Source organism: Streptomyces sp. ISL-98 (genome assembly GCF_018614055.1).
GTDB classification, from domain to species: domain Bacteria; phylum Actinomycetota; class Actinomycetes; order Streptomycetales; family Streptomycetaceae; genus Streptomyces; species Streptomyces spiramyceticus.
The window spans coordinates 1-53954 of the sequence record NZ_JAGGPB010000064.1; the positions used below are offsets into that span (position 1 = coordinate 1).

Annotated in this window: 59 protein-coding genes and 9 pseudogenes (1 of these 68 running past the window's edge); 36 read left to right on the plus strand and 32 right to left on the minus strand. The window is 68.5% G+C overall.

The features are described from left to right. Positions 1 to 160: 160 nt before the first annotated feature. Entirely contained in the window at positions 161 to 508 is a 348-nt protein-coding gene (locus tag J7I98_RS33630) for a VOC family protein (protein ID WP_214928851.1), read from the minus strand. A gap of 174 nt (positions 509 to 682) precedes the next feature. Here J7I98_RS33630 and J7I98_RS33635 point away from each other — a divergent pair, with 174 nt between their 5' ends. Then, positions 683 to 1081 carry a hypothetical protein gene (locus tag J7I98_RS33635; RefSeq protein ID WP_214928852.1) on the plus strand — a complete coding sequence of 133 codons (399 nt, stop codon included), beginning with the start codon at positions 683 to 685 and terminating at the stop codon, positions 1079 to 1081. 172 nt (positions 1082 to 1253) lie between these two features. Here the strand turns inward: J7I98_RS33635 and J7I98_RS33640 are convergent, their stop codons facing one another. Continuing rightward, positions 1254 to 2375, minus strand: a complete 1122-nt coding sequence (locus tag J7I98_RS33640) for a hypothetical protein (RefSeq protein ID WP_214928853.1) — start codon at positions 2373 to 2375, stop codon at positions 1254 to 1256. A gap of 252 nt (positions 2376 to 2627) precedes the next feature. On the opposite strand from J7I98_RS33640, the gene J7I98_RS33645 reads away from it, so the two are divergent. Continuing rightward, on the plus strand, positions 2628 to 3083 hold the full coding sequence (locus J7I98_RS33645; protein ID WP_214928854.1) for a transposase: 456 nt from the start codon (positions 2628 to 2630) through the stop codon (positions 3081 to 3083). A 1157-nt stretch (positions 3084 to 4240) separates the two neighbouring features. Here the strand turns inward: J7I98_RS33645 and J7I98_RS33650 are convergent. Further along, the gene (locus J7I98_RS33650) at positions 4241 to 5803 is read right to left on the minus strand and encodes an FAD-dependent monooxygenase (protein ID WP_251021588.1); all 1563 of its coding nucleotides are present in this window, start codon (positions 5801 to 5803) and stop codon (positions 4241 to 4243) included. 128 nt (positions 5804 to 5931) lie between these two features. Further along, positions 5932 to 6126 carry a hypothetical protein gene (locus J7I98_RS33655; protein WP_214928855.1) on the minus strand — a complete coding sequence of 65 codons (195 nt, stop codon included), beginning with the start codon at positions 6124 to 6126 and terminating at the stop codon, positions 5932 to 5934. A gap of 287 nt (positions 6127 to 6413) precedes the next feature. Here J7I98_RS33655 and J7I98_RS33660 point away from each other — a divergent pair, with 287 nt between their 5' ends. Then, the gene (locus J7I98_RS33660; RefSeq protein ID WP_214928856.1) at positions 6414 to 6644 is read left to right on the plus strand and encodes a hypothetical protein; all 231 of its coding nucleotides are present in this window, start codon (positions 6414 to 6416) and stop codon (positions 6642 to 6644) included. 337 nt (positions 6645 to 6981) lie between these two features. On the opposite strand, the gene J7I98_RS33665 is transcribed toward J7I98_RS33660, so the two are convergent. Then, complete coding sequence (locus J7I98_RS33665) at positions 6982 to 7344, minus strand: hypothetical protein (protein WP_214928857.1); 363 nt, start codon at positions 7342 to 7344, stop codon at positions 6982 to 6984. Positions 7345 to 7391: 47 nt separating this feature from the next. After that, complete coding sequence (locus J7I98_RS33670; RefSeq protein WP_214928858.1) at positions 7392 to 7742, minus strand: DoxX family protein; 351 nt, start codon at positions 7740 to 7742, stop codon at positions 7392 to 7394. Between the two features lie 109 nt (positions 7743 to 7851). Between J7I98_RS33670 and J7I98_RS33675 the strand changes: the two genes are divergently transcribed. After that, positions 7852 to 8751 (plus strand): LysR family transcriptional regulator, encoded by a 900-nt coding sequence (locus tag J7I98_RS33675; protein ID WP_214928859.1) that lies wholly within the window; start codon positions 7852 to 7854, stop codon positions 8749 to 8751. 255 nt (positions 8752 to 9006) lie between these two features. Continuing rightward, complete coding sequence (locus tag J7I98_RS41650; protein ID WP_251021589.1) at positions 9007 to 9150, plus strand: hypothetical protein; 144 nt, start codon at positions 9007 to 9009, stop codon at positions 9148 to 9150. 125 nt (positions 9151 to 9275) lie between these two features. On the opposite strand, the pseudogene J7I98_RS42725 reads toward J7I98_RS41650, so the two are convergent. Beyond that, positions 9276 to 9431, minus strand: a pseudogene (locus tag J7I98_RS42725) (transposase); the annotation flags it as partial. A gap of 391 nt (positions 9432 to 9822) precedes the next feature. Between J7I98_RS42725 and J7I98_RS33685 the strand changes: the two are divergent. Next, positions 9823 to 10398: a MepB family protein gene (locus J7I98_RS33685; protein WP_214928860.1), complete on the plus strand. Its 576-nt coding sequence runs from the start codon at positions 9823 to 9825 to the stop codon at positions 10396 to 10398. A gap of 50 nt (positions 10399 to 10448) precedes the next feature. Here the strand turns inward: J7I98_RS33685 and J7I98_RS33690 are convergent. Beyond that, positions 10449 to 10619 (minus strand): annotated as a pseudogene (locus tag J7I98_RS33690) (ATP-binding protein); the annotation flags it as partial. A 1285-nt stretch (positions 10620 to 11904) separates the two neighbouring features. Between J7I98_RS33690 and J7I98_RS33700 the strand changes: the two are divergent. The 4 genes from J7I98_RS33700 to J7I98_RS33715 all read left to right on the plus strand — a co-directional run bounded on the left by J7I98_RS33700 (position 11905) and on the right by J7I98_RS33715 (position 14594). Continuing rightward, positions 11905 to 12108 carry a hypothetical protein gene (locus tag J7I98_RS33700; RefSeq protein ID WP_214928861.1) on the plus strand — a complete coding sequence of 68 codons (204 nt, stop codon included), beginning with the start codon at positions 11905 to 11907 and terminating at the stop codon, positions 12106 to 12108. Further along, entirely contained in the window at positions 12105 to 12698 is a 594-nt protein-coding gene (locus J7I98_RS33705) for a sigma-70 family RNA polymerase sigma factor (RefSeq protein ID WP_308378032.1), read from the plus strand. The genes J7I98_RS33700 and J7I98_RS33705 overlap by 4 nt, the downstream gene beginning before the upstream one ends. Before the next feature lie 3 nt (positions 12699 to 12701). After that, on the plus strand, positions 12702 to 13388 hold the full coding sequence (locus J7I98_RS33710) for a hypothetical protein (RefSeq protein ID WP_214928862.1): 687 nt from the start codon (positions 12702 to 12704) through the stop codon (positions 13386 to 13388). Positions 13389 to 13760: 372 nt separating this feature from the next. After that, the gene (locus tag J7I98_RS33715) at positions 13761 to 14594 is read left to right on the plus strand and encodes an MFS transporter (protein WP_214928863.1); all 834 of its coding nucleotides are present in this window, start codon (positions 13761 to 13763) and stop codon (positions 14592 to 14594) included. A gap of 38 nt (positions 14595 to 14632) precedes the next feature. On the opposite strand, the gene J7I98_RS33720 is transcribed toward J7I98_RS33715, so the two are convergent. Continuing rightward, positions 14633 to 14941 carry a hypothetical protein gene (locus J7I98_RS33720; protein WP_214928864.1) on the minus strand — a complete coding sequence of 103 codons (309 nt, stop codon included), beginning with the start codon at positions 14939 to 14941 and terminating at the stop codon, positions 14633 to 14635. 266 nt (positions 14942 to 15207) lie between these two features. Between J7I98_RS33720 and J7I98_RS41655 the strand changes: the two are divergent. Together J7I98_RS41655 and J7I98_RS33730 are read left to right on the plus strand one after the other, a co-directional pair. Next, positions 15208 to 15297, plus strand: a pseudogene (locus J7I98_RS41655) (transcriptional regulator); the annotation flags it as partial. A 276-nt stretch (positions 15298 to 15573) separates the two neighbouring features. Continuing rightward, positions 15574 to 15779: pseudogene (locus tag J7I98_RS33730) on the plus strand (transposase family protein); the annotation flags it as partial. A gap of 71 nt (positions 15780 to 15850) precedes the next feature. Here the strand turns inward: J7I98_RS33730 and J7I98_RS33735 are convergent. Beyond that, the gene (locus tag J7I98_RS33735; protein ID WP_214928865.1) at positions 15851 to 16144 is read right to left on the minus strand and encodes a hypothetical protein; all 294 of its coding nucleotides are present in this window, start codon (positions 16142 to 16144) and stop codon (positions 15851 to 15853) included. Between the two features lie 310 nt (positions 16145 to 16454). Between J7I98_RS33735 and J7I98_RS43100 the strand changes: the two genes are divergently transcribed. Then, positions 16455 to 16679 (plus strand): hypothetical protein, encoded by a 225-nt coding sequence (locus tag J7I98_RS43100; RefSeq protein ID WP_214928866.1) that lies wholly within the window; start codon positions 16455 to 16457, stop codon positions 16677 to 16679. 126 nt (positions 16680 to 16805) lie between these two features. Continuing rightward, positions 16806 to 17306 (plus strand): annotated as a pseudogene (locus J7I98_RS33745) (Scr1 family TA system antitoxin-like transcriptional regulator); the annotation flags it as partial. A gap of 1416 nt (positions 17307 to 18722) precedes the next feature. Here the strand turns inward: J7I98_RS33745 and J7I98_RS33750 are convergent. The 4 genes from J7I98_RS33750 to J7I98_RS33765 form a co-directional block, all read right to left on the minus strand. Next, positions 18723 to 18974: a hypothetical protein gene (locus tag J7I98_RS33750; protein ID WP_214928867.1), complete on the minus strand. Its 252-nt coding sequence runs from the start codon at positions 18972 to 18974 to the stop codon at positions 18723 to 18725. A 182-nt stretch (positions 18975 to 19156) separates the two neighbouring features. After that, complete coding sequence (locus tag J7I98_RS33755) at positions 19157 to 20314, minus strand: serine hydrolase (RefSeq protein WP_214928916.1); 1158 nt, start codon at positions 20312 to 20314, stop codon at positions 19157 to 19159. Positions 20315 to 20807: 493 nt separating this feature from the next. Continuing rightward, positions 20808 to 21113 (minus strand): transposase family protein, encoded by a 306-nt coding sequence (locus J7I98_RS43105; RefSeq protein WP_374225198.1) that lies wholly within the window; start codon positions 21111 to 21113, stop codon positions 20808 to 20810. Positions 21114 to 21163: 50 nt separating this feature from the next. After that, positions 21164 to 21370: a hypothetical protein gene (locus J7I98_RS33765; RefSeq protein ID WP_214928868.1), complete on the minus strand. Its 207-nt coding sequence runs from the start codon at positions 21368 to 21370 to the stop codon at positions 21164 to 21166. A 10-nt stretch (positions 21371 to 21380) separates the two neighbouring features. On the opposite strand from J7I98_RS33765, the gene J7I98_RS33770 reads away from it, so the two are divergent. Both J7I98_RS33770 and J7I98_RS33775 read left to right on the plus strand, forming a co-directional pair. Further along, entirely contained in the window at positions 21381 to 21521 is a 141-nt protein-coding gene (locus J7I98_RS33770; RefSeq protein WP_214928869.1) for a hypothetical protein, read from the plus strand. 207 nt (positions 21522 to 21728) lie between these two features. Beyond that, entirely contained in the window at positions 21729 to 22094 is a 366-nt protein-coding gene (locus tag J7I98_RS33775; protein ID WP_214928870.1) for a hypothetical protein, read from the plus strand. 310 nt (positions 22095 to 22404) lie between these two features. On the opposite strand, the gene J7I98_RS41675 is transcribed toward J7I98_RS33775, so the two are convergent. Continuing rightward, positions 22405 to 22743, minus strand: coding sequence for a hypothetical protein (locus J7I98_RS41675; protein ID WP_251021591.1), 339 nt, complete (start codon positions 22741 to 22743; stop codon positions 22405 to 22407). 517 nt (positions 22744 to 23260) lie between these two features. Beyond that, the gene (locus J7I98_RS33785) at positions 23261 to 23443 is read right to left on the minus strand and encodes a hypothetical protein (RefSeq protein WP_214928871.1); all 183 of its coding nucleotides are present in this window, start codon (positions 23441 to 23443) and stop codon (positions 23261 to 23263) included. 341 nt (positions 23444 to 23784) lie between these two features. Here J7I98_RS33785 and J7I98_RS33790 point away from each other — a divergent pair, with 341 nt between their 5' ends. Next, positions 23785 to 24528, plus strand: a complete 744-nt coding sequence (locus tag J7I98_RS33790) for an aquaporin (RefSeq protein ID WP_214928872.1) — start codon at positions 23785 to 23787, stop codon at positions 24526 to 24528. A 544-nt stretch (positions 24529 to 25072) separates the two neighbouring features. Here J7I98_RS33790 and J7I98_RS33795 read toward each other — a convergent pair. The 4 genes from J7I98_RS33795 to J7I98_RS33805 all read right to left on the minus strand — a co-directional run bounded on the left by J7I98_RS33795 (position 25073) and on the right by J7I98_RS33805 (position 27021). Continuing rightward, positions 25073 to 25225 (minus strand): hypothetical protein, encoded by a 153-nt coding sequence (locus J7I98_RS33795; RefSeq protein ID WP_214928873.1) that lies wholly within the window; start codon positions 25223 to 25225, stop codon positions 25073 to 25075. Between the two features lie 85 nt (positions 25226 to 25310). After that, positions 25311 to 25433 (minus strand): hypothetical protein, encoded by a 123-nt coding sequence (locus J7I98_RS42380; RefSeq protein ID WP_285438120.1) that lies wholly within the window; start codon positions 25431 to 25433, stop codon positions 25311 to 25313. After that, the gene (locus tag J7I98_RS33800; RefSeq protein WP_214928874.1) at positions 25430 to 26233 is read right to left on the minus strand and encodes an alpha/beta fold hydrolase; all 804 of its coding nucleotides are present in this window, start codon (positions 26231 to 26233) and stop codon (positions 25430 to 25432) included. The genes J7I98_RS42380 and J7I98_RS33800 overlap by 4 nt, the downstream gene beginning before the upstream one ends. Positions 26234 to 26352: 119 nt before the next feature. After that, a complete protein-coding gene (locus J7I98_RS33805; RefSeq protein ID WP_214928875.1) occupies positions 26353 to 27021 on the minus strand; it encodes a DUF4097 family beta strand repeat-containing protein in 669 nt (222 codons plus the stop codon). A 222-nt stretch (positions 27022 to 27243) separates the two neighbouring features. Between J7I98_RS33805 and J7I98_RS33810 the strand changes: the two are divergent. After that, positions 27244 to 27951 (plus strand): annotated as a pseudogene (locus J7I98_RS33810) (helix-turn-helix domain-containing protein); the annotation flags it as partial. Positions 27952 to 29443: 1492 nt separating this feature from the next. Here J7I98_RS33810 and J7I98_RS33820 read toward each other — a convergent pair. Next, positions 29444 to 30031 (minus strand): TetR/AcrR family transcriptional regulator, encoded by a 588-nt coding sequence (locus J7I98_RS33820; protein WP_214928877.1) that lies wholly within the window; start codon positions 30029 to 30031, stop codon positions 29444 to 29446. Between the two features lie 182 nt (positions 30032 to 30213). Between J7I98_RS33820 and J7I98_RS33825 the strand changes: the two genes are divergently transcribed. Together J7I98_RS33825 and J7I98_RS33830 are read left to right on the plus strand one after the other, a co-directional pair. Continuing rightward, complete coding sequence (locus J7I98_RS33825; RefSeq protein ID WP_214928878.1) at positions 30214 to 30624, plus strand: DUF6463 family protein; 411 nt, start codon at positions 30214 to 30216, stop codon at positions 30622 to 30624. Between the two features lie 35 nt (positions 30625 to 30659). Beyond that, positions 30660 to 31193: a DUF2867 domain-containing protein gene (locus tag J7I98_RS33830; protein WP_251021592.1), complete on the plus strand. Its 534-nt coding sequence runs from the start codon at positions 30660 to 30662 to the stop codon at positions 31191 to 31193. Positions 31194 to 31384: 191 nt separating this feature from the next. Here J7I98_RS33830 and J7I98_RS33835 read toward each other — a convergent pair whose 3' ends face one another. Continuing rightward, positions 31385 to 32380, minus strand: a complete 996-nt coding sequence (locus tag J7I98_RS33835; RefSeq protein ID WP_214928879.1) for a nitronate monooxygenase family protein — start codon at positions 32378 to 32380, stop codon at positions 31385 to 31387. A 1357-nt stretch (positions 32381 to 33737) separates the two neighbouring features. Here J7I98_RS33835 and J7I98_RS33840 point away from each other — a divergent pair. Beyond that, the gene (locus J7I98_RS33840) at positions 33738 to 34031 is read left to right on the plus strand and encodes a hypothetical protein (protein ID WP_214928880.1); all 294 of its coding nucleotides are present in this window, start codon (positions 33738 to 33740) and stop codon (positions 34029 to 34031) included. A gap of 70 nt (positions 34032 to 34101) precedes the next feature. On the opposite strand, the pseudogene J7I98_RS41680 reads toward J7I98_RS33840, so the two are convergent. Beyond that, positions 34102 to 34339: pseudogene (locus J7I98_RS41680) on the minus strand (IS5/IS1182 family transposase); the annotation flags it as partial. Between the two features lie 433 nt (positions 34340 to 34772). Here J7I98_RS41680 and J7I98_RS33845 point away from each other — a divergent pair. From J7I98_RS33845 to J7I98_RS33855, 3 genes are all read left to right on the plus strand, one after another. Continuing rightward, a complete protein-coding gene (locus J7I98_RS33845) occupies positions 34773 to 35270 on the plus strand; it encodes a hypothetical protein (RefSeq protein ID WP_214928881.1) in 498 nt (165 codons plus the stop codon). A 374-nt stretch (positions 35271 to 35644) separates the two neighbouring features. After that, entirely contained in the window at positions 35645 to 35953 is a 309-nt protein-coding gene (locus tag J7I98_RS33850; protein WP_214928882.1) for a hypothetical protein, read from the plus strand. A gap of 124 nt (positions 35954 to 36077) precedes the next feature. Then, positions 36078 to 36335, plus strand: a complete 258-nt coding sequence (locus J7I98_RS33855) for a hypothetical protein (RefSeq protein WP_214928883.1) — start codon at positions 36078 to 36080, stop codon at positions 36333 to 36335. A gap of 7 nt (positions 36336 to 36342) precedes the next feature. Here the strand turns inward: J7I98_RS33855 and J7I98_RS33860 are convergent, their stop codons facing one another. Further along, complete coding sequence (locus J7I98_RS33860; protein ID WP_214928884.1) at positions 36343 to 37344, minus strand: alpha/beta fold hydrolase; 1002 nt, start codon at positions 37342 to 37344, stop codon at positions 36343 to 36345. 213 nt (positions 37345 to 37557) lie between these two features. On the opposite strand from J7I98_RS33860, the gene J7I98_RS33865 reads away from it, so the two are divergent. After that, positions 37558 to 38319 (plus strand): helix-turn-helix domain-containing protein, encoded by a 762-nt coding sequence (locus J7I98_RS33865; protein ID WP_214928917.1) that lies wholly within the window; start codon positions 37558 to 37560, stop codon positions 38317 to 38319. A 575-nt stretch (positions 38320 to 38894) separates the two neighbouring features. Here J7I98_RS33865 and J7I98_RS41685 read toward each other — a convergent pair. Then, positions 38895 to 39074, minus strand: coding sequence for a hypothetical protein (locus tag J7I98_RS41685; RefSeq protein ID WP_251021593.1), 180 nt, complete (start codon positions 39072 to 39074; stop codon positions 38895 to 38897). Between the two features lie 753 nt (positions 39075 to 39827). Here J7I98_RS41685 and J7I98_RS33875 point away from each other — a divergent pair. Together J7I98_RS33875 and glpK are read left to right on the plus strand one after the other, a co-directional pair. Beyond that, complete coding sequence (locus J7I98_RS33875; protein ID WP_214928885.1) at positions 39828 to 40595, plus strand: IclR family transcriptional regulator; 768 nt, start codon at positions 39828 to 39830, stop codon at positions 40593 to 40595. 41 nt (positions 40596 to 40636) lie between these two features. Then, on the plus strand, positions 40637 to 42166 hold the full coding sequence (glpK, locus tag J7I98_RS33880) for a glycerol kinase GlpK (RefSeq protein WP_214928886.1): 1530 nt from the start codon (positions 40637 to 40639) through the stop codon (positions 42164 to 42166). A 207-nt stretch (positions 42167 to 42373) separates the two neighbouring features. On the opposite strand, the gene J7I98_RS33885 is transcribed toward glpK, so the two are convergent. From J7I98_RS33885 to J7I98_RS33905, 5 genes and pseudogenes are all read right to left on the minus strand, one after another. After that, positions 42374 to 42604, minus strand: coding sequence for a hypothetical protein (locus tag J7I98_RS33885; protein ID WP_214928887.1), 231 nt, complete (start codon positions 42602 to 42604; stop codon positions 42374 to 42376). Between the two features lie 303 nt (positions 42605 to 42907). Then, positions 42908 to 43937 (minus strand): annotated as a pseudogene (locus J7I98_RS33890) (IS1380 family transposase); the annotation flags it as partial. 389 nt (positions 43938 to 44326) lie between these two features. Further along, positions 44327 to 44541: pseudogene (locus tag J7I98_RS33895) on the minus strand (transposase); the annotation flags it as partial. After that, complete coding sequence (locus tag J7I98_RS33900; RefSeq protein WP_251021594.1) at positions 44501 to 45889, minus strand: (2,3-dihydroxybenzoyl)adenylate synthase; 1389 nt, start codon at positions 45887 to 45889, stop codon at positions 44501 to 44503. The gene J7I98_RS33900 and the pseudogene J7I98_RS33895, both read right to left, overlap by 41 nt. A 173-nt stretch (positions 45890 to 46062) precedes the next feature. Next, positions 46063 to 46434, minus strand: coding sequence for a hypothetical protein (locus J7I98_RS33905; RefSeq protein WP_214928888.1), 372 nt, complete (start codon positions 46432 to 46434; stop codon positions 46063 to 46065). Positions 46435 to 46764: 330 nt separating this feature from the next. Between J7I98_RS33905 and J7I98_RS33910 the strand changes: the two genes are divergently transcribed. The 3 genes from J7I98_RS33910 (at position 46765) to J7I98_RS33920 (ending at position 48162) form a co-directional block, all read left to right on the plus strand. Further along, a complete protein-coding gene (locus J7I98_RS33910) occupies positions 46765 to 47259 on the plus strand; it encodes a MarR family winged helix-turn-helix transcriptional regulator (RefSeq protein ID WP_214928889.1) in 495 nt (164 codons plus the stop codon). Continuing rightward, positions 47256 to 47714 carry a MarR family transcriptional regulator gene (locus J7I98_RS33915; protein WP_214928890.1) on the plus strand — a complete coding sequence of 153 codons (459 nt, stop codon included), beginning with the start codon at positions 47256 to 47258 and terminating at the stop codon, positions 47712 to 47714. The genes J7I98_RS33910 and J7I98_RS33915 overlap by 4 nt, the downstream gene beginning before the upstream one ends. Positions 47715 to 47793: 79 nt before the next feature. Further along, positions 47794 to 48162 (plus strand): tetratricopeptide repeat protein, encoded by a 369-nt coding sequence (locus J7I98_RS33920; protein ID WP_214928891.1) that lies wholly within the window; start codon positions 47794 to 47796, stop codon positions 48160 to 48162. Between the two features lie 220 nt (positions 48163 to 48382). On the opposite strand, the gene J7I98_RS33925 is transcribed toward J7I98_RS33920, so the two are convergent. Then, positions 48383 to 49120, minus strand: a complete 738-nt coding sequence (locus tag J7I98_RS33925; RefSeq protein WP_214928892.1) for a hypothetical protein — start codon at positions 49118 to 49120, stop codon at positions 48383 to 48385. Between the two features lie 95 nt (positions 49121 to 49215). Further along, the gene (locus J7I98_RS33930; RefSeq protein ID WP_214928893.1) at positions 49216 to 50001 is read right to left on the minus strand and encodes a TylF/MycF/NovP-related O-methyltransferase; all 786 of its coding nucleotides are present in this window, start codon (positions 49999 to 50001) and stop codon (positions 49216 to 49218) included. Positions 50002 to 50199: 198 nt separating this feature from the next. Between J7I98_RS33930 and J7I98_RS33935 the strand changes: the two genes are divergently transcribed. From J7I98_RS33935 to J7I98_RS43110, 6 genes are all read left to right on the plus strand, one after another. After that, positions 50200 to 50445, plus strand: a complete 246-nt coding sequence (locus J7I98_RS33935) for a hypothetical protein (protein WP_214928894.1) — start codon at positions 50200 to 50202, stop codon at positions 50443 to 50445. A gap of 312 nt (positions 50446 to 50757) precedes the next feature. Continuing rightward, positions 50758 to 51435, plus strand: coding sequence for a response regulator transcription factor (locus J7I98_RS33940; RefSeq protein WP_214928895.1), 678 nt, complete (start codon positions 50758 to 50760; stop codon positions 51433 to 51435). Beyond that, on the plus strand, positions 51425 to 52870 hold the full coding sequence (locus tag J7I98_RS42385) for a cell wall metabolism sensor histidine kinase WalK (RefSeq protein ID WP_214928896.1): 1446 nt from the start codon (positions 51425 to 51427) through the stop codon (positions 52868 to 52870). Before J7I98_RS33940 ends, J7I98_RS42385 begins: the two co-directional genes overlap by 11 nt. A 60-nt stretch (positions 52871 to 52930) precedes the next feature. Further along, entirely contained in the window at positions 52931 to 53257 is a 327-nt protein-coding gene (locus tag J7I98_RS33950) for a PepSY domain-containing protein (protein ID WP_214928897.1), read from the plus strand. Between the two features lie 133 nt (positions 53258 to 53390). After that, positions 53391 to 53678 carry a hypothetical protein gene (locus tag J7I98_RS41700; protein WP_251021595.1) on the plus strand — a complete coding sequence of 96 codons (288 nt, stop codon included), beginning with the start codon at positions 53391 to 53393 and terminating at the stop codon, positions 53676 to 53678. 26 nt (positions 53679 to 53704) lie between these two features. After that, positions 53705 to 53954 carry the start of a WD40 repeat domain-containing protein gene (locus J7I98_RS43110; RefSeq protein WP_374225199.1) on the plus strand. It continues 266 nt past the right edge of the window, so 250 of the gene's 516 nt are visible here — the first part of the coding sequence; it begins with the start codon at positions 53705 to 53707; its stop codon lies beyond the right edge, outside the window.

Genomic DNA, 53954 nt, shown 5'->3' on the forward strand with positions numbered 1-53954 from the left:
ACGATCGTGCCGCCCAGAAACACGGCGGTACCCCCACCAGCCGCTGCTTGACATCCATAGGGGCATCAAACTCGCCGTCCGCTATGAGGCCACCGTCCTTATCGCAGCCATCAACGAGTGGCTGTGACCAGCACTTTCGCCAAAGGTGCGGGAGAGGCCATCAGTGGTGGCCCAGCACGTTGACCACCCGTCCGCTGGGGTCGCGGACGAAGAACCGCCGCACGCCCCACTCCTCATTCTGCAAGGGGTGCACGATCTCCGCACCGCTGTCCCGCATGACCGCATAAGCCGCATCCACGTCGTCCACCTCGACGCTCATGTCGGGGGTGACAGGCGCGGTCTTGTCACTGGTCATGACGCTGATCTGCGCTGCCGGGGTGGACGGGGAGGCGAGCGTCATGATCCAGCCGTGGTTCATGACCTCTTCGAAGCCCAGCAGGCCATAGAACTCCCGGCTCTCCTGCACGGCCTCCGACTGAATGTTGGGCACGACACGGCGAACGGCCATCGACGACTCCAAGTGAGAACAAACGTGTCTCCATGTCTCTCCAGGAGTACTACGCCACGTCCGCCGCCGCACACACTTTCGCAACACGCCCTAGCGCTTCCCTCGGATTATGAAGAATTGGCTGCCGGTCGATCAGACCGGACAGAGCGAAGGAACGAACGAGGAGGGGGCTGAATGGCTCTCGTCATCGAACTTCGGCGCGGGGTCTCGGCCTCCCGGACCGGACGGAAACCAGGACCGCATCCCGCAGCAGGGACGCTGGAGCGGATAGTCGTCGATGACGAGCTCTGGACGGCCCTCGAAACGCTGGGCCGACACCAGCTGCCCACCCTGGCTGACGTCGATCCTTATGGGGACACCACGCTGCGCGGTGAAACAGCGGACCAGATGGTGCGGGAGCTGGAAGGTTCGGATCTCGCTCGGCTGATAGGTGCTGAGACGGAGGCCGTCTCGACACTACTGCCTGGGGCCTGCGCTGCCGCGCGGACAGAGACCTGCGCATTGCCTTCTCGGGCGATTAATCCGCGACTCTCCGATCATCTGATCGTTGGTCCCGAGTGTGCCGTTGACTGACGCGAAGTGGACGCGGATCGAGCCGTTACCCCCGGACCGGACACCGAAGCGGGGTGGAAGGTAGCGGGATCACCGGCAGACACCTCACTGAGCGTTTTCCATCCTCAGTCTGAGCTGGCTCAGCTGGGCACGGTGCTGTGCTCGGGGCGCGATACGGAAGCACGTGGTGACGCTACTGGTGGTCGTTCCTCTCCGCCTCTGGGGCGATGGCTGTCGCTGGGAAGGTGCGGCGGACCTCCGTGAAGAGGTGGGGGCAGTCGGTGTCATGGGTGACCGCCGTGGCGAGGAGGGCGTCGAGCGCCGCCTTGAGGGGGTCGGGGGCGGCAGCATCGAAGAGAGCGGCGAAGGCGGCGACCTGGGGCAAGCCGGGGGTTCCGTCGTGGGAGTGGGGAATGCGTGCGTCGGAGAGTGCGGCGTCCCGCAGCCGTCGTGGGTGGTCCAGCGGCGGCGAGTAGGGCTCGCCCCGGTCGAGCTCCACCAGGCCACGCGCTACCCAGTCGATTTCGCTGAGCCCTGCTGTCGCACAGGCGCGGTGCGCTGCCCAGCGGGCGAGCGCGCGCTGTTCCTCGGGGCCTGCGGCGTCGATCGCGTGCACGAGTGCGGCATCAAGGCCCACGAGGCCCTTCGGATAGCCCTGGACCCCCCGGAGCTTGTCCCGGACATCCCGCAGCCGGTCGCTGGGCAGGCGCCCGCCCCACGCGTCCATCTCCTGTTGCAGTTCGGTGCGCTCCTCCTCCTCGCGGGCCTGGCGCTCGGCCTCGGCTCGCTCCTCGGGGGTGGGGCCCGGGGGCTGCTTGCGCGCGAACTCGTGCCAATAGGCTGCGGTTTGGCTGGTCTCCTTGACCACGCGGTCCGGGGCCGGCGGGCTCGGCCAGAATCGCAGCAGATACTCATCCCGCACGGGTTCGCCCGCGTCGCGTACGGCGTTGTGCGCCTCGTCCATGCCCCGGCAGTGGTACCGGACCCGGTACGAGGTCTCGGAGAGGGGGAGCGGATACCGGCGCCTGTCCCACTCCACGAGCTCGATCTCGTCCGATTCGGGCCGGAACGACACCTCGACGATGTCCTCCCAGACGTCGGCGTCCAGGGGCGGCTCCGTCTCGTGCAGCTCAACGGTGAACGGGACGGAGCCGGTGTGCATTCCGGTCAGCAGAAAGAGCTCGCCTGGCACCGCCCCGCCGCACAGCCCGGCCCGCTGCCCGGCGAAAGAATCTTCGAGGGAGTGGCCGTCGTCGCTGCAGACATAGATCTGCCCGTAGGCCACGTGAACTTCGCCGCTCAAGAGTGTTCGCATAGATCAAGCGTGGCGCACGGGTCTGACAATGAGGATGTACGCGGCATCGCCCGGGGTTCTGACTCTGGGTCTGACTGGCGCTTCGGCTGTCCATCGATTGAACCGTCGGCCCCGGGGTGATGCCGCTGCGTGTGCTCGTGGGCGTTTGCAACCTCATAGGGCCTTGGCCGTCGGGCCTCTTCACTGTCTTGTCCGTCTGTCCGGGCAGCACACGCTGTTCCACGCCTCTTACGGAAGGACGGCAGAGCAAGCATGACCGCGCCCGGGATAGCGGTGATCGGCGGAGTCGACACCCACACGGACATCCACCAGGCCGCAGTGATCGACTCGGTCGGCCGTCACCTGGACACGCAGTCCTTCGAGACGACCTCGGCCGGTTACGAGCAACTGCTGGCCTGGCTGCGGGCCCAGAGCGACCTCATCGCGGTCGGGATGGAAGGCACTGGAGCCTACGGCGCCGAACTCGCCCGGTTCCTGACGGTGAACGGCCTCGCAGTCGTCGAGGTCGACCGCCCGGACCGCAAGGCCAGCCGGACTCACCGCAAGTCCGATCCGATCGACGCCTACGCAGCGGCCACCGCAGTCCTGTCCGGTCGCGCGAGCGGAACGCCGAAGAGCCGGGACGGCATTGTGGAAGCCATCCGCACGTGGTTCGCAGGAGCGCGGTCAAGGCCCGAACGCAAACCACCAATCAGATCCGCGCCCTGATGGTCACCGCCCCTCCGCTCTGCGAGACAAACTGCGAGGACTGCCCACCAGCCTACTGATCGACCCTTGCCCGGACCCGGCCCGCCGGTGACCTCACAGACCCGGCCTGCGAGGCCAAGACCGCGCTCCGCCGCCTGGCCCGGCGCTACCAGGCCCTTCAGCAGGAGATCAAAGAGGCCGACGCAGACCTCACCCCCCTCGTGACCAAGGCGGCACCCAGCCTGGTCGCCCTGCCCGGAGTGGGCACCGAAACGGCCGGCCAGCTGCTGATCGCTGCGGTCCGGGCACTCAACCATGCGCGAGGATCCGACATCCGCTGTGTTACCCAGGCTCTCGTTGAAAGCGCTCACGCACAGTCGGTGCCGGGGCGATGCGGACGACCTGGGGGTCCCTGCGTGTTGTTGCATCTGATGCAACAACCTGGCGTCGCTGCGCCGGTTGAGGTAAGAGGCAGATCAGCGCGGCTATGCGTCCTTCGGGTGTTGCCTCCACCTGACGTTTCGTCCGGTTCTCCGAACTTCAGCACTTGCATCGGATGCATCTCCGCTCGAATTCGTACGTAGCGCAGCGGGTGCCGCCAGGTGCCCCGGTCGATGGCTGTGCCGGCGCTGATCTCCGCGACCAGCTCGGGGATGACCAGGATGGGGTCGAGGGTGTCGCGGCTCCTCCAGGAGGCGGTGAACCGTACGCCCGTCCACGGATGTTCGGGGTCGGCTTCAGTGAGGTGGTCGGTGAGCTGCCTGGCGGCGTCCGGCTTCAGCGGCGTGGTCCGGCCGTCGGCGTCGTACCGCCCGAGGACGAGCAGCTGCGGCTGCTGCAGGGAGCCGGTGACGCCCCCGGTGATCGCTTCGGTGGTCTGGCGACGGCACTGGTGAAAAGGCAGTATTCCGCCCTTGCGCTATTCTCCTGGGGACGATCAGACACGAGTACGTCCGCGACCGCGCCCTCGAAGGCCACGAGTCCGCCCGCAAGCGGGGCAAGACGATCGGCGGCGCCGGTCCGCACTCTCACCACGGCCGGTGCGGGGGCCTTGCCGGTGCTGCCCGACGCGGCTCCCACGATGCCCGGCGGCCGGATTCCCGGGCCATAGTGGAAGACCACGAACACGGCGGGCAGGGGGCACAGTTCACGCCCCCCGCCCCACCCGGAGCAGCGGATCAGCCCGGCGTCACCGCGCCCTCCGGCACTCCGAACCACTCCTCCAGCGCCCCCGCCAGCCCGGCCGTCGACGTCGGCGCCTGCGCCCCCGCGTCGGCCGCCCATGCCGTGAAGCCGTCCGGACGGACGAGGACCGCCGCCAGTTCCGGGCGGGACGGGCAGCCGGCCGTCAGGGTGTCGACGCGGCCGGCGTACCCCGCGGCGAGGGCCCGGAGCTCCGGGTCGTCGGTGAGGTCGAGCAGGAGCGCCCGGCCGCCGTGGAGGTGGTCCGCGAGGCGGCCGCCGTCGGTGAGTTCGAGGTCCGGGGCGCTGCGGCCGGTCAGCGGGTGCTCGCCCGGCAGCTCGTAGCGCACCCCGGCACCGTTGAGCCGCGCGGTGAGGTACGTGGTGCCCACGACCGTCCCCGCCAGGTCGCTGACGATCTCGCGCAGGGCCCGGGACTGCGGGTCCGGGCGCATGGCCGCGACCTGGGACCGGGTCCAGTCCAGGACCCACGCGCCGACCGGGTGCCGCTCGGAGGTGTACGTGTCCAGCAGCCTTTCCGGCGCCCGGCCGCCGATCACCGCGGCGAGCTTCCAGCCGAGGTTCATCGCGTCCCCGATACCCAGGCTCAGCCCCTGGCTCCCGAACGCGGAGTGCACGTGCGCCGCGTCACCCGCCAGCAGCACCCGGCCCTTGCGGTACTCGGTGACCTGGCGGGCGTGGTCGGTGAAGCGGGTCGCGGTCCGCACCCCGGTGATCGTGACGTCCACGCCGGATACGCGGCGCAGCCGTGCCTGGAGGTCCTCGGTGGTGACCGGCGCGTCGCGGTCGGCCGGCGGGCCGTCGAGCTCCACGGTGACGACGCGGCCCGGCATCGGCCCGTGGGCGTACACCCCGGTGTCCGTGGCGGTCCAGCCGACCTTCAGGTCCTCGGCGCCGGTCATCTCCACGACCGCCTGGTGACAGGTGATCTCCGGGTCTGTACCGGGAAATTCGAACCCCGCGAGCTTGCGGACCGTGCTGCGGCCGCCGTCGCAGCCCACGAGCCAGCCGGCGCGTATCGCCCCGCCGCTCGTCCGCACGGTGACGGCCCCGTCGTCCGCGTCGAAGCCGGTCAGCTCCACTCCCCGGTGCACGTCGACGCCGAGCTCGTCCGCCCGCCCGCCGAGCAGCCGCTCGATGTCCTGCTGCGCCACGAGAGCGATCTCGGCGGCGGGTCCGGCATCACCGAAGCCCGGCTCCGTACGGTCGACCAGGTCGGCGCGCAGCATGATCCCGGCGAAGTGCCCGACGAACCCGAGCCCTTGGCCTGCAGCCCCGCCTCCGTCCCCGCCGTTCCGCTCGCGCATGAACGCCTGGAAGCGGTCCATCGCCTGCCGCTGCACCTCGGCCAGCGCGGGCAGCATGCCCCGGCGGTAGAGCGCCTCGGCGCTGGGCGTGGTGATCGCCCCGCCCTTGATCGTCGGGTCCACTTCGGTGAGGCGCTCCAGGACGGCCACCCGCGCGCCTCCGAGCCGGAGCTCGCAGGCCAGCATCAGTCCGACCGGGCCGCCTCCGGCCACCACTACGTCATAGTCCATGACGCCCACTATGACCGAGGGCGAAAAAGGCCCTTTCACCGCCCTGACCAGCCACAACAGCGCCGCGATGTCAAGGGACGGGCCCCGCGAGGAGGGACGGGACGCGGGCCGTCCGCGCTCCTCCTCGGCTACCCCACCCGCAGCCGCCGGTGCAACGCCTCGACGTTCCCGCCCACCTCACCGAGCACCGCCCATATCCCGTCGCTCAACGACAGGCCACCGTGGCGCGACCGTGCCTCGATCGGACCCTCACGGCCCTCGGCCAGCCCCCGCCACACCGCCCGCTCCGACACCCCCGCAGCCTCAGCCGCGAATCCGCACATGGAGCGTCCCTAGCGATCCGCTCTGGTCCACCGCCAGCAGACGCCGCACCACCACACCACGCAGCAACCCCGCATCACCCGCCCGCACAGAAGACGTGACAGGAGCACCCTCTACCGACCGCTCACGAGCCATACCCCCAGCACAAACCCCACTTACCGGCCCTCACGCAGGAACAGCGAAACCACGAGCGGCAGAACGGGCGGTCCCGCGGGTAGTCGGCAGACCGCCCTTTTGTCGTTTGCAGCCCGCGCGATGGCTCGGAGACCTTGCCGCATGTAAGGCGCTCTTGCGGGGGTGGGTCATCCACCGCACGCTGGTGGTCGCTGTCGGCCACACTCCTCAGGAGGCCAGACTGTGGGCGTCGAAGCTCCCGGCGTTCCGTAAGGCGTCCCCCGAGGCTGTTTTCGTGCTGGCGCAGGCGGAGGCGCGGCGGTGGGAGGACCTGGTGTCGGACGGCGTGCCGGACATCGATGTGGTGGCCAAGGGAGCGCGGGCGTGGGCGGACTTGTGGGCATAAGGCTCTACCGCTGAACGCATCCATGCCGGGGCCGGGCGTGGCCGCCCCGGTCAGAGGTGTGGTCGCACCCTTGGCGTTGATTTTTCGGCGAAAGCTACAGGGCCCCTAATGGAGCGCGGCCGAACGCGGCGCGATGGCCTTCCCCAGGCGACATCAGGGAAGACCATCGGCATCTCGTTGGCGCGGGCCCAGCGCAGCGTGTTGAGGGTGACGTCGGGCAGGTGCTGCTGGGCCTGGCGCAGCCCGACGGCGTCGTCCTCGGAGACGGCGGGCGCCGATGCCGGCTCTTCGCCGCTGGGGGTGGGCGGCGGTCTCGGGGGGCTGCGTCGGGAGCGTGTCAGCGCCTTGCGGAGCCGCCTTGGTGAGGTGGGGCGCATCGTCGTCCGGCGGGATGAATTCGGGTGCGGATACGGGCGCCGAGGGGCTGTCCATAGTGGTATCCGGGGTGGCAGTGGGTGCCGTTCATCGCCCATTCCCTGGCTTCATGCTCGGTGAAGAAGAGGACTGGTGTCTCGTGCGCGGTGCCGCCGAGGACGACTTGGGCGCGGCCGGTGTGCTTGGGGCTCTTGGGGGCGGGCGATATTTCGGGGGTGAGCATGCGCCAGGCGTTCATGGTGCAGCGGGCGAGGATGCGGGTGTAGAGGCGCCGTTTGCGGATCTCGGGGCCGCCCAGCGCGGCCTGCAGCGGCCACCCCTTCATCCAGTCTGTTCGAGCCCCACACCGGTCGCCAACTGACGCCCGACCGTTCACCGCACGACGGCGAGGACCAGAGCCGCGCCGGCCAGCCCCAGGAACGCACCGGGAAAGGCGATGTTGTAGAGGACACGGGCCCGGACGTGGACGGCGACGGCGCAGACCATGAAAAGCACGAGCCCGGTCGCGGCGGCGATCCCGATCAACCGGAAGCCCAGGAGCCCGAGCATGAGCCCCACGGCTCCGGCCCCCTTCAGCGCGCCGAGCATTGGGAGCCAGGAGTGTGGGACGCCCACTTCGGCCGCGTTGGCGAGGACGGACCGGGCTCTCGCGAAGTTGGTGACGGCCTCCCAGGCGTTGGCCAGGATCGTGAGGACGGTGACGCATAGGTAGGCGATGAACATGCCCAAGCTCCGTTCGGCACACCGGGGTCGGCCGACCGTCGGCCCCCTGTGGAAACCCTCGCTCTGCTCCCTCTTGGGCGTCCAATACCTGCATCGATAACCTGACGGCATGGACGTCCACACCCGACTGCTGCGCTCCTTCGTCGCAGTGGCCGAGGAGGGGAACCTCACCCGCGCCGCTGAACGGCTGTTCGTGTCCCAGCCGGCGCTGACCAAACAGATCAAGCAGCTGGAAACCCTGCTCGGGTTGGCGCTGTTCACCCGGTCCCGCGCCGGCATGGCCCTCACGGGCCCCGGCCGCACCCTGGCGGAGCGGATCCCCGCGCTCCTGTCCGACTGGGATCAGGTCCTGAGCGACACGAGGACCGCGGCCCGCCGGGCGGCCCGCGTCCTGCGGATCGGCTTCCTCGCCAGCGCCGCCAACGAGACCACCCCGGGCATCATCGCGGCGTTCGCCCGCCGTAGGCCGGGCTGGCGGGCCGAGATGCGGCAGGCGTCGTGGTCGAACCCGACCGCCGGGCTCGCCGACGCGGACGTCGACGTCGCCCTACTGCGGCTGCCCTTCCCCGGCCAGGACGCCCTGCGCGTGGAGGTGCTGTTCACCGAGCCCCGCTGGGTCGCCCTGCCCGCCGCCCACCCGCTCGCCGCGCGCGAGCGGATCCCCTTCCGAGACCTGTGGGACGAGCCGTTCGTGGCGGCCCCGCCCGAAACCGGCGCGTGGCGGGAGTACTGGCTGGCCACCGACGAACGCGAAGGCCAACCGGTCCGCGTCGGGGCCGTCACCGACCAACCCGACGACTGGCTCAGCGCGATCGCCAACGGCTACGGCATCGCCCTCACCCCCGAGTCCTCCGCCCGCTTCTACGCCCGCCCAGGCGTCACCTACCGCCCCGTCAGCGGCCTCAGCCCCAGCCGGGTCGGCGTCGCCTGGGCCCCCTCGAACGACACCGACCCCGTGGTCCAGGACTTCGTACGCTGCTGCCTGGACACCCGACCCGACCAGGGATGAACTGCTGATGGCTCGCAACCCAAGAAAGGCCCGGCGCCTCATGGCCGACGAGGACACCTACATGTGGTCGGTGCGCCACGCCCACCGCGCGCTGGGCGCCGGCCGGGGGTACGAGGACTGCCGCGAGACCCTCGCGCTCTACCTGGCCGGGACCCGGGGGCCCTGCGCATCGTCTTCCGAGCGGGCCCCGGCAGACTCGTCCCGGACGGCTGTCCGATGCACTCCGGGGAGGTCTGCAAAGCCGAGGGCGGAAGCTTGAACCTGCACGAACCCGGCACCGCCCGGGCCCTGCTCGACGTGGCCCAGGCCCGCGGGTGGGCGTCCCGACAACCCCGCGACGAAGAGATCGACGGATGGCCCCTTTTCGACGCCACGGCCAAGACGCGAGCGATCGGCTGAGGACGTCACGGCTGTCACCGGGCTTCGCCCACGAGTCGGTGTGCCAGGTGATCCGCATCGGCGCCGAGTGGTCCGAGGGGCGCGTCCGCCTGACCAACAACTAGTGCCGCATCAAGCAACGTTCGCCTTGTCACCAGCATGCGTAGGCGCTCATCCTGAGCGTGCTTGTTACGCCAGATGATGTAGCGGCGGATCATGCCGCCCTGGGGCTCGTGGCTGGGGTGGTCGGTGCCGTCCAGGGCGAAGTAGCGCAGGGAGGTGAACTGGGCTTCGATCCGGTTGAAGGGCTCACCGAGACGAGCGCGAGCAGATCAGCGAGGCCACACGGACTCTGTGGAATACCCGGACCGTCTCTCTCGGCGTCTGGGCTCCCGAGCCGAACCTGCGGCTGAAGCACGACGCATGACCACGTCACCGTTGCCAGGTTGGCTTCGTTCATTTCTAGGAACAACGTTTGTCGACGGGTTGTGGGAGCAGTTGGTTATCAACCGGCTCGTGGATGTTCACCAGAAGTGACGGCACTGTTATGCCGGCGAACAGCGGGGTGCCAGCCGCCCACCAGTGTCTGCGCTCGACTGGGTTCGTCGTCTGGGTGCCCTGCGGTGAGGATGACCGGCAGGCTGGGTCGCTCATGCGTTCGGTGGCTGGTGGTGGCAGGATGCAGGAATGTCGATGGAACGTGATGTCTCTTCGGAGCTTGGCGCCCGTGATCCCGGGTCTTGGCCGAGTGCGGCTGGGATCCCCGGTGATCTGTTGGTGGCAAAGGAACTGGTGTATGACCCCAGTGGTTTCACGTGCTCACAGCCGGTGCCTGAAGCGGAGAGCACTGAGTACGGGGCATGCGAGTTCACGCTGGATGGCTTTTCGGTCAGGTTTCGCGTGGCCAAGACAACCCCGACGAAAGTCGGTCAGTTCGTCACTGTGTGGAAGAGGTCCGCGAGCGGGCCGATCCAGCCGTTCGACGCTGAAGATCCCGTTGATCTCTTCGTCATCAGCACTCGCGAGGACCAACGGTTCGGACAGTTCGTGTTTCCTCGAGACGTGCTCTGTGAACGGGGCATCGTGTCAAGGAACGGATCCGGCGGGAAGCGGGCGTTCCGTGTTTATCCGCCGTGGGTGACGACCACCAGCCAGCAAGCCCGCAACACGCAGACGTGGCAGTTGAACCACTTTCTGCATGTGCCTGAACACGAGCCCATCGACACTGCCCGGGCCTGCGCCTTGTATCACCCCAGTGGCCACCGGTGACACCCCATTTGTAGTCAGTAGCTGGACGACGAAGCCCGCCCTCCACGAGGTCAGCGAGCCTTGACGGGCTCTTCAGCTCGTGCCCGGGTGCTGGCGAGGCGGTAGGAGTTGGTGCCGGTCTCGATGATGGTGCCGTCAAACGTGAGTCGGTCGAGGATCGCCGCGCAGAGCCGGGGGTCGGTGAAGGTCCTGGTCCAGCCGCCGAACGATTCGTTCGAGGCCTCGGTGGGAAGGACAAGGCCGAGAGCAGCGGCCGCACGGTCCCTCCGAGCCACCAGGTCGGGCATGTCCTCCAGGTACTCGGCAGCCAGCTCGGCGCTCTCCTCCGCAGTGAACGCTTGGCAGTCACGCCACCAGGGCGCGACCAGCAGAAGCTGCAGGAGCTCCGTCAGACCGATCGCGACCAGAGCCGCGCCGCCCTCGGAGTCTGCGTAGAGGACCGGGCGTTCCTCGCCGCCATCGCCGCAGAAGAAGTACGTACCCCCAGCACCGTCACCTGCAAATCCCTCCAACGTCGCGCCCGACGCGAGGTGGACCTCCTCGACATGGTCGCCTCGGTCGGGGTCAAAGTCGCCGGGCCAGGCCAGGAAATCGGCAGTGTCGTCGTCTTCGTGGATGGAGGTGATCAGCGATCGCATGCGCTGCACCCTAGCTACCAGGACCGGCGCTCGGGCCTGTCGGGTCTGGAGTGGGGGTCTACGGACTGCAATCTCGTTGCAGGCGCCAAAGGCCCTGTCCTGGCGAGTGCTTAGGTGGCAGACGACTGCCGTGTGGCGGCGAGTTGAAGTTGGGGCGGCTGGACTGTGTAGTGGCGTTGGTCGCGGATCAGGGGCCCACAGGACGTTGGGGCGGCGGCGGGCGAGGAGGGCCCGGCGGCCAGCGCGGCGGATGCGGGCTGGGGTGCAGGTTCGGCAGCGGTCGCCAACGTCGTGGTGAATGCGAGACCGCAGGCCGGCAGGGCGTTACCGCAAAGGCGCGGCCGAACCCTGGAGTACGAGCTTCCGGCGGTTTCCCGGCCCACAGCCACCTGTGGGCCGGGAAACCGCCGGAAGTTGCGCAGCGACGCTGCGCCGGTGGGCAGGCTTCGCTGCAAGAGGCATGCCCGGGTCGGTGGGCGCTGGCGGCCTGCGGGGCGAGACCCGTGAGAGCCTCGTGCTTGGCCGCCGATAACCGCTGACGAAACCTGCCGACAGTTGAGTGACCTGCGCCACATCCGGTTCGGATGGCACTGCCATCGAGGTGCCCTAGAGCCGTGCCGCACTTACGAACTGGTCGCCCATCACCCCAGGTCAGACATGCCCGAGAGCGCCCACCTGATCACTGATTGCGGCAGGTGGGGCGTGTGATTTTCGGCTGCAGGTAAGCGAACGGTCGCTACTCGTAATTTTTTCGAAAGTCGCGTTGCACGTTTGACCGGCCCGGTCCGAAAGGCTGCGTCTTGAGGACAGCGAAGTCCTCCGGCACCCGGGGAAGTTGACGGTGCCGTCCAGAAGAGAAGGACAAGCCGTGACGCCTGATGACGTCTTCGCCCTGCTGCTGCTCGCCACCGCCGTGCGTGTCTTCACCCCGGACCTGCGCCACCTGACGCGGCGTCTGCTGCGCGCCGGGGTGCGGGTGGGAGCTGCCGCGCTGATAGAGGACCGCTCACGCGGCTCCCTCCAGAGTGAGGCCCTGGTTCCCGTCGGCCGCGACGAGGAGGCCCAGCCGTGAACGCCCCTCTCCCGTCGCCGGATGATTCCGGCGAGCGACTGGCCGAAGTGCAGTACTGCATGCCGCCCGCACTGGAGGCCTTCCACGACATGTACGTGAAGGCCTACCTCAACTACGCCCACACGATGCTGGGCGACAAGGACGCCGCCCGCGCCGTGGTGCGCCGCTGCTTCTCCCATCTGGCCCTGAACTGGGAACGGGTCATGCGCCAAGAGAGCCCGGAGGCATACGCGTGGGCGCTGTTGAAAGTCCGGGTGGATACCCACCTGCGGCTGGCCGGCCTGGATCCGCAGCTGGTGGAGACCGCCGCTTTCCAGCGCACCGCGTCCGCGGTGCTGGAGTCGGTGCGCTGCACGTTCGCGGTGATGGAGACCGCCCTGGGCCTCTACACCGCCATCGCCTCCCTGCCCGAGCGGCAGTACGACGCGATCGTGCTGCTGTACGTGCTCGGCTACCCCTCCGACAAGGTCGCCAGCATCATGGGCGTCGAACGGGACACCGTCCGCTCCCACCGGCGCCTGGCCCGGCGACGAATAGCCAAGAAGCTCGGCCTGCCCCCGTACGCGGTCGCTGACGAGAAGAAGGACTGACCCATGCAGCATCCGCGCAGCTTCGACGAAGCCCTGGACGACGCCGTGATCCCCGACGCTTTCACCGACTACGACCTGGCCGCCTCCAAACAGGAGGTCGCCCACGACGTCATGAACACCCTCCTGTTCGACAGCGCGCTCTCCCGCAGCGCCGGTATCGCGCGCACCACCCCGGCCACCCCGGCCAGTTTCTTCCCTGCCCTCCACGACCAAGCGGCCAAAGACCTGGACGCCCTCTCTGCAGAGGCACTCAACGGCATCGACGCCGCCGAACACCTCGCCCGTCTGGTCAACGCCCGCCGCATCGAACCCGACGGCGCACTGCAGTTCGCCTGCCTGCTCAACCTGGCCGGGAGCCACGAAGCCGCCCAGTTCTGGTGGCAGTTCGCCGCAGGCTCAGGCAACCCCACAGCCGCCTACTGCCTCTACCTCCTGCACCTCGCACGCGGCGAACGCCGCGACGCCGACCACTGGGCCGACCAAGCCGCCGACCTCGACTCCGAAGACCTCATCCCAGCCGGCCGACTGAACATCCGCCACACCACCCGCCATAGCCACCGCGCACCCAACCCGGCCCTGCGCGCCCTCGTGGAACGCCTGACAACCGACGAAGACGACGAATTCGGCAGCGTCCCCCACCCCGACCCCCACCTCGCCGACCGCATCGAGGAACTCGCCGAAGCCCTCTGAGCACACCTCTGACTCCGGTCCCCGCCCCATATGAGCCGCAGGGCCGCACTCCTGCTGAACTGCCGTACTCCGCTTCGTCGCTCGTGCGGGATGGGATGTGCGCAACCGGCGAACCGCTCTGAGCCACGGCGGCGTCGGCAGCCGCACACCAGCTTCCGAGGACCTGGCCGGCCGCGGCGACTACTTGGCGGCCTTAATGGTTCGCTCGGGCACGAAGACCATTAACGCCCACTTCGAGATGAACGCCGCGCAGCGCACCCTGATCATGCACGTCACCGAATCCGAGGAGCGCCGGTCCGTGGTTCGCGTTCACCGGCTCGTTGCGCAACATCGGTCTCGCCGCGGGGTCCGCCGCTGCGGCCGGGGCCGGACGTGGCGGTGTTCGGGAAGGGCTCGCTGTGGTGGATGATCGCGGTTGATGCCGCAACCTACCTGCTGGCCGCCGCCTGTTTCGCCGCCCTCACCACCACTCCCCCGGAACCGGAGGACGCGCCGCCGAGTGCGCTGGTGACCCGGGCGGACGACGCGCGCCGCTACCTGCTGCTCGTGGCCGCGAACATCCCCTACGTCCTCGCTCAGGCCGTCCTCGCCGTGCTTGTCGCCGTCTACACCACCCGCGACCTGGGGCTTCCCGCATCGGCGGCGAGTGTGCTGTTCGTCATCAACACCGTCATCGCCTCCGGGTGTTGGACAGCTATCACCGCGCACGTGGCGCCGAAGGTGCCCCGCCGCGCCGTGGCGGCCGGATACCTGATCATGGCTGTGGGGATGGGGGCGTTCGCGCTGCCTGCGCTGCCCTACCTCGCCTTCACCACCTGGTCGGCCCTCGTTGTCGCGATCGCGCTGTTCAGCGTGGCAGAGATCCTCCTCGGCCCGGCGTTGAGTGAACTGTCCGTGAGCCTCACCCCCGAGGCGGCCGGGGGCTTCACGCAGGGCCTCTACCAGTTCTCGTGGGCAATCGGCAGGGTCGCCGCTCCCGCCCTGTTCACCCTGCTGCTGGAAGCCACAAGTTGGCCAGTTTCCGGCCGTCGGCTTCGACTTGCAGTACAGGTCCAGTTCCACCTCCTGCACCCACCCGATAGCCAGCGCAGTGTGCTTCCTGATTCTGGTCCGCCGTTGAGAGAACCACGGCGCGATGCCGCGCACCACGTCCGCGCGCAGGATGTCCTTCTTCGCTGTGCTGGCGTTGGCCGGGTATCGCGCTGATTTTCTCGATGTGTTGCTCGCCCGACGCGTCAATCGCTTCAGCGCATTTGATGATGATGCTGGCTGCCGACCACACGGGACGGAAGACGAAGACCGGCGACAGCAGTCCGCCCGCCTCTCGGGACACGGTAGGTCATGGGCCCACCAGCCATGATCCGGAACATGAACAGAAGGCCGTACATGAACATCGACATCATCCACGCCGGGAAGGCGATCGCCGTACCGAACATGAGGACATAGAAGCCGGCCTGGAGCGACTCGTTCGTAACCTGCGAAGTGATCGACTGGACTGTCGGACCGACCTTGACCGACATCCCATACGAGACGGCTTCCTGCGCCACAGTCACGACCAACGAGAAGACAGGAGCGTCAGCGGGACGGAGATCCCGAACAGCGCCAAGGTGGCCCAGTCGGATTCGCTGTATCCGCGCAGCGCCTTCTCAACGGAGGCCGGTATGGGGCGGGTGATCCCGAGCTTGCCATCGCGAATATGCCAGCCGCAAGGTACTCGTGACCCTGACGATGATGCCGGAATGCGCGGTTTCCCTGTACAGACGATTGATCACCCGGGCTGCAGCGTGCTCGCGTGCCCTCCGAACCGCCGCTCGACTGGGTGCTCGCCCGTCGCCGGGCCATCGGGGACCAGATCCGGGCGGCCAGGCTCCACGCCAACCTCACGCAACAGGCAGTTGCCGAGAGGGCGGGCATGGATAAGGCCATCTACGTACGGGTCGAGCGGGGCATCCGCCACGCTGATCGACACCCTGATCCTCATCGCCGTACGAGGTCGACGCACCGCTCGCCGACCTCGTACGGCAACGAAGGGCCCCGGCCGTCCGCTCCACCAGGGCGGGCAGCCGGGGCTGGTCGAGGTGTTTCCTACGAGGCGGGCCGGCCGGAGCCGGGGCAGGTCTCCGTGCCTGTGCCGCCATGCTGGTGCATCGTGGTGGGCGTGCCGGGCGGCGAGCCGACGCCTGCGCCGCACCGCCGCCGCAAGGGCGAGGAACTGCCGGCCCGGAAAGGGCGCACAACCAGTCCCACAAGCAAGTCCGCGCCCGCGTCGAGCACGTCTTCGCACGCATGAAGTGCTGGAAGATCCTGCGCGACTGCCGCCTCAGGGGAGAGGGCGTGCACCATGCCATGCGCGGAATCGCCCGCCTGCACAACCTCAACCTCGCCGGATAGAGGGCGCGGCCGGAACAGCCACCGGCCACGCCCCCCATCCACCCATTCAGAGATGGTTTACGGGACAGGCCTTAGAAGGCGCTGTTGCCGCAGCCCATGCTCGAACCGATGTGGGTGTCCTGTGCGCCCGAGTTGCCCTCGCCGTTCAGCAGGTTGCCGCCCAGGCCGTTGAGGACGCCGACCTGACCGAGGACGTCGACGTTCAGGTCGTGCGACGTGCACTTGGAGCTCTGCTGGATGTTGAAGTGGTCGCCGCTCTTGTGGTGGCCGTGCCCATGGCCGCCGGCGTGGGCAGTGCCGGCACTCAGGAGTCCGACGCTGGCGAGGGCAGCAACCAGGACGGCAGCCTTGCGAAACTTGCGCATGTCATCTCCGGTGGAGTGAGGTGGGTGCGATCTGCGATAGATCGACTTCGTACAGTTACGGGAGATTAGTGTGAAATACCCTCAAAATGCCCGGCGACGCGCCGAGTCCGGGCGGGCCAGCGCGCGCTGGCCGCCGATGGGGTGTGCTGTGCGGGGTGCTCTCCGTCCCCCGCGGCTCTATCGTCGTGGGCCCCTACCAGGGCCGGGCGTGGCGCCTGGGCGACGAGCTCGTCTTCAGAGATGCCTCCCTCCTGGAGCGATACGGACGATTGCGCCGCTCCAGAACTCCCGGGCCATAGGCGCTACCAGGGTGCCGCCTGGTTTCACCTGGGGCACCAACTCGTACGGCACGCTGCGCAGCGCGCAGGTGCGCAACCATGGCTGCGACCTTGGACGGCTGGGAGTTGCCCTTGGGCACTCCGCCACGCAGGCCTGGACGCTCGGTGCAGACCACTCTGAGGGCGCGTCACCGCAGGGGTTCTCCATCTACGCGGGCGCCCGGATGCCCTCGCACCTGCGCGTCGGCGGGGGCTAGGCCGACGGCGAGCAGGGGTGGGCAGAGGCGGCCCGATCCCGGGCCACGAAGCGGTGGTCCGCATCCCAGCCAGGATGGTGCCGATGATCCGGGAGGCGTGCGATGCCATCGAGCGTCCCGACGTTCCCTGAGCTGTTGCGCTCCGCCGGCGAGTCGGCCGTACACCTCGAAATGCGTGACTCGTATCCCGAAGTGGTGGACAGCTACCAGGCGTGGAAGTCCGCAGCAGGGCCGCAGCCCAAGCGAAGGCGCGGCTGGTCGAGGAAGTTGCACGAGTCCGGCCACCGCTTCGTGCTCCTGGTCGAGGAGACGGCACTGCACCATCACGTCGGCGACGCCGACGCCATGGCCGCCCAGTTGGGGTACCTGCTGACTGCCGGGGCGCTGCCGACGGTGTCGCTCGGTGTGATCCCGGCGGCTAGGCAACGGACCATCTGGCCCATGGAGACGTTCCACATGTACGACGGAACTCTCGTTTCGATCGAGCTCCTCTCGGCGCGTGTCACGGTCACTCAGCCCTCCGAGATCGCCATGTACCTGAAGGCGTTCGAGGAACTGCGCGGCATGGCCCTGTACGGAGCGGCGGCCCGGGGGCTGATCGTGAAGGCGGTCAAGGCGCTGCACTGATCCCAGACGCACGAAAGGCCCCCTGCCCTCCCGAGAGGGAGACACTGTTGGCGAAAATTCAGTGGGGGAACGTGACACGCGCCTGGAATGCCGACGTCATCCGTGTGCAGTTCGCACCCAAGGACTGCAAACCGTGCCCTGTGCGGCAGAGTGCACCCACGCCAGCGTTCCCCGGCGCAGATGCCCTGGCTGCACGACGGCAAGCCGCACGACTACAAGCCGGGCGACTCCCGCTGCCCGTACCGGCCGCTGTCGGTGTACGCGGATGAGTTCATGACCGCCGCGCAGGACAGCCTGTTCGGCGACGACATCCAGACCAACGGCGGCGACCGCACCAACCGGCCTGAAGTACGGCATCGGCTTCAACCCCGCCGGCCAGTCCCCGTTCGCGCACAACGGGTTCTCCACCGAGATGAAGGACAACCTGCGGCAGAACAACAGGCTCCGTCATCTTCAACATGGGCTCGCCCGGCGCCACCCGCAAGGCCGCGGAGGGCACCATAGAGAACGCCTACGACCGTCCCGACCATCCCGGCCCGCCACTCCCGCCAGGAAGGCTCCCCGATCGACCGGGCCATGAAGAGGGAGGCCGCCCCGGAGAACGGCGTCAGCACGGGCGGCGTCGCCGTCATCGTCCTCGACAACGGCCGCGCTGTGCTCATGCGGTCGCTGTACGCGGACTTCGACACCGACCTGTCCGACCTGTTCCCTGGCGAGGTCAACCGGCTCACCGACTACGAAATCCCAAGCGAAGACCGTGACCGACCGCGCCAGCGGTTCCACGGTCACCCGCAGCGTGGTGGACAAACTCGAAGCCAAAGCCGTGGTCACCCCGACCACCGCGAAGACCTGTCGGGTCCGGTCCAAGACCGGACCCACCCGGCGACAGAACACACACCCCGCGCCCAGGCGACGCAGGGCACCCTCCCCCACCGGACCTTCGGGTCCGGCGGGCAAGCGTCCGGAGGGACACGCTCACACGGGCCGGACCCGGCTGCCCCGCGCAGCCCACCGGCACCAGGGCGTGACAACGATCAGCACACCCACCACGGTCGGTCACCGGCCACGCGGAGCAGCACTGGGCGCAGGCTTCCACCTGCACGCTCACGCTACCCCTCCACCGTGGGCAGATCCCGTGCCAGACACTACGTCTGACATGGAATCGCTTAGCTGATTAGAGACGCTACGACTACGCACACCACGGCCGAGCAGGCACCCCGTCAGCCGACTTCGTCCCCGACGGGTTCGTCGACCGGTTCTGCCTGCTCGGCCCGGCGTCTGCGCCTGTGGACCGGCCGGCTGAGCTCAGCGGGCTCAGCCTGGCCCAGTTCGCTCTCTACCTGATGCACGATCAGTCCACCCTCACAGAGCGGACAGTGCATGCTGAGCTCCGCTGCTCGCCCCCAGTCGCTCGGCCTAGCCCGGGCCGCCTCCACCACCGCCGCCTCCGCCGTCGCTGGGGAGTCCGAGGCGGAGTGCGAGACGGACGATGCGCTCGAGGGACTCCTCAGGGAAGTCACCGCCGGGGGGCGTGGGCCGATCCGTGATGGGCGGGGAGGTCTTGTGGTCCTCGCAGCCGCAGGCCATGGCTTGCGGAGCAGCGGCTCCGAGCAAGGTGGCAATCAGGACCGCGGCGACAGCCGCGCAGCGGCCGGTTCGAGTGGGCATGTGCACCTCCAAGGGGTGGCCAGTCACTCCACCACCTCCCACCCCAAGCCAACTACACACGCCAAACCAGGCGCATTCCGCCAACAAGACGCAGGACTTCACACAGTTGGCGGCCTTATCCGGGCACGCCTACGAGCCGCAAGGTTCGAAACAACCTCTCGAGGCGTACGGGTCCACGGTGCTCAGCTCGTCGGCTGAGCCGGCTTGGCCCCGTACGCCGACTCGGCCTGCCTGCTGCAGAACACCTTCTTGAGGAGCTTTTCCAGCGCCTTCGGGAACACCTGCGCTTGGTCGATTGCGGCGTCCCCCATGGTTATCGAGGCGGTCATGGTCATCTTGCCGTCGGGCGTGCTGTACATCAGCGCCCCGTAGCCATTGTTGCTGCCGTTGTGGTTGAGGATGGTGCCGACGCAGTTCGGGCCCGTGTCCTGCACGTACAGCCCAAGGCCGTAGCGGCCGAAGAGGCCGCCGCTCTTGGGGTGTGGCTTGCGCATCTCGGCCAGCAGCTTGGCCGGGATGAGCTTGCCACTATTCAGCGCGGAGAAGAACGTGTGGAGATCCTCGGTGGTCGAGATCATCTCACCGGCGCCGGAGATCCAGGAGGGGTTCTGGCGGGTGACGTCCACGACCTTCCACTGGCCGGCTTCCTCATACCGGTGGTAGCCGTGGGCGTGCGGCCCGGGGATGTTCGTCCGGGTGCCTGGCACCATGGTGTCGCGCAGGCGGAGCGGCCGCAGGATCCGCCGCTTCATCTCCTCGTCGTAGGGTTGGCCGGTGACCTTCTCGATCAGCAGCCTGGCCAGCACGTAGTTGGTGTTGGAGTAACTCCAGTTCGTCCCCGGCTCGAACTTCGCCGGCTTGGACAGCGCCAGCCGTACCAGCTCCTCGGGCTGGTAGGTGTGGAACCGCTTGTCCACCCACTCCTTGCCCTGCCAGGGGATCCCCGGCACGTACGTCCCGTCGTCGTAGACCTCGCCACCGGCGAAGTTGAACAACCCGCTGGTGTGCTGCAACAGCATCCGCACTGTGATCCGCCGGTCCAGCTTGAACTCGGGCAGGTAGTCGGCTAACGGCCCGTCCAGCCTGACCTTGCCGTCGGCCACCAGTTGCAGCACCAGGGTCGCGACGAAGTTCTTGGTGGTACTGCCGACCCGGAAGCGGCCGTTCGTCGGCGGCTTGGCGCTCTGGCCCAGCTTGCGCACCCCGGCGCTGCCGACCCACTCGCCCCGCTGATCGTTTACGCGCATCTGCATCCCGGCGTAACCGGCATCGACGAGCTCCTGTATGGCCTTCTGCAGCTCCGGGCGATCCTGCCCGGCAGCGGCCTTCGGCACGGCCATGCTGTCCGCGGAGGCCACCGCGGGTGTGGCCACCCCGGCCAGCAGCGCGGCCGCCAGCGCCGCGACCCCTACTCGCCGGAAGACCCGTGGCATCCGGCCCCTGTGGTTTTGGGTACCCCTGGTTATTCCTGGAACCTCATGCTCGGCCTTGCCGAGGATGCTGTGTGTCACGGCCCCAAGGTTGTTCACGTACGAGGTTAAGTTCATGGCGTCATGATGGCACTCACATGGCGCCAATGCAAGCCATAGTGGCGCGGATTTACATCTGGGGTGGCACTATCTGGCGCCACGCGAAGGAAAATGCTGGTCAGCCTCATGAAGGGTTGGCGCCACGGTCCATACCGGATCCGGTGGCCGCCCGACACCAGTCATCCTCAGCAGCCGTGAACGACAAGCGATCAACCACGATTCAGGCATGGACTCCAGCGAGCGCCTCGGCCGCCGTAGGTCGGGCGCGACGGTGCGGCCGCGCATCGCCAGTAGCGGCCGCACCTCACCGATTGCACGCGTGATGGTGGAACGTTCGATGTCGAAACCAGCACGCCAGTACATCATGGGTGGCACCATGGCGGAGGTGAATGAGGGCGGCCAACAGGCGGTCGCCAAAGACCAGTTTGTGCTTGGCCCCAGCACCTACGGCCCGACGACGGGGCCGCGACGCGAGTGCAGCCTGGTGCCGCTCGTGCGACAACGGGCCGATCTCGGCGACGAGTTCAGCGATCAGATCGGGCGACAGGCCCGTGATCCGCTGGCTTCGGATGATCGCTGCACGTTTCCGCTTCCGCACCACAGGGACCATGATCAGCGATCAGACTCCCGACGCGCCACCGCCAACCATGCACGAGCCCGTTAGCCAGCCGCGGGCACCGCGCCTTCCCCGAAGGGCGGAACGTCGGCCACGGTGACGTCCATGCGCAGCCGCGCGAAGCGCAGTGGGTGGCGCCAGGAGCCCCGCTCGATGGCGGTGTCCGCGCCGATTTCCGCGACCAGATCAGGGACGACCAGGATCGGGTCGAGGGTGTCTGCGGCTGCTCCAGGTGGCGGTGAACCGCACACCGGTCCATGGATGTTCGGGGTCGGCTTCAGTGAGGTGGTCGGCGAGCTGGCGGGCATCGTCGGGCTTCAGCGGCGTGGTGCGGCCGACCGCGCGCAGTCGGCCGTCGGTGTCGTACCGCCCTACGACGAGCAGTTGCGGACGGTTCAATGAGCCGGTGACGCCGCCGATCACGGCTTCGGTGATCTGGCGACGGCGGACCTTGAACCTTCTCTGCACCGACTCGGGAGGCGCTGAGCATCGGCGCGAGGGGTCGGCCCTGCGTGAGCTCCTCCGGGTCAGCAACGCCCGCACGGCCGAGGTGGCACGCCGATCACAACCCTCTGCGGACCGCGCTCCACCACCGATGTTCAGAATCTGATGTGGCAGTCCGCTCAGATCCTGAACATCGGGGTTGGACGCAGGTCAGCTCCCCCCGGTACCTCCGCCGAACTGGTCGGCGCCGAACTGGCTGCCGCCCATCTGACTGGAGTCCTGGCCACCGAACTGGCCGCCGCCGAAGCTGTCCTGGGCGCCGTCCTGACCGCCGTCCTGGGCGCCGAACCCACCGCCGCCCATCTGACCGGTGTCCTGACCGCCGAACTGGCCGCCGCCGAAGCTGCCCTGGGCGACGCCGAACTGATCGCCGTCCTGGCTCTGAGCCTGCGCGGCACCAGCGCCACTGAGGCAGATACCAAGAACTGCAGCCGCAGCCGCGAGAGAACGGAATCTCATGAGGTCTCCTGAAGAGTCGAGTGGAATCAATGGTCGTCCTGCGAACAGATCAACGACTTCCCCGGACGAGGAGCCGCCTTAGGCGTGACCAAGGCAAGTTCACCGCGACGAGCTGACCACCTCGCGCCAACACTCGGAACCAGACGTGGGATCATCCGATCGGCTCCGTCGACCATCACCCATGGAAGTAAATCTCTCCCCGGCGACCACCGCCCCGATCTCGGGCAGCCGCACCCACCCGTCCGTCACGTCCCTGTAAACCCTGGAGGTCTCACATGGCACGCCGCGATGTTCGGCTCCGCCCCTCGCCGCGGCGAACCGATCACTGAGTTGGTGCAGTCAATTGACCACCCTCTGGCCCGGTCATATATCTCTGCTGCAAGCCCTTGATCACCACGCCTTCCACGACCTGGATCTCCGTCCAGGACTCCAGCCACTCCTGCGCGACGGCCGGGTCCCTCGTCATCGGACACAGGGTCCACGGCGGGGTCAGACCGCGCTGGGTGAACAAGTCCTCAACGGTGGCGCGGCGCCGTTCGAACGGCTGACTGAGTAGCTCCTGACCGTGGGCCTGGAGGACATCGAAGGCGATGAAATGGGCGGGCATCGCCGCGGCGAGGGCCTGGACAGTGCGCTCTCCGGATACGGAGCGGCGTTGCAACGCCTCGAAGGCCCCCCCGGACCCACACCACGAGCTCGCCATCCAGGACCAGGCCGTCCGGCATGTTTCGCCGCGGCGACGAGGTCGGGAAAGTGATTCTGGATCAGCGAGCCGCGCCGCGACTGCAGGAGCACCGGACCACCAGGGCGGGCCGGTGTGGACAGGAGATCCCGATAGCCGTCGAACTTCAGCTCCATCGCCAGACCGCCCGGCAGCACACCGGGCCCCGGCACCGACTCGCGAGCCTGGGCCAGCATCGGCTCCAGGGGAGGCTTCAACACCATCACAGCCATCCTCCCCGCCCGCTACAGCCCATGTCTTCTGTCTACGACGACACCCGCCGGCCCGCTACCCGGATGCCGTCCGGCACACGACAGCACGCCGCGCAGACGTCTCGCCAACGGGTCCTCTTCTCCACTGCTATCGCGTGGAGAAGAGGGGTCGTCGGGCCAAACCGGCTTGCCCACCGGCCCTGACCTGGCGAAACACCCAGGGCGCGTACGTCTGTGACCCCGGCCTAGGCCACCGAGAGTGCCTTGACGCCTGACAGGAGGGGGACGAGCGAGTAATTCCCGTCCCCCGAACCGCACGACACCTGACTGTCAGCCGTGTTGGAGACGTTCGTCCCCGTGGCGAACCGCCCGTCGCCGCCCGGCACCACGGTCGTGAAGTGATTGGTGGCCGAGGACGAGTAGTACACGCACTGATGCAGGTTCAGGTAGCGCCCTGAAGCGAGGTTCAGGGCTTTGACGCCCGACAGGAGGGAGACGAGCGAGTAGTTCCCGTCCCCCTTGACCGCACCCGTACCACGCGAGCCAGGGGCGCCGGGGTGAAGGCAGGCGTGTACGCCGACATCCGACGCCCCCGACTGGCGTCACCTCCCGTGCTTGCCGTCACGCTCTCCCGACCAGCCTTTACATGACGGCGCCTTACCCTATGCAATTCGATGATAACTCTGTGTGTAATGTAGATGTTCTGGCCCGAGTACGGGATTTCACAGACCGCAGTGGTCGCCGGATGCTCATCCGGGAAAGGAACAACATGGTCCGTAAATTGGCTGCGGAACTGCTGGGAACAGGGCTGCTCGTGTATTTCGCCGTCGGGGTGGCAACCCTGTCGTTCGGCTTCGGCACCGCGGGGAGCAGTTACGCCGCTGGTGTGGTCGCTACAGCACTCGCATTCGGTCTCGTCCTATTGGCACTGGCATACGTGCTCGGGCCCGTCTCCGGCTGCCATGTCAATCCAGCCGTCACCATCGGAGCCCTGCTGGCCGGCCGAATTCCGCTGGTCGAGGCGATCGGTTACTGGGTTGCGCAGTTCACCGGCGGCATCCTCGGGGCTTTGCTCCTGTGGGGTACGTTCGCCGGTTCACCCGGCTACAACCGTTCGACCACCGGCCTTGGAGCCGACGGCTGGAGTGCCGCCAGCGCCATTCACATCAATGGAGGCGGCGCCTTCCTGACCGAGGTGGTGCTGACCACCTTCTTTGTCTTCGTTGCCCTCGGCGCGACAAGCAAGACCTCGAATGACACCGTCGCAGGACTGACAATCGGGCTGTCGCTCTCCGTATGTCACCTCATCGGGATTCCGATCACTGGAACGTCGGTGAACCCCGCCCGCAGTCTCGGTCCTGCCCTCATCGTCGGCGAGACAGCCCTTTCCCAGGTCTGGCTCTTCATCATCGCCCCCCTTACGGGTGGCATCCTGGCCGCTGGCCTTTATGTGCTGATCTTCCCAAAGTCCGAACCCGTCCCGGGTGAAACCCTGGTCAGCGGCGTTGGCTAACAGAGTGTTCTGCCCGCCGCGGATCGACAACGGACTGTGGAGCTACCCGAGCACCGACCCGAACCTGCTGCAATGCATGGCCCGGGAGCCAACGGGCGGCAACGCGCGGATCTGCTGGAATAGACGCAGTTTCTGCGCCGGACGAACTGCTGATCGGCGGGAAGCCGACCGTCGTCTATGCCTGTTTACGCGCTTCGCGGGGCTGACGGACTGACTTCCGGTAGGAGTTGGCGAGGCGGGCCGCCGATGTGCCTCACCGGCGGCAGCTGTCTTCACGGCAACTTCGTAGCGGACGGCCGGATGGAGGCCCAAGTCCGCAGCGGCCGGGTAGGGCACATCAGCCAGACTCCACAACGCGATCTCGTGACTGATCTGGCCGTCGGGCGTGATGCTCATCAGGCTGGTTCCCGGGGAGTCGATGCGCCGGCCGGTGTGAAGGGTGCAGGTGAAGTGCCACATGATCGCGGCCCGGTCGGGAGCATGGATGCTGTCGATCACAGCGGCGCCGATGTCCGAGGTGGCTGCAAACCAAGGGCCCAGCTGGTCACGCCTCGTCCCGCCCGTGCAGGTCCCAGTGGAGCGCCTTGTCTTCGTAGTGGGTGTCATTGGTGTAGACGGACTCCCAAGCGTCCAGGTCATGGTGGTCGAAGCCATCGCACAGTCTTTGGAAGGCGGCGAGTTGGCGGGCGCGGTACAACGGCGTGTCCCTGCGCTTACTGGTACTTGAGATTCAGCCGCACCCCCACTGCCGAGACGCCGGACACTTGGCCAAGTTCACCCACTTAGGGCGGAAGGCCGAGAATCCGCCGTGCTTCAGCCCACAGCTGCTCGAACTCCTCCGCAGAGATCTCGGCTGCCTGGGGCTGGTCGGGGCGGCGGCCGCCGTCGCGGTCGTCACGGCTCATCCAGCCTTGTGGTCGTGGGTGGCGGCGAGCTCGCGTACCGCGTCGGCGACGGCTCGGAAGTCCTTGCGCAGGATCTTGGAGTGGTTGCTCGCGACCTTCGCGCTGAGGCGGATGTTGGGGTTACGGGTGAGCACCGGGTCGAGGTTGGCGCGGATCTGTTCCATCAGCTTTGGGTCGCCGCCCAGGTTGCCGCCGGTGGCAAGCACGTACCGGGCCGGTACGGTCACGCGGTCGAAGACCGGGTTGAGGGCGGCGGGTGCGCAGAGCTCGTTGATCTCGATGTTGATCTCGGCGTGTTGCGCGGCGCTCATTCGCGCGGCCAGGCCGAGTGGGCGGGCGATCGGGAACAGCGGGCTCAGCCGGCGGAACAGTTTGCGGATCTGTTCCCGGGCGGCGTCGTCGAGCCATTCGTGCGGCAGGGCGCCGTCCACGGACACCGCCCCCAGGGTGCGGCCGGGGTTGTGGGCGGCCCAGTGCATGGCGAGCATGGCGCCGTAGGACCAGCCCACCAGGATCGGCCGGTCCACGCTCCTGGCGGTGAGGACGGCGTCGAGGTCGCGCAGGCACGCCTCGAACGAGTAGTCGGTGGCGCGTTTCGATTTGCCGCGGGCGCGCTCGTCGTAGGTGATGTGCCGGTAGTCGCTGCCGAGGTTGGTGATGACGCGCCGCCAGTGCGACTGGTCGGCGTAGGAGCCGTTGAGGTAGACCACGGGACGGCCCCGCCCGCCGGTGTCGGTCACGGCCAGTGCGGTGTCATCGATCGACACCATGCCGGTCCAGGCGGACTGCTTGATGGTCATGGTTTTGTCTTCTTCCGGTGTCGGAGGTGGATCAGGAGCGGTGGACGGTGATGTCGCCGTAGGAGGTGTGGCCGCGCTCCTCCTACGGCTTCGTCGGCCTCTTCGGGCCGGGTGGCGTTTCAGAGGCTGCGGGCGGTGATGTCGCCGTAGGCGGTGGTCGCGCGGATGTTCACGGCGGTGGCGCCTTCGGTGTTCTTGAGGGCGTTGTGGATCCGGCCGTAGGTGGTGCCGGCGTCCAGACAGGCGGAGACTCCGCGGGCGGCGCCGATGGAGATCTCGCCGGACTCGGTGCGCAGGACGACCGTGCCGCGTGCGGCCTCGGCGATGTGGAGGTCGCCCTTTTGGGTGCTGATCTGTGCGGGGCCGCCCAGGCGGCCGACCGAGATGTCGCCGGCGAGGGTGGTGAGGCGGGCGCTTTCGGTCTCGTCGAGCTTGACCGAGCCGTGCGCGCCCTCGAAGGCGACGTCGCCGAGCCGTCCGACGCCCCGGAGTTCGGCGGCGGCGGCCTTCGCTTCGATGCGGGAGCCGGCGGGCAGCTGGACCGTCACCTCGACGGATCCGGAGCTGCCGAGGATCCGGTTCTTCGCCGGTGAGACCTCGATCCGCAGGACGCCGTCGCTGTAGGCGACCTCGGTCTGCTCCGCCGCCTTCACGTCGCGGCTCTTCGAGGCGTCCGCGGGCAGGACCTCGACCGTGGTGTCGGCCCGGTCGGCGGCGATGAACCGGATGCGGCCCGCGGGGATGTCCAGGATGGCGGCGACCGGGGCGGGGGTGTCGAACTTCTGCATTGTGCTCTCCTGTGACTCGTTTGTTTCTGACGATGGAAAAGCTACGTTGCATTCAAGAACCCTTCAATATGTTCGTTGCGTCTAATCATCATTGATGCAGGTCAAAGGCATAGAATCGTTGCAGTGGCCTTGGAGATTAATGCAACGATGCAGCCTGTTCGTTGCAATAGAGTGGGAGTGAACGCCATGCTGGAGGCACCACGGACCGCGACGGAGATCGCGATGCCGGGAGGCAGACTCACCCAGCAGGAACGCCAGCAGATCGCGCTGGGACTGGCCGACGGCCTCGCCTACGCGGAGATCGCCAGACGTCTCGACCGCCCCACCTCGACGATCACGCGTGAGGTGATGCGCAACGGCGGCCCCACCACCTACCGTGCCGACCTGGCCCACCGCGCCACCGAACGCCGCGCCCACCGGCGCAGGCCCGCCTCCTCCCGACGGGCGGAGTCAGTCCCCCAGCCGCACGGACGTGACGCCGAGGCCGTGCATGAGTACGAGGAAACGTTCACCACCGTCCTCATGGCTGCGGGCACGCCCAAGATGATGGCCCGAGTGCTGACCTGCCTCTACACCACCGACGCCGGCAGCCTCACCGCGTCCGAACTCGTCCAGCACCTCCAGGTCAGCCCGGCGTCCATCTCCAAAGCGATCACGTTCCTCGAAAGCCAGGGCCTCGTCCACCGGGAACACGACGAACGCCGCCGCGACCGCTACATCGTCGACGACGACGTCTGGTACCAATCGACGATGGCCAGCGCCCGCGCCACCGCCCACCTCGTCGCAACCGCACGCCAAGGCGTCGCCATCCTCGGCCCCCACACCCCGGCCGCCACCCGCCTCGAAAACATCGCCCGCTTCGTCAACTTCATCAGCGAGAGCATCACCCGCGCCGCACAGCAGGCCCGCGAAATCCTCCACACAAACCCGAAGCGAACTCAGGCGGCACTGCCACGCCAAGTTCAGATCGCGGATAGAAGCAACGGGGCCGGCTGGAGGCGCGACAGCTACTGTGCACCCTGGGTCAGGGCGCCGCGTGTCGGCTGTGGGCGGCGGCACCGCTGCGCCTCGCAACCGGTCGGCGTCCGGCCCATGCACCGCCGAGGGTTATTTGCATGGGCGGCAACCACTTCCGCCCCGGTGGCTAAGTTCACGACTTCCGGGAGGCACCCCGAGGCAGGCCCCGCCGTTCCTCATCAACTGCGATGCAGCCCGGGCTTGCTCTCCAGGGCATTGCTGACCTCCTGGAAGAACGCCTTGCGTGAGCGATCGACGGCTCGGTGGGCCTCTTCCATCGTCTCCTGGGCCAGGGTCCGCAACGCCTCGTCTGTCAGGGCGGATGCGGACTCCACCGTGGCAATGCAGGAGGACAGGTAGGCGCCCGTATTGCGCGTCAACTTACGCACCGCCTCACGGAGCGGTTCAGGCCCCTCAACGCCGGCTTTGGCACTGAAAGGACGCAAAGCGGCAACCAGCTCGCGGGCACGTCGCCTCTCCTCCGCCCTTGCTTCCCCGGACTGCTCCAGCGCGACGCCCTCGACCGCGCCGACCGGCCGCAGGTACGCGACGAGCAGCTTGGTGGCCTGCATCCGGACGGGGGCGATGGCGTCCAGGGCGGCGTCGAGCGCGGCGGCGTAGGCCGTGTAGACCTCTCGGCGAGTCTGGGACCGCCACAGGTGGTGCTGGGCGCGGGCCTGGTGGCGTGTGGCCCGGCTGATGATGAGCGCAGCCAGTGTGGCAGTCGCGCCGCCGATCGCGGCTCCCACAAGTGCCGCTATCCCCTGGTCCACTGTGGGCCCCCGTTCCCCGTGGGCATCATTTAATAAGCAGTGGCGCGCCGTCAGCCACCGGCTGACAGCTCGCGGCGCTGCTGGGCGGGCGTCAGATGCCGGGTGACAGTGGCCAGCGCGAATTCCCCACGTACGGCCAGTTGGCGCGTCACTCTCCGTGGCAGGGGGAAAGCGGCGCCGTTCCCCCTCATCTTCGTCGCGGTCGCGTGACCCCTAGCCTTCCCGGACAGCCGACTCCTCGGCAAGACCGCCATCACCACGGAGGTGACGCCGGCCCGAGATTTGTTCGGCAAGTTGGTGGTCGGCGCAGGCGGTAGTGGGCTACTGGCCGTGGCGGAAGGTGTCGAGTTGGCGTCGGCCGTGGGGCCAGAACCAGGAGAAGGGCAGCTCCGGCGGCGCCACCCAGTAGACAGAAGCGGAGAATTCCCGCTCGTGCACCTACGCCGCCGTGACCCGACCACCCGAGAGTGGTCGAGGGCTACGAAATCTTGCCGGAGCCACTTCAACGAGTCCGTGGACAGCCGCTCTTGCCCCGTCCAGCAAGTCGCTCATCCGGTGGGTGGTGCACCAGCGCCGGGCCGGTGGGGTTCTTGGAGTCACGGACGGCCACCCAACCGGGAGAAACAGCCCTGTCAGCGCGGCTCGACGGCTCCACCGGGGTCGCTGTGGTGCCGGTCGGCCAGGGCGGTGATTCCTGCTGCGGCAGCGGCGGCGAGGTCGGTGACCATCGCGTCGTCGACGGACAGGTTGAGGATGTACAGGGCGGACGCCAGGGAGCCGAGCAGCAGCAGGTGGGCCATCGCGGGGTCGACGGCCCCGGCCAGCTCGCCGCGGGCCACGGCCTGTTCGATGATTTCGGCGAAGCAGGCCTGTTCGGCGGCCAGGAAGGTGTCCTGGAACCGGGTATCCAGTTCGGGATTGCTGGCAAGTTCGCTGATCAGGGCCGGTGCCAGCTGTCGGGCCGCCGGGGCGGCCATGCGGACGTGAAACGTGCGGACCAGCGCCAGCAGGTCCCCGTGCAAGGAGCCGGTGCCGGCCAGCGGAGGCAGCTGCTGCTCGTGCATGGTGGCGACGAACGCCATCTCGGCCTTCGAGGCGTAGCGGCGGTAGATCGCCGCCTTGCCCACCCCGGCGCGCGCCGCGACCTGGTCGACGGTCAGGGCCGGGTAGCCGATTTCGTCGATCAGCTCACGGGTGGTCTGCAGGATTTTGTGATCCACGCGACTGTCTCGGGGGCGTCCACCCCGTTGCCTTCTCGCTGTCATGCTCGCATGATACGGAACGCGAGTATCGAAACCCCAGTATCGGAACTATGGTTTCGGGGATCACTGGGCCCCGCTACGCATAGACAACCGCGACGAAGTCGCACCGCGCGGCTTCGCAACAAGAACGGAGAACTCAGATGATCAAGTGGGCTGGCTGGATCATCACGTTATGCGGAACCGCACACACGCTCGGCGCCCTGACGGTGGAGAAAGCCGCGCGCCACGCCGGGACATGGTTCAGCGGCGGACTGTGGAGCGAGAACCTCGCCGACATGAGCCCGGCGGGCAGCGCGTACTGGATGAGCCTGGCAAGCTTCGGCATACCGCTCATCCTGGTCGGCCTGACGGTGCTGTGGCTGGACCGCCGCGGCATCACCCCACCGGCATTCATCGCCTGGACGCTGGGGACCTGGACCGTCGTCGACGCCGTGGTCCTCCCGTTCACACCCTGGCCGCTCTTCGCGCTCGCGTGCGCCCTGCTGCTGATCGGAGCCCGCCGCGCCCGCCGCGACAACCCTGCGCCCAAGGCCGGGCTTCCACGAGCGTGAACATAGGCCGCGCCAGCAACAGGTGGTATGTCGGCATGAGACTCCCCAACAGTGAGCACACCGATCAGCCGTGGCGCATCCACGAGATCGCTGCCGACTTCCACCTCGAGGACGTGCGGGCGCTGCCAACCCCCGGCGGCCCAGACGACTTCGAGCGATTCGTGCGGATGGGCGAACGGATGGCCGGCGAGGACCACAAGCGAACGGACGGCTGGGCATGGCCGGCGCGCGCCCTGTGGGACCTGCGCCGGCAGCTCGGGCGGCTGCTGGGCTGGGACCGTCCAGAACACGACCTCGGCGCGCGGGTGTCGAGCCTGCGGGACCGGCTGTCGGCCGATCTGCGCGAGGGCCGACCGCACCGGTGCCCCACGGGGCGCCGTTTCGCCCGGTCTACCTCACCGACAACGAGATGGCCGGGAGCTGTCCAACAAGACCGTGCACTGCCTCTCCTATTACGATTGGGTCCCGACAGCTCGGGGGGCTATTGGGCCCAGATGGCCACGCTGGTCAAACCGAACGGCCTGTTGGGGCGGGCCTACATGGCCGGGTCCGACCGTTTCGCTACCTGATCGTCTACCTGCAGCTGATGAAGCAGATCGCCCGCAGATGGCAGAACACCCCACCTGGCCCCGCCACCATCACCGAACCCGCAACGGGCTGAGTTCGTCGAGATGGACGGTGTTGACAGTGGCCACCAGAAATTCTCTACGGACGGCCAGTTGGGGTGTAACCGAGGGTGTCCATTGTCGGCTCGACGGCATTACCCGTGGGCTCGTGGGCGGTTGTTCGGCCGGCGCCTTCCGGCCCAGGCCAGTGCATCCTCGGCTTGGGCAGCCAGCGTGGTGACGAGGTCGGCTGCGGAGGGCAGATCGGTGATGAGGTCGACAGCCTCGCCCGCCCAGACCGGCAGGGACGGAATCACCCCTCGTGCCACGTCGTCGTGGTAGTCCCGACGGGCCTGGGAGTCGCCGACCAGCTCGGCCTCCCGGCCGCGCCATCGGTCGAGATAGGGGTGGCTGAGAGTGCGGGCGGTGTACTTCTCCGTCGGCCAGCTCGCGCCGCGGGCGATGTCCAACACGCTGCTGCGTTCGGTGTCCTGTCCGCGTCCTTCGACGATGGCCTTGCTGATGGAACGGTCGACCAGGGCTTCGGTCGTGGCCTGGAAGCGGGTGCCGATGAGTGCTCCGGCGGCACCCAGGGCCAGGGCTGCGGCGACGCCGCGACCGTCGGCGATCCCGCCGGCCGCCAGGACCGGTACCGGTGCCGCGAGGTCCACCACGAGCGGCACGAACGGCAGCGTGGACCGGCCGCGGCGGGCGCCGTGGCCACCGCTCTCGGTTCCCTGTGCCACGATGACGTCGGCGCCCACGTCCACGGCCCGCCTGGCCTCGTCCAGATCGGTGACCTGAACGATCAGAACCGCGTTCGACCGGCGGATCCGGTCGACGAACGGGCTCGGGTCGCCGAAGGACAACATCACCGCCGCGGGGCTGAACTCCAGCGCCTGCTCCACAGCGCCGGCATCGATCGCCCAGGTCAGAAAACCGACACCCCACGGCTCGTCGGTGCCCTCCGCGACGATCGGCAGCTCTCGCTCCAGCCAAGCCCGGTCCCCGTACGCACCGCCCAGCAGCCCGAGGCCGCCTGCTCGGGAGACGGCCGCGGCCAGTGCGCCCCCGGCCGAACCGCCCATCGGTGCCAGCACGATCGGGTGCCGCACGCCCAACAACTCCGTCAACTCCGTCGACAACGCCATGGCCACATCATCGCTCCCGTGCCGACGGACAGGGCACGGGCCGAGGCAACGCGCCTCCGCTAGAGCGCTACGCCGAGCCGTCGGCCCGTCGACGGCTGCGTGTTGTGACAACCGCGGCCGGATAGTTCCCCACTAACTGGCCGCGGGCGGGAATCTGAACTGGCCACTAACAGCCGGGCCATCGCTCCTGGGAGGCGATCCACTCCCGACGGGCGTAGGCGCGGACCGCGTCCCGCTCGGCATCCGTGCAGCCGTTCTCCAAGCTGGAGGGATGTCACCTGTGGTGCTGGCCCCGTGCTGCTGGTCGGGGCGCACGAGTTGCTCAGCAACATCGGAGGCGTCGGTGCGTAACTCCACGTCCATCGGCACCGGGTGGCGGGAATCCTCCTGGTAGGGACGCGGCAGGTAGCTGCCGCGCCCGTGGCACAGGGCGAGCGCGTCCAGGACGGCCGCGGTCTCCAGCAGGTCGTCCCGGCACTCCAGCGCCAGGCTGCTCACCTGGGCACGCTACGGCGCGGCACGAACCCCCGGAGTTGCTTTTCCCGTTCACGCGGATCGGCCTAGCCGGAGCGGATCCGGCTGGATGTTGTCGGCTCGTTCAATGCGAGCCGCTTGAGCACGCGGGTCCTGTGCAGATCATGCCGTCCTGCCCAACGGCTGGGCCACGGTTCAGGCAGCGCACCTGCGCGCTCAGCTCGCGCCCGCCGCGTAGCGGCCGCGTGTGTGGTGGCGGCGGCGCTGGGCGCGGGCCGCCTCGATCGGGCCTGCGCAGCGTAGGTCGCCACCTCGGGCTCGGGGAATGCGCGGCGGCTGAGGTCGCGCATCGCGCGGTTCTGTCGCGCCACCGCTTCCGCGATGCCCTGGTCCACGTGGCGGGTCGGGGCGACTTCCTGGTATGCGGCGAGCGCGCGGCGGTCCGGGGGGCGGCCGCCCCCCGCTCGCGCAGGCTCGCGCCGACGGCCGGGAGTCCCAGGCCCGCTCGGTGACGAGCGCGCCAATCGCGGCACCGCGGTATCGGTATCGGTATCGGTATCGGTATCGGTATCGGTATCGCCATAGTGCACGAGCGGTCGTCCCCTGCACGTACGGGGTTGCACACTTCGTGACGTGCAGCGTCAGCACAGCTTTGCCTGTTCATGGCGGGGGTGGGCTCTTCGCTGCCGAGATCGGCAAGCGGTACGTCGATCGCGTCGGCGATTTGCGAAGAGCACCCCGCACAGCGCACCCCATAGGCGGCCAGCCCGCACTGTCCGCCCGGACTCGGCGCGTCGCCGGACATTTTGAGTGCATTTCATACTAATCTCCCATAACGAACGAAGTCGATCTACCACAGATCGCACCCACCACGGGAGATGACATGCACAAGCTCCGCAAGGCTGCCGTCCTGGTCGCTGCCCTCGGCAGCGTCGGACTCCTGAGTACCGGCACTGCCCACGCAGGCGGCCATGGGCACGGCCACCACCACGGCGGCGACCACTTCAACATTGGGCAGAGCTCCAACTGCAAGTCGCACGACCTGAACCTCGACGTCCTCGGCCAGGTCGGCATCCTCAACGGCGCGCTGGGCAGCGCGCTCAACGGCGAGGGCGACCCGGGCGCACAGAAGACCCACATCGGTTCGAGCATGGGCTGCAACAACAGCGCCTTCTAAGGCCCGTCCCGTAAACCATCTCTGAATGGGTGGATGGGGTCGTGGCCGGTGGCCCTTCCGGCCGCGCCCCCTATCCAACGAAGTTGAGGTCGTGCAGCCGGGCGATTCCGCGCACGGCGTGGCTCACACCCTCTCCCCTGAGCCGGCAGTCGCGCAGGACCTTCCAGCACTTCATGCCTGCGAAGACGTACTCGACACGGGCCCGGACTTGCTTGCGGGACTTGACGTGCGCCTCCTTCCGGGCCGGCAGCTCCTCGCCCCTCGCGGCGGCCGTGCGGCGCAGACGTCGGCTCGCCGCCCACCACGATGCACCAGCATGGCGGCACAGGCACCGAGACCCGCCCCGGCTCCGGCCGGCCCGCCTCGTAGGAGACACCTCGACCAGCCCCGGCCGCCCGACCCCGGTGGAGCGGACGGCCGGGGCTTCTTCATTGCCGTACGAGGTCAGCGAGCGGTACGTCGACCTCGTACGGCGATGAGGATCAGGGTGTCGATCAGCGCGGCGGATCCCCCCGCCCGACCCGTACTGTCGTGCCAAACCCCGCCCAACGCGGGAGCGCGGTGGAAGTTCGTCCGCTTGTCGATGGGCAAGACCTACTGGCCCAAGCCTTCGACAATGGCCCCGGCCTAGATCCCCAGTACCTCCTATTGCCTGAGGGGCCGTTGGAAGCCGCGAATGCTCCGCACGAGGTGCGCTTGGCTGAGGCACAGTGCACCGAGGGATGCTGCGGGGCTCTCTACGTGACCATCAGGCGCGACAACGACCAGGTGGTCTGGAACGAGTGGCGCAACCCCGACTCCGATGAGGTGGACCTGCCAGAAATCCGATTCGACGCCGAGCAATACGACGCCGAGGTCGAGCGGGCAACCGCGGACCACCATTGGGAATGGCCAGCTCGCACCGTCGCACGGCTGCTGGAGCAGGAGTTCAGAGGCCACACCGACTGGCTCACGCGGTGGGAATGCGAACTCGGTGGCGTGTCCGCCTGGCTCTGGGAGCGCGACCAGATCAATCTCTTCCTCTTCCATCCAGGCCGCTCTGCCATAGGGCAAGACCGCCCATGGCTGCAGTTCAGGATGCTGCTGAGCATCTCCAGCGACGACCCGCTGGATCAGGCCGAACAGTTCGCCGAACAACTCGTGGCAGGTGACCCGCGCGAGGCCGCAGAAGTCGCCGGCGGTTCACCGGAGTTCGCCGGGCAGCTCGGCTACCCATGGCCGCAACGACGGAGGACCTGAACCCGGGGAATACAGCGCACCAGGAACAAGTGCTCTCCACCAGTACGCACCTACCGCAAGGTCCCCGCGACCGAAGCCTTGCGGCTGCCTGGCAGCGGTCCGGGAGTCGCAGCGCGCCAGCAAGCCCGTCCAGCAGCGCACCAGAAGCAGAAGCAGTGGGCTGGCGGCCAGTACGTCACCAGCGGCGGCCGGGTCGCGCCCCGGACGCCCGATCCTCCCGCCCGGCGAGTGCCCCACCGAGGTCGCCTGCAGCAGGTGCAGGCAGGCAAGCGCCCCACGGCCCCTGAGCGGGAGAGGGGCCGGTCGCGGAGCCCGTACGACGGCCACTTAGGGTCGTACGGGCCCACCACCTGCGCCGACCACAGGAGCCCCCTTTGCGCCCCGAGACCCGCCCGCTGGATTCGCCGACGTCCGCCGACAGGGGGCGGCCGGGTCCCGCCGGCCCGCTCGGACAGATCCTCTGGGCGGTCGGATTCCTCGCCGCCTGGATCATCCTGGTCGTATCGCTCATGCAGCACCGGCACCAGTGGCTCACGGTGATCAACCTGGTCACCACCCACACGGGCCTGTTCGTCCTGCTCAACGCCCATCGCCTGGGCCACCGACGGCTGGCCCGCGCCAGCCGGATCGCGCCCGTGGTCACGTTCGTGCTCAGCGTCGTGGCCCTTGCGGTGTTCCGATAGGAGGGGCGGGGCTGTCGTGGGGCTGTGCGGCTGGGCCCTCCTCCGCTCAGGGCGACGACAAGGAATGCGCGTCGACACCCGCCCCCTCCGAAACCCCCCAGAAGACCCCGCCGTTCGGGACCGGATGCTGCGCTCCAACGGGCTCGACCCTCAAGTACGGGACTACGTCCTCTCCACCCCCGGCGCGGAACAAATGGTCGAACGCAGCCTCCGCCGTGCCCTCGCCCTACTGGCGCTACCCGACCAGCACCGCGTGGACATCCATGTCCTCTGCGCGACGGCCGGCACCGAGTCGTTGACCGGACTACCGGAGGTCGGGAGGGCGTTGCCCGTTGATGTCGGGCTGCGCCAGGCGCGGCGGCTGCGGGAGATTGAGTGGTGATGCCGGGTCAGCGTGGCGCGGTTTCGACGGCGAAGCCATGCAGGAGGCTTCCGGTGGTGTCGGGGTCCTCGAACATGGGTGTGTGGCCGACACCGTCGAGGATCTCGATGCGGGCGTGGGGGACTCGGCGATAGTCCTGGGCGGAGGACGGCTGCCATCGCCGGTCCTGGGAGCCGAAGATCACCAGGGTCGGCAGGTCGAGGCCGGCGAGCCGGTGGGGGATGGGACGTTCCTTGAGGAACGCGTCGACCGCCTCGTCGGTCGCGGTGAGGCTGCGGTAGGTCATGCCCCGGATGTCGGCGATGATCTGGTCGGGGATCTGCACCTCGCGGGTGAACGCGGTGCTCAGCGCGTCGCGGATCGTGCTGTCGGTGCGCAGCCGCCAGATCAGCTCCCCTACCACCGGCGTGGTGATCAGGCGGGCGACGAAGCTGTCGCCGAGGAACGCGTCCGCGCGCGGGCCGGTGTCGATCAGCGCGATCGCTGCCACCAGGTCGCGGCGCTGCTCGGCCAGCGACGTGGCGACGACGCCGCCGGTGGAATGCCCGACGATGGTCGCGCGGCGCACCCCGAGTTGATCGAGCACGGCCCCGACCCGGCGTGCGTGCTGCGCGATGCCGTAGCCATCGGCCGGTTTGGCTGATCCGCCGTGACCGAGCAGGTCCACCCGCACCACGCGCAGGTCCCGCATTGCCGGCAGCACTGGGTCCCACCATGCGGTCGAGCCGGCCAGGCCGTGCAGGAGCACCACAGTGGGGGCGCCGGGCGGCCCATCCTGCACGACGTGGATGTCTCCGCCGGGAAGGCGCACGATCTGCTCGCCGGAGGCTTCGGCTGTCTCCGTGCGCACTGACACCGTGTTCCACGCGAGGAGGACGGCCAGCACGCCGACGGCCAGCAGCGTGATCCGCCGCCGTCGACTCCACGCCCGCCATCCGCGCGGGACGCTCGGCGCCGCGTCTGCGCGGCTGTGGTTGCGTTGGCCTTGCGGGGTGGTCGTCTCGTCCATGGCTCCTCCGTCGGTCGGTCCGGGGCGCCATCACCTTCCCGGTGGCCAACGCGACGCGTCTTGGAGAAATGTCGGCGCCTCGCGCGTTGGTTGATCCCACCACCGAGCCGCTCGTACAGTCGAGGCGTGCGACCAGTTCGCCGGGAGGCAAATCCCACCGCTGCCTGGGAGATCGCGCGACCGTCGCGGGCAACCGCGCTGCCCGGTGTCGACATGGCCGGATTCCGCATTCGCGGCGACAGCCCTGTCGAACTACGGGCCATCCCCCACCCAGCCGTCACCGTGGCCGTCGAGTTCGGTGACCGCCCGTTCGACATCCACGGCGCGGCCGGCCGAATGCGGTCGGAGAGCCTGGCCGCCGGGCTCGCCTTCAGCGCGTTCCAGGTGCGCGCCGAGGGCGTCGAGTGTGTGCAGATACGCCTGTCTCCGCTTGCCGCGCACCCCGTGCTCGGGGTCCCGCTCGCGGAGTTGCGCGGGAGCGTCCTCGCGCTCGACGACCTGTGGGGCCGCGACACGCAGCGCCTGCGGGAGCGGCTTCACCATGCGCGAACCTGGCCGGAGCGCTTCGCGCTGATCGACACAGAACTGTTTACCCGGCTCCATACAGGCAGGGTGGTCGATCCCGAAGTGGCCTGGGCCTGGCGCCAGATCGTCGCCAGCCACGGCCGAGCCCGCGTGAGCGACCTCGCAGCCCGGACCGGGTGGAGCCGCCAGCGCATGTGGTCACGCTTTGGCTCGCAGATCGGCCTGCCACCCAAACGCGCCGCCATGCTGGTCCGCTTCGATCACGCCGTCCACTGCCTGGTCCGCGGGCACAGCCCCGCGCGGGTGGCAGCGGACAGCGGCTATGCCGACCAGTCCCACCTCCACCACGACGTCCGCGCGTTCACCGGGACAACCCCCACCGCCGCCGCGAACGAGCCTTGGCTGGCCGCCGACGACAGAGCTTGGCCAGCACACGGCGGCGCGGCCTGACCGGCACCATGAGCGACCTGTCTGCCGAAAGAGATCCGGGTCTCAGGTGAGTGTCAGGTTGAGGGGCCTCACCTTCCGTCAGCTACCGAGTTGAAGGCACGACCCCCAACACACTGCCAATCCAAGCTCATCGGCATAACAGGGCGTTGACGGAGCTGGCTCGGGCTACCGGCACGGCTCGTCCCTCGCTCTTCCCGGTCATGCCCTGGCGACCTTCCCGGGGACGCCTGCCCCGGGCCGACCTACCGACGAATCGCGGACGGCAGGATCACCGCCGACGAGGACAGGCTCTTCCTCTTCATACGGGAACGGCGATTAATCTTCACGAAGATGCTCCTCCTTGTGGGTGGGGGTCTATGACATCGGGAGGACCCACTCGTGCCTCGGCGGTACCAAGGTCAGCCGTACGAGGGACCTCACCCGGCCAGTATCCTGCGCCGCCTTTCAGCTCCCGAGCCGGCCGCATCCTCTACCGCTCAAGCTCCCGCGACGCGTGCCCGGCAAGGGTTTAACGGCACGCGCTCAATATCGGTAAGACGCGCTCAACCTCCGACGAGAACCAGGGGGGAGCTGTCTCACTCGTGGTCCAGTGCAGTGGTGCGCAGGCGGACGTGCACACGGCGCCCTGCGGTGTCCAGATGGGTACGTATCCAGGGCGCCAGCACTCCGACAATGTCCAGGCCCCGGCCCTGCTCGTCGGGGGAGCCACCACGGGCTGCACGCGGGGCGGCGTCGCCGCCGGAGTCGGCAACCATGATGTGCAAAAAACCCGGCGTCGAGGATGAGGCCGATTGTCAGGTCGCAGCGGCCGTGGAGCGCAGCGTTGGTGGCCAGCTCGGACACGATGAGCTCAGCGTCCTCGCGGGCACCGTCAGTCACGCCCCAGCGAATGAGGATCTCCGAGGTGAATCGCCGGGCCGCCGACACGCAGCAGACCTTGGCGGGCAGGGACAGGAGGGCCCGGCACCCGTGCCTGGTTTCTGGCCTCGGCGCCACCGGGCTGGGTGCTGCGAGGAGTGTGGTGGTCATGGCTCATCCGGGTGGCTTTGGGACCCTGGTGCGGGACCTGCGGGTAGGGCAGTGGCTGGTTGTCCGAGGTGGCCTGTAAGGCCGGCCGCAGCCAGGGCGGCGCCCCCGCCTCGCGGGCCGAGGACTGAGTCCGCTCAAGGACGTCGGCCTGCGGCCGCCGGAACGGGGGCCGCACCGGGGACTCCTTCGGCCGTGTCCGCACGGTGACTCCCTCGGGCGTCCGGGGTGGCGACCTGCCATCCGGTGTGGTGTTGACGAGAGCCTCAGGGCTCGGAAATCCGGGTCGTTCGTTTCGTTGGACGCTAAGGAGCCCGGCGGGTCGGGTCAACGAAAGGCATTCGGCATTACCGAACGCATTGGTGCGGGGCTTCGCTACCGCTGGAGTCAATCGGTGAATGCGTCTGTACTCCCAGCTGCTTCGAGCAGTGCCTCATCGTTCGGCATTGTCGAACGATGGCGGAAGAAATTATCATTCGAATATGGCGGCACTAGTGCAGTCGATCGAGCGAGCAGCGGCGATCCTGCGCCTACTCGCCGGTAGTTCCGGCCAGCTCAGTCTGGGCGAATTGGCCGACTCACTGGACCTGGCGAAGGGCACCGCCCACGGCATCATCCGCACCCTGCAACACGTCGACTTTGTCGAGCAGAACAAGGCCACCGGCAAGTACCAGCTCGGTGCCGCCCTGCTCCACCTGGGCAGCAGCTATCTCGACGTCAACGAACTGCGTACCCGTGCCATGCCCTGGGCCGACGCCCTCGCCGCCCGCAGCGGCGAGGCGGTCCGCATAGGCACGCCTCTTGAAGGCAAGGTCCTGATCGTCCACCACGTCTTCCGGCCGGACGACACCTTCCAAACCCTGGATGTCGGATCCCTGCTGCCACTGCACGCCAGCGCCTTTGGCAAGGTCCTGCTGGCCTACGGCGCCACTCCCCTGGAGCCACTCCTTGAAACCGGACTGGAGACATATACCCGGCACACAGTGACGACCCCCAAACAGCTGATTCGCAGGCTCGCCGAGCTCCGGGAGGCCGGATGGGCAACCGAAGCCCAGGAAATGGACATGGGCACCGCCGGCATCGCCGCGCCCATCCGCAGACATGGCGGGCTTGTCGTGGGCGCCATTGGCGTGTCCGGAGCGCTGGAACGCATCTGCGACACCAAGAGCCAACCCCATCCCAGGCTCGTCGCCCAGGTGCGCGACGCCGCTCGGGCAGTCTCCCGCGACCTCGGTGCAGCCCGCTGGTAAGTCTCGGACTACGCGAACGCATCTGAAGGCAGGGCCCGACCATGGCTGAACGCTATGTGATGTCCATCGACCAGGGCACCGCCTCCACCCGGTGCATCATCTTCGACCGCGGCGGCCGACTGGTGTCGATGGCTCAGCAAGAACACCAGCAACATTTCCCCCGCCCCGGCTGGGTGGAGCACGATGCCGCCGAGATCTGGCGCAACCTGCAGCGCATCGTCCCGCAGGCGCTTGCTCACGCCGGCATAGGCCCCGACCGAGTCGCCGCCGTCGGCATCGCCAACCAGCGAGAGACAACGGTCTTCTGGGACCGGCGTACAGGCGCTCCCGTAGGCAAGGCGATCGTCTGGCAGGACACTCGGACCGACACCGTTATCGAAGATCTCGAGCGGAAGTGGGGAGAAGACTTCTTCCTCGAGCGGTGCGGCCTGGCGCTCGCGACCTACTTCTCCGGCCCGCGCGTCCGCTGGCTCTTCGACCACACCGATGGGCTGTACGAGCGCGCCGCGCGCGGCGAGGTGCTGTGCGGCACCATGGAGAGCTGGCTGATCTGGAATCTCACCGGTGGACCCTACGGCGGGCTGCACATCACCGACGTCACCAACGCCAGTCGCACCATGCTCATGAACATCCGCACCCTGGCCTGGGACGACGAGCTGCTCACGTGCTTCGGTATACCCCGCCCCATGCTGCCGGAGATCCGTCCTTCCTCAGAGTGCTACGGCGTCGCCCGCTCTGTACTGCCCGGAGTCCGCGTCGGCGCCGCCCTGGGGGACCAGCAGGCCGCGCTGTTCGGCCAGACCTGCTTCGCGCCCGGTGAGGCGAAGTGCACCTATGGGACGGGCAGCTTCCTCCTGCTCAACACGGGCGCGAACTCCGTGCGTTCCCAGCACGGACTGATCACCACGGTCGGCTACCGGCTCGGAGACGAGCCGGTGGTGTACGCGCTGGAAGGTTCCATCGCTGTCACCGGCTCGCTCGTTCAGTGGTTCCGCGACCGGCTGGGACTGATCAGCAGTGCCCCGGAGATCGAAACCCTGGCGCGAACCGTCGACGACAACGGCGGCTGCTACATCGTCCCAGCCTTCTCCGGCTTGTATGCACCCCACTGGCGCAGCGACGCCCGCGGTGTCATTGTCGGCCTCACGTCGTACATCACCAAAGGGCATCTGGCTCGTGCCGTGCTGGAGGCCACCGCGTGGCAGACCCGGGAGGTCCTCGACGCGATGAACGCCGACTCGGGAGTCCCCCTGAGGTCGCTCAAGGTCGATGGCGGCATGACCGCCAACAACTTGCTCATGCAGTTCCTCGCCGACGTGCTCGACGTCCCTGTCGTACGGCCCATGGCCGCCGAGACTGTCTCCCTCGGGGCCGCCTATGCCGCCGGGCTCGCCGTGGGCTACTGGCCGGACCTGGAAGACCTGCGCCGCAACTGGCACCGGGCCGCCCAGTGGTTGCCCAGCATGGCTCCGGAGCGACGGGAGTCGGAATATGACAACTGGAGGCAAGCGGTCGAGCGGTCATTGGGCTGGATCAGGCCGCCGAAGTTCTCCCCAGGCAGCTCCACTTAACTAGTCATTGCGGCCATTGCGTTCTTCGTTCACTGAGCATTTTGCCGCCCCGGCCGGAGCAGTGGGCGCAGGCCTTCGGTTGTGTTCGGCAGGGCGGTCAGGGAGAGGGTTCCTGCCCCTGTTCCTGACCGCCCTGGGGGTGGGTGGGTGGACTTCTTCCATGTGAGGTTGTGCGGCTTGCGGGCAGGAACTGCCCTCGGTTGTCCGTCAGTTGCAGAAGTTGAGGATGGGGAGGATGCCGTTGCCGCACTGGAAGTCGTCCCCACCGCCGCCGTAGGCTGGGGTGGCGTTTGTGGCGACGTGCGTGGCGGGCGTCGCGGCCACGGCGGATGTGGCAGTTGCCACCCCCGCCGCACAAGCGATGCCCACGGCGGCACTCACCGCGAATGCTCGCAGTATCCGGGAAACGGCCTTCTTGGGGTGAGGTGTGGTGTTCATGCACTCACCATGCACACCCTCGCGACCAGTTGCTCGCCGAGCGCATCCGAGCGGGTGAGTCACCCCACAGGGCCGGATCAGAATTCGCTTCCAGGGATACGCCGGCCTCGGCTGACCTCGATACGCAGCACATCGCTCAGTCAGCCTCGGCATTTCATGACGGCTTAACAGGTCAACTGGCGGGCTTTCGGCTTGTTGGGCCGGTGGTGGGCAGGGTGAGGGCCCGGCTGTCGCGCCGGGCGGGCGCCGGGTTCCGGCTCCGACGGGCTGGTGCGGCTTCGGAGGGACGGGGAAGGCTGCTGGTCAGCCTGGGTTCGGCAGGGCGGTGAGCCGGGCCAGGGGCGTTGGTGATCACGTCGGTCCAGGGCCAGTTCCCGGCGAGGCGGAGGATGCGGCGGTGGCCGGTGGTGACGAGCTGGGCGGCGGTGGAGAACAGCCGCAGGCGGAGCCGTCGGGGCTCCCACAAGCGGGGCTGGCCGGTCAGGGCGAGCATCGGCATCCAGGCCAGCAGCTCCAGCGCGATCTGGACGATCTCCAGCCAGATCTGGTTCTGCGCGGCCTCGTGGAGGGGCAGGTTGCGCAGGCCGGTGGAGCGGGCGGCCCGGATGCGGTCCTGAGCTCGGGCACGCTGACGGTGCCGCAGTTCCAGTTCGGCGATCGCAGTGTTCTTGGTGTTGGTGGCGAAGCAGGTCAGGCGCATGCCGTCGGCGTCGGTGAAGCGCAACTGGGCGCCGGGGTGCGGGCGTTCCTTGGCGGACGATCAGCCGCATTCCTTTCGTCCAGCCTTTCAGGCAGTCGCCGTCGAGCTCGGCACCCAGCCGCCGTCGCGGATCTCGCCCCCCGGGTTCGACGACTACCGCGCAGGCCGAGGCGGGGATCTTCAGGACGGCGTGGTGGATGGCGTCGGTGATGGTCATGCCGACCGAGTGCGACAGCCACCGGCCCCTGGCAGAGAGCCAGTTGACGAACTCGTGGGTTCCGACCGCCGGAATCACACCGAATGAGTGTCCGGCGTCCGCGCGGGTACCTCTTCAGCAGCTGGGCCAGGGCCGGCTTCGCGGCGTCGATGTGGTCGCTCGCGGTGTCGGAGCCGGCGTTGCCAGGCCGCAGCAGGCCCGCGACCGGTTCACCGGACCCGCCGCGGCCGTGGTCGACGAAGCCCATCAGCGGGTGGTGTCCGAAGGTCTTCCAGGTCGCGGTGGCATCCTGCTTCTCGGAGTGCGCGATGTGAAGCACTCCGTCGAGGTCCACAATCAGCTGTCCGCCCGCATCCGGAGCCGACGGGCCTGGCCAACTTCTAAACGTGCTCGCGGACTTCAGCGCGTGCCGCCCTGGTACCTCAAGGGTTCCTCGCTAGATCATGCTGAACTGGCGGACAAGCGCAGCTTCGGGCTCATCGACGGATGCCTGTCCGGGATCGCGCTGGTGACAGTGGGCGGCTCCTGGTGGGATCGGTAACCTGGCGCACGTTCCTCGCAAGCCTCCAACTGCGCCTGAGGAACGAGGCTCCGGTCCGCCTGGTCAGGTCTTTCTCGGACGCTCGCGAGCGTCACGTCCTGCGGACTGTGGGGCTCGTCTTCCAGTTCCGCCACGCCCGGCTCCGGGATCGCCCGGAGGAGGCGTTCACGGCTCGTAACCTGCCCGGGCCGACGGGTAGCAGCCGTCCTCGTCCGGGCCGGACGACGAGTCGGCTGCAACGGCCTCGGCGGCGCTACAGGCCCTTGATCGGATCTTCGTGGACGAGTAGCCCTGTCGGCAACGACCTGCCCGGGCCGGCACCTGGGCCGCCCGGGCCCGCACCGGCTGACGCTGATGCGGGCCATGACCTGCTCGAACTGGGTGCAGTCGTTGACGTTCCCTGCGGTGATCGTGAAGGCCGGCGGCCGACCCTGCCCGTCACAGGCCAGATGGATCTTCGTGGTCAGCCCGCCCCGGGACGTCGTTGAGGCGGCCGGTCACAACCAGGTTGCCGTCCGGGGTGCGCCGCGCGAGGTCGCCGGTGCGGAAGTAGCCGTCGGTGGTGAAGGAGCGTGCGTTGTCGTCGGGCGCCCGGTAGTAGCCTCGCACGGTATACGGACCGCGGGCGAGGAGTTCGCCGGGCTCCCCGTCGGGCACGTCCTTGCCGTCGACGTCGACAATGCGGATCTCATCGTCGGGCGAGAGCGGGCGGCCCTGCGTGGTGAGCACGGTCTCGGCCGGATCGGCGGGCCGGGTGAGAGTGAGCAGCCCCTCAGCCATGCCGAAGACCTGCTGCAGGCGACAGCCCAGTTCGGGGCCTATCCGTTCGGCGGTCGCCCGGCGCAAGGGCGCGCCGCCGATCTGCACGAGATGCAGACTGCTCAAGTCGGCCTGGACCGTGGGAAGTACGTCGAGCCAGAGTTGGGCGACGGCGGGCACCACCGACGTGATGGTGACCCGCTCTCGTTCGATGACCGGAAAGCATTCGGCGGGTCCCGGGTTCTCGACCAGAACGACGGTGGCGCCGACGGAGAGGGTGCCGACGATGCCGGGGCAGCCGAAGGTGAAGTTGAACTCGGCGGGCAGCGCGGCGAGATACACGTCGTTGTCGGTGAGCGACACCAGCTCGGCGGCGGCCTGCGCCTGGTAGGCGTAGTCGTTGTGGGTGCGCGGAATGAGCTTGGGCGCCGCGGTGGTATCGCCGGAGAGCAGGAAGAACGCCACCTGGTCGGCGCTCTGCGCAAGCGCCCGCTCGGGCGGGGCATCGATGGAGCCCAGCGGGAAGTAGTGGCAGCCCGACGGGTCGGTCGTCAGGCCGCCGTACGGGGACGAGGCGCCCGGCGCCTCAAGGGTGAACACCCGCCGCAGAAAGGGGCCTCGGGCCGCGATGTCCGCGGCCATCGCCGTGTGGTCGAAGCCCTGGTACGTCGAGGGTCCGGCGTAGCCGACGGCCTGGGTGACCCGCACGAGGTGGGACACCTCGCGCGCGCGGTGCGAGACGGGGCAGAACACGGGGACCGCGCCGAGGCGCATCAGTGCGAACACGGTGATGACGAACTCGGGAACGTTCGGTAGCTGGACGACGACCCGTTGCCCGGGCCGGAGGCCGCGCAGCCGGAATCCGGCGGCCATGCGGTCCACGCGCCGGTTCAGGTTCGTGTACGTGATGCGGGTGGCGCCGTGCACGAGCGCGGTCCGCGGTCCGTACTGCAGGGCCCAGCCGCGCAGCAGGTTGTCCAGCGTATTGCCACGCCAGTGCCCGGCCGCCCAGTAGCGGTCGACGAACTCCTCGGGCCAGGGCGTGCAGCCGTTGAGCATGGATGTCATTCGCTTCCTTCTGTGCCGGTTTCTGAACCGGAAGCCGTGCGGGTCGTGTTTCGCCGTGACGGGGGCGGTGCAGCGGTGGTCTCGACGACCGCTGCACCGGCCTCCATCCCCGGCGCAGGGGCCACCACTGGGATGTGGCCGCCGGGGACGATCGCCCTGTGGTCCACAGGTGCTCAATGCCCGCAGCGGGGTCGGAGGGGCCCATATGGCCCGTGGTGCGGGTCTTTTCCTTTGGCCACGAGCCGGGCCACGCGGATCTTCGCGGTGGTGAGCGGGGCGAGATCGTTCACCTCGACCTCGGCGGGGTGTCCGGTGCGCCCTCCCGGCAGCACCAACTTCTCGCCGTCCTCGGCCAACAGCTCCATCTGGAGCGTCTCCTCGGCGCAGGCGAGCAGTTCGACCGCGCGACGCCCCAGGATGTCGGCGGCTTCATAGAGTGTGAAGGGCCGGTCCAGCACGACGGCGACCTCCAGGAGGAGCCGGGCTCCGGCCGACAGTCGGGCCAGCCGGCGCTCATCCAGGTCAATGTCGCAATGCGACCCCATACCGCCCCCCCTTCTCAACGCCGGGCAGCAACCCCGCCGTCTTGACCTTGGCAATCCAATCTGTCAACACCCCTATACACAATGTGCTTTCCAAACCATGGTCGCTGAATTCCATCAGCAGAAAGACCAATGCGCGCCGCTGACCAGGAGGAATGGTCGGGGCTCAATCCAACTCGACCTCACGCCATGGCGAACCTCGTGACGTTGCAGCCCTGGCCTCGCCAGGTCGTGTCCGCAACGTGTCGGGGTCGTCGGTCTGTTCGGGGGTGCACCGTCACATCCGTCAGAAAATAGTAGCCATGGACATAGTAGCCATGTACTCTATTTGCCATGAGCAACGGTTCACCGGGCCCCACGCCCGGCTTCCAGGTATGGCGGCTCGCCAACAAGTGGCGCGTCGCGGTCGATCGCGCGGTGGCTCCGCTGGGCCTCACCCACGCGCAGTACTCACTGGTCGCGTCACTGCACGGCATGCAGCGCGCCGGCGAGCGGCCCAGTCAGCGCCGGCTCGCCGACCACACCGGCCTGGAGGCGCTGTACGTCTCGAAGCTGGCGCGCGCCCTGGAGTCGGCCGGCCTGATCGAGCGCACCCGTGATTCCCGCGACCCGCGCGCCGTACAGCTCGCCCTCACCAAGCAGGGCCAGGCCGTCACGCGGCAGGCCATCACGGTGGTCCAGGAACTGCTTCAGCAATTGCTGGAGCCACTCGGCGGCCTCGACGCCCCGCGGACGCGCACGTTCACCGACGAGCTGACGACCCTGCTCGACACACCTCTCGCTCCATCCATACCGAACAACGAGAGCACTCAGGGGACAACACCATGACCACCACTGCATCCACCACCACCGCACCCGTCGCCAACGCCCGCGCCCTCGGCCTGGCCCACTACGCCGCCCGCGGCGTCCTGGAGCACGTCCTGGCCCGGCACGGCATCACGTTCCAGCAGCAGATCACCCTGCGCGCCGCCGTCACCGCCGACGCTCCGCAGACGCCGGACGATCTCATCACCCAGATCCGGGGCTCCCTCAAGGCCGATCCCGCCGACATCCGCGCCACTCTCGACGAGCTGCTGGCCAACCAGCTGCTCGTCGCGGACGGCGCGCACCTTCGCCCCACGGATGCAGGGCGCGAGCTGCTCGCCGCCGTCGGCGCGGAGACCGCCCCCGTCTCCGTCCGCATCTGGGGCGGGATACCCGCCGAGGACCTGGCCGCCGCCGGCCGCGTCCTCGCCCTGGTCACCGAGCGCGCCAACGCGGAGCTTGCGGCGCTGACCGCCTGACCGCCCAACCACCCGACCGAGCCGATTGGTGGAATATTCAACCGTCGGTCGCGGTTGACGGCGGCGAAGGAGGTCACCAGTGGACACGACCTACAGCACCCCCAGCAACGCCTACTACACCCACGGGACACCGGCGGAGCGCTGGGAGCGGGCGCAGCTGTTCTTCGACGCCAGGGACTACACCGCCGCGGCACGGGTGCTCGGCGAGCTGGTCGAGGAGGTACCCGAGCCGACGGGGCCGCGCCTGCTGCTGGCGCGCGCCTACTACCACTCGGCCCAACTACGGCGCGCGGAGGCCCAGTTGCGGACCATCGTAGAGCGCGACCCGGTCGAGCACTACGCCCGGCTGATGCTGGGCCGCACCCTGGAGCGCCAGGGGCGCACCGAGGAGGCCCAGTCCCATGTGCGCATCGCGTCAGCGCTCGCCGGTGACTTCGGGGACGTCTGACGCGTACGACGGGCGGATGCCGGCCCGGCTCCCCTGCGGAGCCGGGCCGGCGTTGCATGGTGTCCAGTGGCGCTTGGCCGCATGCGTGAGCGGACGTGACTCCTCCCCCTCGTAAACGAGGGGGCTTCTCACTCTGCTCTAAAGAGCCTCATGACGGCCAAGCCCTGACCGCTGCAGAAGCAGATTTGCAGCCCACTACGCCGCTTCGCGGCTCCGAACATCAAGATGCGTTTCCCGCCCGGCCTGAAGGCCGGGATTCCCACGCAAGATCAGGGATGGAGTTCCGCACGGGATGGAAAGCGCGTCGGCCGTCCGGCTTCGCCAATTCGATCGCGACGGTCCGTGGGTCAATGGGTCTGGCCGAGGCGTTGAAGTACCGGTCCTCGTCCGGGTCGTGCCAGCGGCGCCGGAACCCTGTGTCGACCACCGGGTAGCCCAGCGCCTCCGCGAACAAGGGGAACCGCAGTTCATCGTTCCCGAGATCTGGTGGGTCGACAGCGGCGTAGTCCCGGAGAAACGATCGCGGACAGCAGGGACCGACGCCGATGCAGCCGTGCGGAGTCCCGTCATACCCGAGTCGGTCGCGTGCGTACGCCAGAAGTGCGTTCCACTCTCGTGCTCCATCCGGCCGGGCGACCCAGCGCCAGTGTTCGCCGATGACGGAGATCGGCGTGTACGCCGTCAGTCCCACAGCCTCGGGCGGCACCGCAGCGTAGAGCCGGTCGAGTCGCTCCGCGAGGAGCAGATCCCACTCGAGGAGGTGCACGACATCGAAGGACAGCCGGTGGCCCACGTCGCGGAACCAGTCCAGCAGCACGAGGTCCCCGTTCTTCCAGTTCCATTCGCTGCTGTGGCGTGAGATGTACATGGTGTCGAGCTGCAGCAGCCGTCTGCCGGCCATCCGGAACGCGGCGCCGCGGTAACCCATTGCGCCCCCGAAGATCCCGTGAACTCCCACGCCCGGATTCAGCATGCGCAGCTGATGTATTCGGGCACGGCACACAAGGGGGTTGCAGTGAAAACGAAAGGCAATGACTCGTTCGACCGACATGACTACGGGGGCGGTTTGACGGCGACACGGGCGCCGCCGTCGTCGATGCGGATGAGGAACGGCGCGTGGCCGTGTTCCGTGAAGTACTCGTCCGTGGCCTCAGCCGAGCCACGCCAGACGCCGTAGTCATCGATGATCAGTACGCCGCCCGGTGACAGGCGCGGATACAGATGCAGCAGCTCGTGCCTGGTCGATTCGTACCAGTCCGTGTCGAGCCTCAGCAGAGCGATCTCATCCGGTGCCTGTTCTGGGATGGTGTCCTCCACCTTGCCCGTGACGAAGTGCACGTGCGCCGACGGATAGCCGGTCGAGCCGACGGCGCGCCGGACGCTGTCGAGGTCCGCGCTCGCCCAGATCAGCGACTGGGCCCGGTCCTCGTGGGACTCGCGAGCGAGGAGAACGTCCGCTCGCTCGCCGGTCCTGTGAACATCCTTCTCCGTCGGTTCCGTCATACCGACGAAGGTGTCGAAGAGACAGAGGTCGACGTCCGTTCTCCCCAGGTCCCGCAGAGTGTGGGCGATCGCCATCATGCTGCCCCCGCGCCAGACGCCGCACTCGACGATCGCGCCCGGCACCGCGGAGGAGGTGATGTGCTGGACGGAGTCGGCAAGCACACGGATGGCCGCCGGCGAGGTCATCGTGTACGGCTTGACCTCCTGCCACAAGCGGACGTCCGCTTCGTCGAAGTCGCGTGGCCACGTCGGCGCGACCGGAGCCAGCTTGTACCCGACGCTTCGGAGCGCGCGCTGGACCGGCCATGTGAGGACTCGCCGTGCGGTGCCGCTCATGTTTCGCATCCGGTACTCGGGAGAGGTGGTACCTACGTCCAGCCTGCAACGGTCGGGGCGTGCCCACCACCTGGGCTGTGTTCACGGGGTCGACCGCCGCGAGACCGTCCGCTGGCGGCGCTCGCAACGGGGCCGTTATCCGCGATCAGGGGCTGACCCCTTTTCCATGGCTGTGATCATCGCGCGCGACTGCCGACGATGCAGGAGCGGGCCGCCCTGCGGCCGCGCAGTAGATCGCCGGTCCAAGCCGTCCTCGCCGCCACCGAACCCAAGGAACAGTTGCACGCCGTCCGTCGCACCGGCTGTGCCGTCACTACGTCTCCGGGCACCAGCAGGCAGCGAAAACCCGAGCAGCTGGACCCCTTCGCCCAGGAGGAGGACCGGCCGACAGACGCGCTCCAGGACGTCGACGCTGCACGGCGTGCGCGCCGTGAGGACGATTGATGCGCGCACAGCCCCGAGCAGCCCGGCCTCTGCCACAGCCACGTCCCGCACCGCCTCCGCTTGCGGGCAGCGCGGGTCCGGGGCACACAATGACCGCGAGGAGCGGCAGAGCCGGGGACGCTTTCGCTTCTCCGCTCCCCCTGGGCGTCCCGGCCCCGATGCTTCCGGCGTTCCCGCGTGCCCCTGGCGTTCCCACATCTGGAGGAGAAAGAGCCCATGGCTTCTGGAGTACGACCGCACCTCCCGATCGGCCCACTGTCCAGCCTCCGGCCTCCTGCCGGCCCGCTGTCCTGCTGACCGGTCTCGGCGAGGATGCGTCTCCTGGTGGTCGAGGACGAGGAGCGGCTCGCCGATTTGCTGCGCCTTGGTCTGGAGGCCGAGGGCTTTGCCGTGGACGTGGCGCTCAACGGCACCGACGGTCTGTGGATGGGCCAGGAGAACCCATACGACGCGATCGTCCTCGACATCATGCTGCCCGGGCTCAACGGCTACCGGGTCTGCGCGGCCCTGCGGGAGCAGGGCATCTGGACCCCGATCCTCATGCTCACCGCAAAGGAGGGCGAGTGGGACGAGGTCGAGGGCCTGGACACCGGCGCCGACGACTATCTGACCAAGCCGTTCTCCCACGCGGTCCTGGTCGCCCGGCTGCGGGCTCTGTTGCGCCGCGGAGCCGCCGAGCGGCCAACGGTCCTGGTGGCGGGGGACCTGCGGCTGGACCCGGCGGCCAAACGGGTGTGGCGGGGCCCGACCGAGGTGGAGCTGACCGCCCGGGAGCTCTCGCTGCTGGAGTTCTTGCTGCGCCACCGGGGTGAAAGCGTCTCCAAACAAGACATCCTCGATCACGTCTGGGACTACGACTTCGAGGGCGATCCGAACATCGTCGAGGTCTACGTACGGCGTCTGCGCAACAAGCTGGACCGCCCTTTCGGTCGAGCGGCCATCGAGACCCTGCGGGGCTCCGGATACCGGCTGGCCGCCGATGGCGGCTGACAGGTCGGCGGACCCGCACCGCGGGAAGCCGCGTCGGACGAACCCTCACGACAGCGGCACGGGCGGCAAAGACCCGCGACGTACGGGCCTGCTCGCGCGAGCCGGCACGGTCCGCGTCCGGTCGGCTGTCGCGGCGGTGCTCGTGGTGGCTGTCGCGCTGGTCGCCGGGGCCCTGACCCTGGTGGCTGGACTGCGCGGGACGCTCACCGATCAGGTGCGTTCGGCGGCCCAGGCTCGGGCCTCCGAGGTGGCCGCGCAGCTCGAAGGGGCGCGGGAGCCGCCGACCCTCGAGGTCGCCGAAGAGGACGAGGAGGTGGTCCAGATCCTCGACGCGGGCGGCAGGGTCGTGGCGTCCAGCCCCAACGTCCGGGGCAGCCCCGCGTTGGTGACATTGCGGCCGGGGCAGTCGGCGGAGATCTCGACGCCGGTCGACGACGACCGGTTCATCGCCGTGGCCGCGGCTGCCGACACCCCGCAGGGGGCGCGCGTCGTGGTCGCCGCCCGCGCGCTCGCGGACGTCGCCGATTCGACACAGACAGTCATCAGGCTGCTGCTGATCGGTCTGCCGGTGCTGCTGTTGCTGGTCGGTTTCACGACCTGGAAGGCGGTGGGACAGGCTCTGGCGCCGGTGGAGGCGATCCGCACCCGGGTCGACGAGATCTCCGCCGCCGAGCTGCACCGCAGAGTCCCCGAGCCGTCCGGAGGCGACGAGATCGCCCGCCTGGCGGCGACGATGAACCGCATGCTGGGCCGCCTGGAGCGCGCCCAGGCCAGTCAGCGACGCTTCGTCTCCGACGCCTCCCACGAGCTGCGCTCGCCGATCACCACCATCCGGCAGCACGCCGAGGTCGCACTCGCCCACCCCGAACTCACGCCCGTCACCGACTTGGCCGGGACGGTGCTGGCCGAGGGACTCCGTATGCAGTACATGGTCGACGACCTGCTCCTGCTGGCCCGGGCCGGAGAGGAGACCCTGGCCGTGCAGCGCCGCCCGGTCGATCTGGACGACCTGGTTTTCGAGGAGGCGGGCCGCCTCCGAGCGGTGACCGGTCTGCGGATCGACACCGCCGCCGTCTCGGCCGGGCGCGTGAACGGTGACGCCACAGCCTTGCGGCGCGTGCTGCGCAATCTCGCGGACAACGCGGCCCGGTACGCCCGCGGGCAGGTGGCCCTCACCCTCTCCGAACGGGCGGGGAACGTGATCCTCACCGTCGAGGACGACGGTCCCGGCATCCCGGAAGGGGAGCGTAACCGGGTCTTCGAGCGGTTCGTACGACTCGACGACGCCCGGGCCCGCGACCACGGCGGGACCGGCCTCGGACTCGCCATCGTCGCCGAACTCGTCCGCGCGCACGGCGGCACGGTCGTGATCGCCGACAGCGAACTGGGCGGTGCGCGCATCGAGGTGGTCCTCCCTTCCGGAGACGGCGCCTGAATTCAGCTTCTGTTCAGCACACACGGCGCAGGATGGGGTGAGCAGGAGAGGAGCCCCGTGATGAACCGCAAGAAGAAGTGGATCGTCGGCGCAGCGGCCACCGCCGCCCTGGTCGGCGGCGGAACGGGAATCGGTCTGGCAAGCAGCGGCGGGGACGACTCCGAACCGCCGATCACCGGACCCGCGCTGGAAAAGGCGAGCGCCGCGGCACTCGACCACACCGGCGACGGCCGGGTCACCGACTCCGAAGTCGGCGACGAGGACGCCTTCTACGAAGTCGAGGTGACCCTCCCCGACGGCAGCCGGGTCGATGTGCACCTCGACGAAGGCTTCAAGGTCGTCAGCAGCCAGCCCGACCACGGCCCGGAGGACGAAGGCCAGGACTGACCGCCGAAAACCGACCATCCTTCATCGACCTGGTGGCAGGGGGACGTCACTCCACGGCCACAGCACGGCCGTCCACACTGTGGCCCTCCCTCGCACCAGCCATCAACTGGCCAGCCGCTCCAGTGCCCAGAGCGTGGCGCTCTGGGACACCGGCGGCTGGCACAGTGACGACTGCACACCCAAGGCGCCCCGCGCCACTGCCTACGAACCACGCGGCCTGGCCGTCGCCGCAGACCACCCGAAGGGCGGCACCATCCACTACCGCGACAGGGACGGGTGCCACACCCTGCGGATGGACGGACCGGTCCACGGCCTCGCCCCCGGCGGCCACGGCGGGCACATCCTCGCAGCGGGGGAAAGGACGGAAAGTTCCGGCTCTGGCACCTGCAGCACCCTGGCACGCCACATGGCCGCAATCTGACCAACGCAGGCGGCCCTCAGCACGGGATCGCCGTCAGCGCGAACGGAACCCTGGCCGCGGTCGGCGGGTACGACAACCACATCCGCATCTGGACCATCACCGCCAGCGGCCCCCAAAAGCAGACCAGCCGACGTGCATCCGGAACGGTGCAGGCCCTCGCCTTCAGCCCCGACAACCGGAAACTGGCCATCGGCGCGGACCGCGTCGTCGAACTCACCACACCCGACCACGCCAGCCCTCCGCAGCGCCTCGCCGCCTTCCCCGCACCGGTGACCG

Bases quoted from the DNA above. Each gene is read 5' to 3' on its own strand.
- J7I98_RS33875 (WP_214928885.1), top strand. From the start codon at position 39,828: ATGGCGGCACTAGTGCAGTCGATCGAGCGAGCAGCGGCGATCCTGCGC.
- J7I98_RS33865 (WP_214928917.1), top strand. From the start codon at position 37,558: ATGGCCGGATTCCGCATTCGCGGCGACAGCCCTGTCGAACTACGGGCC.
- J7I98_RS33735 (WP_214928865.1), bottom strand. From the start codon at position 16,144: ATGCGCAAGTTTCGCAAGGCTGCCGTCCTGGTTGCTGCCCTCGCCAGC.
- J7I98_RS42385 (WP_214928896.1), top strand. From the start codon at position 51,425: ATGGCGGCTGACAGGTCGGCGGACCCGCACCGCGGGAAGCCGCGTCGG.
- J7I98_RS33650 (WP_251021588.1), bottom strand. From the start codon at position 5,803: ATGGACTATGACGTAGTGGTGGCCGGAGGCGGCCCGGTCGGACTGATG.
- J7I98_RS42380 (WP_285438120.1), bottom strand. From the start codon at position 25,433: ATGAGCCGTGACGACCGCGACGGCGGCCGCCGCCCCGACCAGCCCCAG.
- J7I98_RS33915 (WP_214928890.1), top strand. From the start codon at position 47,256: ATGACCACCACTGCATCCACCACCACCGCACCCGTCGCCAACGCCCGC.
- J7I98_RS33670 (WP_214928858.1), bottom strand. From the start codon at position 7,742: ATGTTCATCGCCTACCTATGCGTCACCGTCCTCACGATCCTGGCCAAC.
- J7I98_RS33950 (WP_214928897.1), top strand. From the start codon at position 52,931: ATGAACCGCAAGAAGAAGTGGATCGTCGGCGCAGCGGCCACCGCCGCC.
- J7I98_RS33770 (WP_214928869.1), top strand. From the start codon at position 21,381: ATGTTCGGGGTCGGCTTCAGTGAGGTGGTCGGCGAGCTGGCGGGCATC.
- J7I98_RS33800 (WP_214928874.1), bottom strand. From the start codon at position 26,233: ATGACCATCAAGCAGTCCGCCTGGACCGGCATGGTGTCGATCGATGAC.
- J7I98_RS33675 (WP_214928859.1), top strand. From the start codon at position 7,852: ATGGACGTCCACACCCGACTGCTGCGCTCCTTCGTCGCAGTGGCCGAG.
- glpK (WP_214928886.1), top strand. From the start codon at position 40,637: ATGGCTGAACGCTATGTGATGTCCATCGACCAGGGCACCGCCTCCACC.
- J7I98_RS33645 (WP_214928854.1), top strand. From the start codon at position 2,628: ATGACCGCGCCCGGGATAGCGGTGATCGGCGGAGTCGACACCCACACG.
- J7I98_RS33665 (WP_214928857.1), bottom strand. From the start codon at position 7,344: ATGAAGGGGTGGCCGCTGCAGGCCGCGCTGGGCGGCCCCGAGATCCGC.
- J7I98_RS33905 (WP_214928888.1), bottom strand. From the start codon at position 46,434: ATGGGGTCGCATTGCGACATTGACCTGGATGAGCGCCGGCTGGCCCGA.
- J7I98_RS33935 (WP_214928894.1), top strand. From the start codon at position 50,200: ATGCAGGAGCGGGCCGCCCTGCGGCCGCGCAGTAGATCGCCGGTCCAA.
- J7I98_RS33755 (WP_214928916.1), bottom strand. From the start codon at position 20,314: ATGGCCGTGCCGAAGGCCGCTGCCGGGCAGGATCGCCCGGAGCTGCAG.
- J7I98_RS33930 (WP_214928893.1), bottom strand. From the start codon at position 50,001: ATGAGCGGCACCGCACGGCGAGTCCTCACATGGCCGGTCCAGCGCGCG.
- J7I98_RS33685 (WP_214928860.1), top strand. From the start codon at position 9,823: ATGGAACGTGATGTCTCTTCGGAGCTTGGCGCCCGTGATCCCGGGTCT.
- J7I98_RS33775 (WP_214928870.1), top strand. From the start codon at position 21,729: ATGTGGCAGTCCGCTCAGATCCTGAACATCGGGGTTGGACGCAGGTCA.
- J7I98_RS33635 (WP_214928852.1), top strand. From the start codon at position 683: ATGGCTCTCGTCATCGAACTTCGGCGCGGGGTCTCGGCCTCCCGGACC.
- J7I98_RS33710 (WP_214928862.1), top strand. From the start codon at position 12,702: ATGCAGCATCCGCGCAGCTTCGACGAAGCCCTGGACGACGCCGTGATC.
- J7I98_RS33900 (WP_251021594.1), bottom strand. From the start codon at position 45,889: ATGACATCCATGCTCAACGGCTGCACGCCCTGGCCCGAGGAGTTCGTC.
- J7I98_RS33860 (WP_214928884.1), bottom strand. From the start codon at position 37,344: ATGGACGAGACGACCACCCCGCAAGGCCAACGCAACCACAGCCGCGCA.
- J7I98_RS33855 (WP_214928883.1), top strand. From the start codon at position 36,078: ATGCTGCGCTCCAACGGGCTCGACCCTCAAGTACGGGACTACGTCCTC.
- J7I98_RS33940 (WP_214928895.1), top strand. From the start codon at position 50,758: ATGCGTCTCCTGGTGGTCGAGGACGAGGAGCGGCTCGCCGATTTGCTG.
- J7I98_RS41685 (WP_251021593.1), bottom strand. From the start codon at position 39,074: ATGGTTGCCGACTCCGGCGGCGACGCCGCCCCGCGTGCAGCCCGTGGT.
- J7I98_RS33630 (WP_214928851.1), bottom strand. From the start codon at position 508: ATGGCCGTTCGCCGTGTCGTGCCCAACATTCAGTCGGAGGCCGTGCAG.
- J7I98_RS33830 (WP_251021592.1), top strand. From the start codon at position 30,660: ATGAGACTCCCCAACAGTGAGCACACCGATCAGCCGTGGCGCATCCAC.
- J7I98_RS33790 (WP_214928872.1), top strand. From the start codon at position 23,785: ATGGTCCGTAAATTGGCTGCGGAACTGCTGGGAACAGGGCTGCTCGTG.
- J7I98_RS43105 (WP_374225198.1), bottom strand. From the start codon at position 21,113: ATGGTCCCTGTGGTGCGGAAGCGGAAACGTGCAGCGATCATCCGAAGC.
- J7I98_RS33640 (WP_214928853.1), bottom strand. From the start codon at position 2,375: ATGCGAACACTCTTGAGCGGCGAAGTTCACGTGGCCTACGGGCAGATC.
- J7I98_RS33910 (WP_214928889.1), top strand. From the start codon at position 46,765: ATGAGCAACGGTTCACCGGGCCCCACGCCCGGCTTCCAGGTATGGCGG.
- J7I98_RS33825 (WP_214928878.1), top strand. From the start codon at position 30,214: ATGATCAAGTGGGCTGGCTGGATCATCACGTTATGCGGAACCGCACAC.
- J7I98_RS33885 (WP_214928887.1), bottom strand. From the start codon at position 42,604: ATGAACACCACACCTCACCCCAAGAAGGCCGTTTCCCGGATACTGCGA.
- J7I98_RS33840 (WP_214928880.1), top strand. From the start codon at position 33,738: ATGCACAAGCTCCGCAAGGCTGCCGTCCTGGTCGCTGCCCTCGGCAGC.
- J7I98_RS33655 (WP_214928855.1), bottom strand. From the start codon at position 6,126: ATGTGCGGATTCGCGGCTGAGGCTGCGGGGGTGTCGGAGCGGGCGGTG.
- J7I98_RS33805 (WP_214928875.1), bottom strand. From the start codon at position 27,021: ATGCAGAAGTTCGACACCCCCGCCCCGGTCGCCGCCATCCTGGACATC.
- J7I98_RS33835 (WP_214928879.1), bottom strand. From the start codon at position 32,380: ATGGCGTTGTCGACGGAGTTGACGGAGTTGTTGGGCGTGCGGCACCCG.
- J7I98_RS33750 (WP_214928867.1), bottom strand. From the start codon at position 18,974: ATGCCCACTCGAACCGGCCGCTGCGCGGCTGTCGCCGCGGTCCTGATT.